General features: G+C 58.1%; 48 protein-coding genes and 4 tRNA genes (1 of these 52 running past the window's edge). 30 read left to right on the forward strand and 22 right to left on the reverse strand.

All coding sequences use genetic code 11. The features are described 5' to 3' along the window. Positions 1-1,890: 1,890 nt before the first annotated feature. Together BMZ63_RS06315 and BMZ63_RS06320 are read left to right on the forward strand one after the other, a co-directional pair. Complete coding sequence (locus tag BMZ63_RS06315; RefSeq protein ID WP_071547856.1) at positions 1,891-2,397, forward strand: hypothetical protein; 507 nt, start codon at positions 1,891-1,893, stop codon at positions 2,395-2,397. Positions 2,398-2,413: 16 nt separating this feature from the next. Continuing rightward, positions 2,414-2,968, forward strand: coding sequence for a GNAT family N-acetyltransferase (locus BMZ63_RS06320; RefSeq protein WP_227663545.1), 555 nt, complete (start codon positions 2,414-2,416; stop codon positions 2,966-2,968). Between the two features lie 549 nt (positions 2,969-3,517). On the opposite strand, the gene BMZ63_RS06325 is transcribed toward BMZ63_RS06320, so the two are convergent. Further along, positions 3,518-4,126, reverse strand: a complete 609-nt coding sequence (locus tag BMZ63_RS06325) for a MiaE family protein (RefSeq protein ID WP_091703219.1) — start codon at positions 4,124-4,126, stop codon at positions 3,518-3,520. A gap of 255 nt (positions 4,127-4,381) precedes the next feature. Between BMZ63_RS06325 and BMZ63_RS06330 the strand changes: the two genes are divergently transcribed. Next, a complete protein-coding gene (locus BMZ63_RS06330) occupies positions 4,382-6,976 on the forward strand; it encodes a bifunctional aconitate hydratase 2/2-methylisocitrate dehydratase (RefSeq protein WP_091703787.1) in 2,595 nt (864 codons plus the stop codon). Positions 6,977-7,055: 79 nt separating this feature from the next. Here BMZ63_RS06330 and BMZ63_RS06335 read toward each other — a convergent pair whose 3' ends face one another. Next, positions 7,056-7,937, reverse strand: coding sequence for a LysR substrate-binding domain-containing protein (locus BMZ63_RS06335; RefSeq protein WP_091703222.1), 882 nt, complete (start codon positions 7,935-7,937; stop codon positions 7,056-7,058). A gap of 136 nt (positions 7,938-8,073) precedes the next feature. Here BMZ63_RS06335 and BMZ63_RS06340 point away from each other — a divergent pair, with 136 nt between their 5' ends. After that, the gene (locus tag BMZ63_RS06340) at positions 8,074-8,844 is read left to right on the forward strand and encodes a ferredoxin--NADP reductase (protein WP_091703225.1); all 771 of its coding nucleotides are present in this window, start codon (positions 8,074-8,076) and stop codon (positions 8,842-8,844) included. A gap of 11 nt (positions 8,845-8,855) precedes the next feature. Next, on the forward strand, positions 8,856-9,836 hold the full coding sequence (locus BMZ63_RS06345; RefSeq protein WP_227663543.1) for a hypothetical protein: 981 nt from the start codon (positions 8,856-8,858) through the stop codon (positions 9,834-9,836). A gap of 9 nt (positions 9,837-9,845) precedes the next feature. Here BMZ63_RS06345 and lpxH read toward each other — a convergent pair whose 3' ends face one another. Next, on the reverse strand, positions 9,846-10,571 hold the full coding sequence (gene lpxH, locus BMZ63_RS06350; protein WP_091703228.1) for a UDP-2,3-diacylglucosamine diphosphatase: 726 nt from the start codon (positions 10,569-10,571) through the stop codon (positions 9,846-9,848). Further along, positions 10,568-11,068 (reverse strand): peptidylprolyl isomerase, encoded by a 501-nt coding sequence (locus BMZ63_RS06355; RefSeq protein WP_091703231.1) that lies wholly within the window; start codon positions 11,066-11,068, stop codon positions 10,568-10,570. The genes lpxH and BMZ63_RS06355 overlap by 4 nt, the downstream gene beginning before the upstream one ends. 166 nt (positions 11,069-11,234) lie before the next feature. Here BMZ63_RS06355 and BMZ63_RS06360 point away from each other — a divergent pair, with 166 nt between their 5' ends. From BMZ63_RS06360 to BMZ63_RS06370, 3 genes are all read left to right on the forward strand, one after another. Beyond that, positions 11,235-12,914 carry a glutamine--tRNA ligase/YqeY domain fusion protein gene (locus BMZ63_RS06360; protein ID WP_091703234.1) on the forward strand — a complete coding sequence of 560 codons (1,680 nt, stop codon included), beginning with the start codon at positions 11,235-11,237 and terminating at the stop codon, positions 12,912-12,914. Further along, the gene (cysS, locus tag BMZ63_RS06365; protein ID WP_091703237.1) at positions 12,914-14,296 is read left to right on the forward strand and encodes a cysteine--tRNA ligase; all 1,383 of its coding nucleotides are present in this window, start codon (positions 12,914-12,916) and stop codon (positions 14,294-14,296) included. Before BMZ63_RS06360 ends, cysS begins: the two co-directional genes overlap by 1 nt. 160 nt (positions 14,297-14,456) lie before the next feature. Beyond that, positions 14,457-16,637: a malate synthase G gene (locus tag BMZ63_RS06370; protein ID WP_091703239.1), complete on the forward strand. Its 2,181-nt coding sequence runs from the start codon at positions 14,457-14,459 to the stop codon at positions 16,635-16,637. Positions 16,638-16,844: 207 nt separating this feature from the next. On the opposite strand, the gene folD is transcribed toward BMZ63_RS06370, so the two are convergent. Then, positions 16,845-17,705, reverse strand: a complete 861-nt coding sequence (gene folD / locus BMZ63_RS06375) for a bifunctional methylenetetrahydrofolate dehydrogenase/methenyltetrahydrofolate cyclohydrolase FolD (protein ID WP_091703242.1) — start codon at positions 17,703-17,705, stop codon at positions 16,845-16,847. A gap of 175 nt (positions 17,706-17,880) precedes the next feature. Here folD and BMZ63_RS06380 point away from each other — a divergent pair. The 10 genes from BMZ63_RS06380 to BMZ63_RS06425 all read left to right on the forward strand — a co-directional run bounded on the left by BMZ63_RS06380 (position 17,881) and on the right by BMZ63_RS06425 (position 27,139). Beyond that, positions 17,881-17,957 (forward strand) — tRNA-Pro (locus BMZ63_RS06380). Between the two features lie 32 nt (positions 17,958-17,989). Then, positions 17,990-18,066: transfer RNA gene (locus BMZ63_RS06385), tRNA-Arg, on the forward strand. 88 nt (positions 18,067-18,154) lie between these two features. Beyond that, positions 18,155-18,230, forward strand: a tRNA-His gene (locus BMZ63_RS06390). A 53-nt stretch (positions 18,231-18,283) separates the two neighbouring features. Continuing rightward, positions 18,284-18,368: transfer RNA gene (locus BMZ63_RS06395), tRNA-Leu, on the forward strand. 238 nt (positions 18,369-18,606) lie between these two features. Next, entirely contained in the window at positions 18,607-19,911 is a 1,305-nt protein-coding gene (tig, locus tag BMZ63_RS06400; protein WP_091703245.1) for a trigger factor, read from the forward strand. 154 nt (positions 19,912-20,065) lie between these two features. Then, on the forward strand, positions 20,066-20,701 hold the full coding sequence (clpP, locus tag BMZ63_RS06405) for an ATP-dependent Clp endopeptidase proteolytic subunit ClpP (RefSeq protein ID WP_091703248.1): 636 nt from the start codon (positions 20,066-20,068) through the stop codon (positions 20,699-20,701). A 78-nt stretch (positions 20,702-20,779) separates the two neighbouring features. Then, positions 20,780-22,063, forward strand: coding sequence for an ATP-dependent Clp protease ATP-binding subunit ClpX (clpX, locus tag BMZ63_RS06410; protein ID WP_091703251.1), 1,284 nt, complete (start codon positions 20,780-20,782; stop codon positions 22,061-22,063). Between the two features lie 164 nt (positions 22,064-22,227). Then, positions 22,228-24,645, forward strand: coding sequence for an endopeptidase La (lon, locus tag BMZ63_RS06415; protein WP_091703254.1), 2,418 nt, complete (start codon positions 22,228-22,230; stop codon positions 24,643-24,645). Positions 24,646-24,882: 237 nt separating this feature from the next. Continuing rightward, entirely contained in the window at positions 24,883-25,155 is a 273-nt protein-coding gene (locus BMZ63_RS06420; RefSeq protein ID WP_091703257.1) for an HU family DNA-binding protein, read from the forward strand. Between the two features lie 139 nt (positions 25,156-25,294). Then, the gene (locus BMZ63_RS06425) at positions 25,295-27,139 is read left to right on the forward strand and encodes a SurA N-terminal domain-containing protein (protein WP_091703260.1); all 1,845 of its coding nucleotides are present in this window, start codon (positions 25,295-25,297) and stop codon (positions 27,137-27,139) included. A 151-nt stretch (positions 27,140-27,290) separates the two neighbouring features. Here the strand turns inward: BMZ63_RS06425 and BMZ63_RS06430 are convergent, their stop codons facing one another. After that, positions 27,291-28,163 (reverse strand): MurR/RpiR family transcriptional regulator, encoded by an 873-nt coding sequence (locus BMZ63_RS06430; RefSeq protein WP_091703263.1) that lies wholly within the window; start codon positions 28,161-28,163, stop codon positions 27,291-27,293. A gap of 217 nt (positions 28,164-28,380) precedes the next feature. On the opposite strand from BMZ63_RS06430, the gene zwf reads away from it, so the two are divergent. Genes zwf through BMZ63_RS06445 form a run of 3 tightly spaced genes read left to right on the forward strand, consistent with a single transcriptional unit; the run spans position 28,381 to position 31,245 of the window. Then, a complete protein-coding gene (zwf, locus tag BMZ63_RS06435; RefSeq protein WP_091703265.1) occupies positions 28,381-29,859 on the forward strand; it encodes a glucose-6-phosphate dehydrogenase in 1,479 nt (492 codons plus the stop codon). Continuing rightward, a complete protein-coding gene (gene pgl / locus BMZ63_RS06440; RefSeq protein WP_091703268.1) occupies positions 29,846-30,565 on the forward strand; it encodes a 6-phosphogluconolactonase in 720 nt (239 codons plus the stop codon). Before zwf ends, pgl begins: the two co-directional genes overlap by 14 nt. 20 nt (positions 30,566-30,585) lie before the next feature. Further along, positions 30,586-31,245 carry a bifunctional 4-hydroxy-2-oxoglutarate aldolase/2-dehydro-3-deoxy-phosphogluconate aldolase gene (locus BMZ63_RS06445; RefSeq protein WP_091703271.1) on the forward strand — a complete coding sequence of 220 codons (660 nt, stop codon included), beginning with the start codon at positions 30,586-30,588 and terminating at the stop codon, positions 31,243-31,245. Between the two features lie 4 nt (positions 31,246-31,249). On the opposite strand, the gene pyk is transcribed toward BMZ63_RS06445, so the two are convergent. Beyond that, on the reverse strand, positions 31,250-32,698 hold the full coding sequence (pyk, locus tag BMZ63_RS06450) for a pyruvate kinase (protein WP_091703275.1): 1,449 nt from the start codon (positions 32,696-32,698) through the stop codon (positions 31,250-31,252). A gap of 82 nt (positions 32,699-32,780) precedes the next feature. Between pyk and edd the strand changes: the two genes are divergently transcribed. Both edd and BMZ63_RS06460 read left to right on the forward strand, forming a co-directional pair. Next, complete coding sequence (gene edd, locus BMZ63_RS06455; RefSeq protein ID WP_091703278.1) at positions 32,781-34,607, forward strand: phosphogluconate dehydratase; 1,827 nt, start codon at positions 32,781-32,783, stop codon at positions 34,605-34,607. Further along, positions 34,607-35,206 carry a uracil-DNA glycosylase family protein gene (locus BMZ63_RS06460; protein WP_091703281.1) on the forward strand — a complete coding sequence of 200 codons (600 nt, stop codon included), beginning with the start codon at positions 34,607-34,609 and terminating at the stop codon, positions 35,204-35,206. The genes edd and BMZ63_RS06460 overlap by 1 nt, the downstream gene beginning before the upstream one ends. A 76-nt stretch (positions 35,207-35,282) precedes the next feature. Here BMZ63_RS06460 and BMZ63_RS06465 read toward each other — a convergent pair whose 3' ends face one another. After that, positions 35,283-36,533 (reverse strand): substrate-binding protein, encoded by a 1,251-nt coding sequence (locus BMZ63_RS06465; RefSeq protein ID WP_091703283.1) that lies wholly within the window; start codon positions 36,531-36,533, stop codon positions 35,283-35,285. 418 nt (positions 36,534-36,951) lie between these two features. On the opposite strand from BMZ63_RS06465, the gene BMZ63_RS06475 reads away from it, so the two are divergent. After that, entirely contained in the window at positions 36,952-39,099 is a 2,148-nt protein-coding gene (locus tag BMZ63_RS06475) for a methyl-accepting chemotaxis protein (RefSeq protein WP_091703289.1), read from the forward strand. 18 nt (positions 39,100-39,117) lie between these two features. Here BMZ63_RS06475 and BMZ63_RS06480 read toward each other — a convergent pair whose 3' ends face one another. Continuing rightward, positions 39,118-40,842 carry a diguanylate cyclase domain-containing protein gene (locus BMZ63_RS06480; RefSeq protein ID WP_091703291.1) on the reverse strand — a complete coding sequence of 575 codons (1,725 nt, stop codon included), beginning with the start codon at positions 40,840-40,842 and terminating at the stop codon, positions 39,118-39,120. A gap of 214 nt (positions 40,843-41,056) precedes the next feature. Here BMZ63_RS06480 and BMZ63_RS06485 point away from each other — a divergent pair, with 214 nt between their 5' ends. Together BMZ63_RS06485 and BMZ63_RS06490 are read left to right on the forward strand one after the other, a co-directional pair. Further along, positions 41,057-41,377 carry a TraR/DksA family transcriptional regulator gene (locus BMZ63_RS06485; RefSeq protein ID WP_091703294.1) on the forward strand — a complete coding sequence of 107 codons (321 nt, stop codon included), beginning with the start codon at positions 41,057-41,059 and terminating at the stop codon, positions 41,375-41,377. 24 nt (positions 41,378-41,401) lie between these two features. Then, positions 41,402-42,865 carry an SLC13 family permease gene (locus BMZ63_RS06490; protein WP_091703297.1) on the forward strand — a complete coding sequence of 488 codons (1,464 nt, stop codon included), beginning with the start codon at positions 41,402-41,404 and terminating at the stop codon, positions 42,863-42,865. 1 nt (position 42,866) lies between these two features. Here BMZ63_RS06490 and BMZ63_RS06495 read toward each other — a convergent pair whose 3' ends face one another. Beyond that, positions 42,867-43,901 carry a polysaccharide deacetylase family protein gene (locus tag BMZ63_RS06495; protein WP_091703300.1) on the reverse strand — a complete coding sequence of 345 codons (1,035 nt, stop codon included), beginning with the start codon at positions 43,899-43,901 and terminating at the stop codon, positions 42,867-42,869. 46 nt (positions 43,902-43,947) lie between these two features. After that, positions 43,948-44,607, reverse strand: coding sequence for a DNA-J related domain-containing protein (locus BMZ63_RS06500; RefSeq protein ID WP_091703303.1), 660 nt, complete (start codon positions 44,605-44,607; stop codon positions 43,948-43,950). A 141-nt stretch (positions 44,608-44,748) separates the two neighbouring features. On the opposite strand from BMZ63_RS06500, the gene ttcA reads away from it, so the two are divergent. Next, positions 44,749-45,648, forward strand: coding sequence for a tRNA 2-thiocytidine(32) synthetase TtcA (gene ttcA / locus BMZ63_RS06505; RefSeq protein ID WP_091703306.1), 900 nt, complete (start codon positions 44,749-44,751; stop codon positions 45,646-45,648). Between the two features lie 12 nt (positions 45,649-45,660). On the opposite strand, the gene BMZ63_RS06510 is transcribed toward ttcA, so the two are convergent. The 9 genes from BMZ63_RS06510 to ccoN all read right to left on the reverse strand — a co-directional run bounded on the left by BMZ63_RS06510 (position 45,661) and on the right by ccoN (position 54,320). Further along, a complete protein-coding gene (locus tag BMZ63_RS06510; protein ID WP_091703310.1) occupies positions 45,661-46,350 on the reverse strand; it encodes a sulfite exporter TauE/SafE family protein in 690 nt (229 codons plus the stop codon). Between the two features lie 6 nt (positions 46,351-46,356). Further along, on the reverse strand, positions 46,357-46,596 hold the full coding sequence (gene ccoS, locus BMZ63_RS06515) for a cbb3-type cytochrome oxidase assembly protein CcoS (protein WP_091703312.1): 240 nt from the start codon (positions 46,594-46,596) through the stop codon (positions 46,357-46,359). 30 nt (positions 46,597-46,626) lie between these two features. Then, the gene (locus BMZ63_RS06520) at positions 46,627-49,068 is read right to left on the reverse strand and encodes a heavy metal translocating P-type ATPase (RefSeq protein WP_091703315.1); all 2,442 of its coding nucleotides are present in this window, start codon (positions 49,066-49,068) and stop codon (positions 46,627-46,629) included. After that, a complete protein-coding gene (locus BMZ63_RS06525) occupies positions 49,065-49,580 on the reverse strand; it encodes a FixH family protein (protein ID WP_091703317.1) in 516 nt (171 codons plus the stop codon). The genes BMZ63_RS06520 and BMZ63_RS06525 overlap by 4 nt, the downstream gene beginning before the upstream one ends. Before the next feature lie 35 nt (positions 49,581-49,615). Then, a complete protein-coding gene (ccoG, locus tag BMZ63_RS06530) occupies positions 49,616-51,049 on the reverse strand; it encodes a cytochrome c oxidase accessory protein CcoG (RefSeq protein ID WP_091703320.1) in 1,434 nt (477 codons plus the stop codon). Positions 51,050-51,184: 135 nt separating this feature from the next. Further along, a complete protein-coding gene (gene ccoP / locus BMZ63_RS06535; protein ID WP_091703322.1) occupies positions 51,185-52,078 on the reverse strand; it encodes a cytochrome-c oxidase, cbb3-type subunit III in 894 nt (297 codons plus the stop codon). After that, complete coding sequence (locus tag BMZ63_RS06540) at positions 52,075-52,260, reverse strand: cbb3-type cytochrome oxidase subunit 3 (RefSeq protein WP_091703324.1); 186 nt, start codon at positions 52,258-52,260, stop codon at positions 52,075-52,077. The genes ccoP and BMZ63_RS06540 overlap by 4 nt, the downstream gene beginning before the upstream one ends. A gap of 4 nt (positions 52,261-52,264) precedes the next feature. Beyond that, a complete protein-coding gene (gene ccoO, locus BMZ63_RS06545; RefSeq protein WP_091703327.1) occupies positions 52,265-52,873 on the reverse strand; it encodes a cytochrome-c oxidase, cbb3-type subunit II in 609 nt (202 codons plus the stop codon). 16 nt (positions 52,874-52,889) lie between these two features. Beyond that, a complete protein-coding gene (gene ccoN, locus BMZ63_RS06550; RefSeq protein ID WP_091703329.1) occupies positions 52,890-54,320 on the reverse strand; it encodes a cytochrome-c oxidase, cbb3-type subunit I in 1,431 nt (476 codons plus the stop codon). Positions 54,321-54,555: 235 nt separating this feature from the next. On the opposite strand from ccoN, the gene BMZ63_RS06555 reads away from it, so the two are divergent. Continuing rightward, entirely contained in the window at positions 54,556-55,251 is a 696-nt protein-coding gene (locus tag BMZ63_RS06555) for an alpha/beta family hydrolase (RefSeq protein WP_091703332.1), read from the forward strand. After that, a complete protein-coding gene (gene rlmM / locus BMZ63_RS06560; RefSeq protein WP_091703336.1) occupies positions 55,233-56,303 on the forward strand; it encodes a 23S rRNA (cytidine(2498)-2'-O)-methyltransferase RlmM in 1,071 nt (356 codons plus the stop codon). Before BMZ63_RS06555 ends, rlmM begins: the two co-directional genes overlap by 19 nt. Before the next feature lie 7 nt (positions 56,304-56,310). Here rlmM and BMZ63_RS06565 read toward each other — a convergent pair whose 3' ends face one another. Next, positions 56,311-56,601, reverse strand: a complete 291-nt coding sequence (locus BMZ63_RS06565; RefSeq protein ID WP_091703340.1) for an antibiotic biosynthesis monooxygenase family protein — start codon at positions 56,599-56,601, stop codon at positions 56,311-56,313. 86 nt (positions 56,602-56,687) lie between these two features. Here BMZ63_RS06565 and tusA point away from each other — a divergent pair, with 86 nt between their 5' ends. Further along, entirely contained in the window at positions 56,688-56,927 is a 240-nt protein-coding gene (gene tusA, locus BMZ63_RS06570; RefSeq protein ID WP_091703343.1) for a sulfurtransferase TusA, read from the forward strand. Positions 56,928-56,947: 20 nt separating this feature from the next. On the opposite strand, the gene dsbD is transcribed toward tusA, so the two are convergent. Then, positions 56,948-57,671 carry the end of a protein-disulfide reductase DsbD gene (gene dsbD, locus BMZ63_RS06575; RefSeq protein ID WP_091703345.1) on the reverse strand. The gene runs 1,184 nt beyond the window's last position, so 724 of the gene's 1,908 nt are visible here — the last part of the coding sequence; its start codon lies off the right edge, out of view — the gene reads right to left on this strand; it ends in the stop codon at positions 56,948-56,950.

Consider the following 57,671-nt stretch of genomic DNA (forward strand, 5'->3'; position numbering starts at 1 on the left):
GGCGTTAATGGCAAAGGCTCCGGCCTTTTGGGTGGCCGTGTGCCAGTGGCCTTGGTGCCGGGCTTGGCAGCCAAACCCGCTTAGTCTGGTGAGCACCAAGGCCAGCAGAGTCCGCGTCCGATTTGGCAGCTTTAATCGTCAGCGGCGTTGGTAGCAAAATCGGTGTTCGTCGTTTTGGGCTGTCCGCCGAAATTTAAGTCAGGATCTGGTACCTTTGAGTACAGGTTCATCCGCCGCTGGCTTGGCGGTGGTTTCAAACAAACGGTATCGGCGTGAGCCGGTGCAAGGTAACGGAGTAGGCCGTCGCGGTCAGTGCCAGGGAGCAGGCAACGTCAACACCCTGCCACTAACTAGCCGGTCAACCGGACGCCAAAAGCGTGCCGCTTTTGGTCCCCTCCGCTGGCGCTCCGGCGCCGGTTACCTTCGCGTTAATGGCAAAGGCTTCGGTCTTTTGGGTGGCAGTGTGCCAGTGGCCTTGGCGCCGAGCCGGGTAGCCAAACCCGCTTAATCTGGTGAGCACCAAGGCCGTCAGAGCCTGCGTCTGATTTGGTTGCGTCACTCAGCAACAGTGTTGGTAGGAAATTCGGTGTTCGCCTTTTGGGGCTGTCCGCCGACAATTTATTCTGGATCTGGTACGTTTGAGTACAGGTTCATCCACCGCAAGATTGGCGGTGGTTTCAAACACACCGTACCGGCGCTAGCTGGTGCAAGTAACGGAGTAGGCCGTCACGGTCAGTGCCAGGGAGCAAGGCAACGTCATAACCCCTGCCACTAACCAGGCGCAGCAGTTCGCGGCCGATGGCCGCCGGACGCCCTTTACGTGGCTCCTTCGTCGCCACTCCAAGGTCGCCGCTGTGCTTCGGCGTTAATGGAATGCCTATGATTGGAACATTGGAGGATCTAAAGGCCAAGGTCGACGAGTATTGCTCTCGCTATCGGCATCCTGAGATGGCTAGTTTTAGCTCCGGGCCTCTATACGATCTATTTCCAGAGCAAGAGAGTGGCGTATTTAGGGCTGAGTATCGCTGGAATGACACTTGGCCAAGCAATGGTAAAGCTGGCATTTATGCGTTCCTCGATGTTGACGGTCACGTGGTCTATATAGGGAAATCTTCAATGAAGAGTTCAGTGAGCGCTCGGTTGAGTTCCTATTGCCAATATGGTCCAGGTAAGTCGTGTCAGTTGAAGCAAGACCAATGGAAGGTGCAGCCGCGGTACGTATGGATTGTGGGCGTCCCAACCGAAACACCATTCGAGGCAGCCGCTCTCGAAGAATTTTTGATCCGAGAAATTACAACGTCGGACAACGTGAACGGGGTTTCAGCATCGCATTAACAAGGCGCATCAATTCGCGGCCTGCGGCCGCCGGACGCCCTTTACATTGCGGCTGCGCCTCCATTCCAAGGGCGCCGTTGTGCGCTGGCGTTATGCAATCAAGGAGGACAAGTTACGTGATCACTGACCGAGAAACTGAACTGGCTGAGCGACTAATCAAGCTACATGACGGAAGGAGCTATCGGGAACTCCAAGAAATGTCGGCGCTGCCTAAGGACCCGAATGACGATGGGAAGATCACTGAAGACATGTATCTGGATATGTGTCGGGATATAGAGAACGAAATGGGTGCGTTGGAAAGCATCGAGTCTATAGATTGCCTACCGAGAAATGAGTCCAAGTTGACGTTGTGGAAGGCGAAGTACAGCAAAAGTGATATCAAAGTGTTTTGGGCGATTGGATTCGACTCGGAGACACTGAAAGTTCAAGACGTTTTGGTCCAATGGTAAATGCATAACAAGGCCAGTCACGGCGACGTCTACTACATTGCGGCTTCGCCTTCATTCCGTAGCCGCGCATGCTGGCTGGCGTTAAAACGTAAATACAGGAGGTCACATGCAACGGATCGCAACACAAATTACTCTGCGGGTTAATCTGCTCTTTCTATCCTTGATTCCTAGCATTGCTCTTGCCGACAACTCGGCTCCTGAAGACTATCTCGCCAATAAAACGCTGGTGTTGGAGGTTCGGTATTGTGAGTGTCAGGCTACACAATCGGATAGCTTACCCTCTGATTTATTGCCAAGCTTTCTGGAAGAATCGAGACTTTTAAGGGTTAGCGTATCGAGCAAGGATAAAGGCTTTGCCTCTTCCAGTGAGTTGTCCATAGGTTATGAACTCAAGCCAATCATGGGCTCGTCCGGCCAATTCCAGTTCAACTATGCTGGCAATTACACTACAAGCAATGGGAGCAATGGGAGCAATGGGAGCAGTGTTGGCAACGGGGAGTTGGTGTTGGTTCAGGGGCAGTGGGTCAATCTTTTCGGCTCACAGCATGAGAATGAAACTGGATCGCAACACAGCAACGTTGCGGTGCGGCTGGCTAACCCCGGAGGTTCCTGATGGTAGGTTTTAACCAATGCAGGCACGGCGACGCCTACTACATTGCGCCTTTGGCTCCATTCCGCAGGCGCGCATGCTGCAAGCGTTACATGGTGAGGTCGGCCTTATGATTCCAGTGAAGCTGAGGGATCTTCAACAGAAAGATAAGACGGCTGTTATGTCGATGCTTCGAGATCCTGAGGTCATGCGATTTCTTGGGCCGGGTCGCGCCCTGACAGAAGATGAGGCGAATTCTTGGTTCGAGAGTGCTCTCACTAACCCAACTCGCTTTGCTATTGCAGAGGCTGATAAAGATGAATTTATCGGGTTCTGCGGTATTAAGCAGATAGATGGCGTTTTCGACTTCGGCTATTTCATCAGGTCGGAGTTTTGGGGAAACGGGATAGCTGCCAAGGCTTGCGAGTTGGCGGTTGAAAGGCTATCCACAGAGTTCGACCTCGATACCGTTCAGGTCTTCATCGCGGACGATAATGTGGCCAGCAAGAGAGTGGCCCAAAAATTGGGTTGGCAGGCCACGCACAGTGGTTCTAAGGATGGAGAGTATGGCGGATACTATCGAATCACCATGTAACAAGGCGGTCAACCGGACGCCAAAAGCGTGCCGCTTTTGGTTCCCTCCGCTGGCGCTCCGGCGCCGGTTACCTAAGCGTTATTCCGAAATCTGAACGTTCGCTTTGCGACCAAAGCTACGGGCGGCCAATTTATTGTGGCATCCTCCAGCTACAGTATGAGTATGGTGGTACGACCATTGCTCACTTTTAAGCATCCCCGAGGAAGTTATCTGTATCTGTGCTCTCACTGGATCACATCGCTGGTCGTGAAATACCTCGGGTGAATCGCCGCTTGCGGCGAGAGGGCAGAGCCCTTGGAGCAAGTGCTCCTATTTTTACACACCAAATTACATACCGTGTAAAAACTAAAAATGCCCCAAAAGCCTTTGCTTATGGGGCATTCACTCACTCACCAACAGAAGTACACAAAATTCACTATATACTCACGAATGGAGCCCCTTTTCTATTGTTAGCCACGAAAACCACGAAAGCACACGAAAAGAGCTTCGCTCTAACCAGTCTTTTTCTTTTACCTTTCGTGTTCTTTCGTGGATTTCGTGGCAAAAAAATCAGTTTGTTAGAGGCCCACTGTGGAACCGGAACTCGGTATCCGGCGCTTCGATCAGTTCCTTTTCGATCGCCAGGAATTCCGCCACGCGCTGATCCACCGGGCCACCGTGGGCCTGTTCGGCGAGTTTCAGGTAATCCTGGTAATGGCGGGCTTCGGATTTGAGCAGGCTGTTGTAGAAATCCGCCAGTTTTTCGTCCAGATAGGGTGCCAGTGCCGCGAAGCGTTCGCAGGAACGGGCCTCGATAATGGCGCCGACAATCAGGACGTCCACCAGCCGCCCGGGGTCCTCGCCCCGGACTTCCGCCCGCAGGCCGGCGGCATAACGGGCGGGGGACAGGTGAATGTACTCCACGCCGCGTTTTTGCATGATCGCCAGCACCTGCTCAAAGTGGCGCAGTTCTTCCCGGGCCAGGCGTGACATCTTGTTCAGCAGGTCCACGTTGTCCAGATACCGGTACATCAGGCTGAGTGCCGTGGAGGCAGCTTTCTTTTCACAGTGAGCGTGATCGATCAGCAGAAGATCCTGGTTTGCCAGGGCGTTTTCGATCCAGGCCTGAGGTGTTCGGCAGGGCAGGAAATCGTGAATCTCTTGCAGGGCGTCGGTCATGGTTCTAACCCGGTTAAATGGTAAAGCTTGCGAGTATATCGCAGCTAACATCTTACTCCGACCTCTGTCCAACTTAACTTTATACGGGTTTTCCTATAGAATGCAGCGCCAGTTAATGGGAGTCTCTGAATAAATCCTGAAATCAGTGGTTGGTTTGAGGTGTTATTCAGAGGCTCCCGCGGCCTTTACCGCCAAAAACTTCCCGCAGGCTGATGCCTATAACGCGGGACATTCCAACTGATGAGGGTCCATATCGTGTTAGAAGCCTATCGTGAACACGTTGCCGAACGTGAAGCTCTGGGTATTCCCCCGAAGCCGCTGAATCCTGAGCAGGTTGCCGGTCTGGTAGAACTGCTGAAAAACCCGCCTGCCGGTGAAGAAGAAACCCTGGTTTACCTGCTGGAAAACCGTGTTCCGCCGGGGGTAGACGAAGCCGCTTACGTAAAAGCCGCCTTCCTGTCTGCCATCGTTAAGGGCGAAGCCTCTTCTCCGCTGATCAGCAAAGAGAAAGCCGTGCAACTGCTGGGCATGATGCAGGGCGGTTACAACATCGAGACTCTGGTTGATCTGCTGGATGACAGCGAGCTGGCCAAGCTGGCCGGTGAAGAACTGAAGCACACCCTGCTGATGTTCGATGCCTTCAACGACGTGAAGGAAAAGATGGACGCGGGCAATGCCGTGGCCAAGGAAGTGATCGAGTCCTGGGCCAACGCCGAGTGGTTCACCAGCAAGAAGAAGGTTCCGGAAAGCACCAAGATGGTGGTTTTCAAGGTAACCGGCGAAACCAACACTGACGACCTGTCTCCGGCTCCGGATGCCTGGTCCCGTCCGGACATCCCGCTGCACGCCCGCGCCGCCTATAAAATGGAACGCGACGGCCTGAAGCCGGAAGAGCCGGGTGTCACTGGCCCGATGAGCCAGATCGACGAAATCAAATCCAAGGGCCTGCCGGTTGCCTTCGTGGGTGACGTGGTAGGTACCGGTTCTTCCCGTAAGTCCGCCACCAACTCTGTTCTGTGGTTCTTCGGTGAAGACATCCCAGGCGTGCCGAACAAGCGTGCCGGCGGTGTGTGTATCGGTAACAAGGTTGCCCCGATCTTCTTCAACACCATGGAAGACGCCGGCGCCCTGGTATTCGAGGCACCGGTTGACAACATGAACATGGGCGACGTAATCGAAATCCGCCCGTACGAAGGCAAGATCCTGAACGAAGCCGGCGAGACCATCTCCGAGTTCTCCCTGAAGTCCGACGTGATCCTGGACGAAGTTCAGGCCGGCGGTCGTATCCCGCTGATCATCGGTCGTGGTCTGACCAACAAGGCCCGTGAAGCACTGGGTCTGGGCGCTACCGATATCTTCCGCCTTCCGAGCGATCCGGAAGCCGGTACCAAGGGCTTCACCCTGGCGCAGAAGATGGTTGGCAAGGCCTGCGGTCTGGAAGAAGGCCAGGGCGTTCGTCCGGGCACCTACTGCGAGCCGGAGATGACCACCGTTGGTTCCCAGGACACCACTGGTCCGATGACCCGTGACGAGCTGAAAGATCTGGCGTGTCTGGGCTTCCAGGCGGACCTGGTGATGCAGTCATTCTGTCACACCGCCGCTTATCCGAAGCCGGTTGACGTTGAAATGCAGCACACCATGCCGGACTTCATCCGCAACCGTGGCGGTGTTTCCCTGCGTCCGGGCGACGGTATCATCCACTCCTGGCTGAACCGCATGCTGCTGCCGGACACCGTGGGTACCGGTGGTGACTCCCACACCCGTTTCCCGATGGGCATTTCCTTCCCGGCCGGTTCTGGCCTGGTAGCCTTCGCCGCTGCCGCTGGCGTTATGCCGCTGGACATGCCGGAATCCGTGCTGGTTCGCTTCAAAGGCGAAATGCAGCCGGGTATCACCCTGCGTGACCTGGTACACGCCATTCCGCTGTACGGCATCAAGCAGGGCATGCTGACCGTTGAGAAGAAGGGCAAGATCAACGAATTCTCCGGTCGCATCCTGGAAATCGAAGGTCTGGAGCACCTGACCGTTGAGCAGGCGTTCGAACTGTCTGACGCCTCCGCCGAGCGTTCCGCCGCTGGTTGTACCATCAACCTGTCCGAAGAGTCGGTTGCCGAGTACCTGCGTTCCAACATCACCATGCTGCGCTGGATGATTGCCGAAGGTTACGGCGATCCGCGTACTCTGGAGCGTCGTGCCCAGAAGATGGAAGAGTGGCTGAAAGATCCGAAGCTCATGCGTGCTGACAAAGACGCCGAGTACTCCCACGTGGTTGAAATCGATCTGGCCGACATCAAGGAGCCGATCGTGTGCTGCCCGAACGACCCGGACGACGCCAAGTTCCTGTCCGAAGTGGCTGGCGACAAGGTGGACGAAGTGTTCATCGGCTCCTGCATGACCAACATCGGTCACTTCCGTGCCGCTGGTAAGCTGCTGGAGCAACACAAGGGCGCCCTGAGCACCCGTCTGTGGATGTCTCCGCCGACCAAGATGGACCAGGAGCAGCTGATGGAAGAAGGCTACTTCAACACCTACGGCACTGCCGGTGTGCGCACCGAGATGCCGGGCTGTTCACTGTGCATGGGTAACCAGGCGCGGGTAGCTCCGAAGTCGACTGTGCTGTCTACCTCCACCCGTAACTTCCCGAACCGTCTGGGCGATGGTGCCAATGTGTACCTGACCTCCGCGGAACTGGCGGCCGTGGGTGCGGTACTGGGTAAACTGCCGTCTCCGGCGGAGTACATGGAGTACGCCAAGGACCTGAACAGCATGTCGAAAGAGATCTACAAGTATCTCAACTTCGACCAGATGGAGGAGTACACCAAGAAAGCAGCTGAGGCGAACGTTGCCTGAAGCGCTTCTTGAGTAAGCTCTGACAAAAACGCCAGCCTCCGGGCTGGCGTTTTTTTATGTCTGAAACAAGGTTGACACGTTAAAGAGCGCGGCACAGCTCCATCCAGCGGTCAATGCCGGCACTGCGGTATTTCTGTTTGTGCAGGATGAAATAGAACTGGCGCTCAAAAGTGCGGTGTTCCGGCAGCGGCAGGGGAACCAGGCTCCCCCGTTTGAATGCGTCCGCCAGTACCACTTCCGACAGGCAACCGATGCCGAGGTTGGTCTCCACGGCACGCTTGATGGCTTCGGTGTGTTCCAGTTCCAGCAGGATATTGAGATCCGGAAGCAGACCCTGCATGCCGCGCTCAAAACTCTGGCGTGTGCCGGAACCCTGTTCCCGCATGATCCAGGTGGCGCGGCGCAGGTCGTCGTCGGTCAACTGCTTTCGCCGGGCCAGGGGGTGTTCCGGCGCACAGAACGGTACCAGGCGGTCATGGCGCCAGGGGATCACCTCCAGCTCGGAGGATTGCAGCTCACCTTCAATCATGCCGATGTCAAGTTCAAATGCTCTTACCCGGTTGGCAATGCTGTGGGTATTGGCCACTTCCAGTGCCACCTTCGGGCGGGTAGGGGTATTCATGTATTGGGCCATCACGCCCACGGCCAGATAGTTACCAATGGTTAAAGTGGCGCCGACTTTCAGGGCCCCAACCTCGGAATGCCGGCTCAGGGTCTGTTCCAGCTCCTGCGCCTGCGCCAGCAGGGCTTCCGCTTTCGGGCGGTACAGGCGCCCCAGTTCGTTCAATTGCAGGCGTTTGCCAACGCGGTCAAACAGCTGGATATCGAACTGGTTCTCGAGCTCCTTCAGGGCGCTGCTGGCGGCGGACTGGGACATGGCCAGGTATTCCGAGGCGCGGGTGATGTTCTGGAAGCGGGCGGCGGCCAGAAAAACTTCGAGTTGGCGAAAACTGAATCTCATGAGCGGGCCTTTAAAATCGATTCTCTCGAATAAGGTTATGGGGATATCCCATTTCATCGATAGGTTAGCTTCAGGTTATACTTAACGCAATTGATATTCACTTTTTGCAATTTCCGTTCTTTCGGATGAGGTCAGTATGAGCAACCTGATTACAGAAACCGTAACAAGCGTGCATCACTGGAACGACACCCTGTTCAGCTTCAAGACCAGCCGCGACCCAGGCTTCCGGTTCAAGAATGGGCATTTCGTGATGATCGGTCTGGAGACGGACGGCAAGCCGCTGATGCGCGCCTACAGTATTGCCAGCGCCAACTACGAGGAAGAGTTGGAGTTCTTCTCCATCAAGGTGCCGGATGGTCCGCTGACGTCCCGCCTGCAGAAAATTCAGCCGGGCGACGAGATTCTGCTCAGCAAGAAGCCCACCGGCACCCTGGTCATGGATCATCTGTTGCCGGGTCGTAATCTGTGGCTCATCAGTACCGGCACCGGTCTGGCGCCGTTCATGAGCATTATCAAAGACCCGGAAGTGTACGAAACCTATGACAAGGTCATCCTGACGCACGGCGTGCGTTACGTCTCCGAGCTGGCCTATCAGGAAGAAATCGAAGCGTTACCTAAAAATGAATACTTCGGCGAGATGGTTGAAGGCAAGCTGCATTATTACCCGACGGTCACCCGCGAGCCGTTTCGTAATGAAGGCCGGCTGACCGATGCCATGAAATCCGGTAAGATTACCCGCGATCTGGGCATGCCGGATTTTGATATCGAACAGGATCGTTTCATGATCTGCGGTAGTCCGAGCATGCTGAAAGATACCTGCTCTATCTTGAACAACATGGGCTTCAAGGAAGCCCGTGGTGGTGATCTGGGCCACTATGTGATCGAGAGGGCCTTCGTGGAACAGTAAGGACAACCGCTTTGCCGCGATTATTGCTGTCAGGATTATTGATTGTTCCGCTGTTTCTGGCGGGGTGTGGTTCGGGCGCGTTCAAGCAGGACGCGCCCGATGTCGTTGTGGTGGACTCTCGCGACGGACAAACACCTGGTCCAGAGTCCGGCGCGGATGAGTCCCGCCAGGAGCAGCCTGAGTCCACCGGGAAGCCGGCAGAAACCGGGGTGGACGAACCTCGCCCTCCCGCCGGGCCTGCCATTGAGCTGTCGCTGACCGCGGAACAGCTGCGCTGGGTGGGAACCCAGATTTACCTGAACGAATGCGCCGGGCGCTTCCGCTGTCTGGTGCACTGGAACGAAAACGAAGCCTTTCCCTCACTGGGTATCGGGCATTTCATCTGGTACCCGGAGGGTGTGGATGAGCCATACCAGGAGAGCTTTCCCGCCCTGATTGATTTCATGGTCGACAATGGTACCCAGGTGCCCGGTTGGCTGACCGAGCTGGAGCCCTTTGAAGCACCCTGGCCGAACCGCGCTGCCTTTATTGAAAAAGAGAGTGGCGGGCAGGTGCAGGCGTTGCGGGACTTTCTTTCCAGTACCCGAGGCCAACAGGTACGCTTTATTTTCCAGCGGGCCAGTGCGTCCCTTGGAAAGGTGCTGGAAGCGGCCCCGGCTGCGGAGCGCGAACGTGTGGCCGGCTACCTCGAGGCCCTTGCTGAAACCCCGGGTGGCACCTACGCGCTGATGGATTATGTGAACTTCAAGGGTGAGGGGCTGGAGCCTTCGGAGCGTTACCAGGGGCAAGGATGGGGCTTGCTGCAGGTACTGCTCGCCATGGAGCCAGAGCCGGAGCAGGCGGTGCTGGACGCCTTTCGGGATGCTGCCGGCCGGGTGCTGACCAGCCGGGCGGAGAATGCCGACAATCCGGTTGAACGGGAGCGCTGGTTGCAAGGCTGGCTGGTGCGCCTGGAGACCTACCGCGAGCCTCCCCAGGCGCCTTTGCTGTAAGCGCCGGGCTTACAGCGGCTGCTTGTGCAGTTCCGGCTCTTTGCCGGGCTCTGCCGTCAGCCACCAGATGTTTTCGTCCCAATCACCGAGAACAATCCGTTTGGCCGGCTGGCCATTGGCCGTCAGGTCATGGATGGCGGGGCGGTGGGTGTGGCCGTGAATCATCCGCTGAACGCCGTGGGCTTCCATCTCCCGCACCACTTCTTCCGGTGTCACATCCATGATGGCTTCCGCCTTGCCTTGGTTTTTTGCCATGGACATGTCCCGCAGTTGGCGGGCCATCTTCTGGCGGTCTTCCAGCGGCCGGGCCAGCATCATTTTCTGCATTTGTGGATTGCGCATGTTGGCTCGGAACTTCTGGTACTCCTCATCGGCGGTGCACAGGCTGTCGCCGTGCATCAGCAGGGTGGGCGTGCCGTATAGATCAATCACCGTCGGATCATCCAGCAGGGTGGCGCCGGCGCGCTGACAGTAATCCTCTCCAATGAGGAAATCCCGGTTGCCGTGCATCAGGAATATCTCCGTGCCACGGTCACAGACGGCTTTCAGCGCCGAGGCGACCTGCTCCTGCAGCGGCGTGCGCTCGTCGTCGCCAATCCAGGCTTCAAAGAAATCACCCAGTATGTACAGGCGCTCGGTGCCCGGCGTTTTTTCGTCCAGAAAGCGCAGAAACGCGCCGGTGATGTCCGGGCGCGTTTCTTCCAGGTGCAAATCCGAGATAAACAGCGTGCTCACGCGTCCTCCAGAACCTCGGCTTTTTCGATCACGATGTCATTCTGCGGGACATCCTGGTGGCCGGCGTTCATGGTGGTGCGGGTGGCGCGGATCTTGTTCACGGTATCCATGCCTTCAACCACCTTGCCGAATACGCAATAGCCCCAGCCTTCTGCGTTTTTCGCGGTGTGATCGAGAAAACCGTTGTCTTCAACATTAATGAAGAACTGGGCAGTGGCCGAGTGCGGGTCCATGGTGCGGGCCATGGCAATGGTGCCGGCCTTGTTGCTCAAGCCGTTGTCGGCTTCGTTCTGGATAGGCTCGCGGGTCTTGCGCGGTTGCATGCCTGGCTCAAAACCGCCGCCCTGGACCATGAAGTTGCTGATCACGCGGTGGAAGATCAGACCGTCATAGAAGCCGTCACGAACGTACTGTTCGAAGTTTTTCGCGGTTTCCGGGGCCTTGTCGTAATCGAGTTCCAGTTTGATATCACCGAGATTGGTTTGCAGCAGAATCATCAGGGGTTCCTGTGGTGTGAGTGCCTGTTATTTGGATGAAGGCCGCCATTGTACTGAAGAGTTTCTGGTGATGCATGAGTCTGGCGCCATTTTGTGAGTATAATGGATGGTTTCACGGAGCCTCCGGATAAGCTCCCTTGATCCATTCCCTGTTGACAGAGATTGTATGAGCGCCGAGTCGAAGAAAGCCCATAACTTTATCCAGAGCCTGATCGAAGACGCCATTGCCAAGGGTGAGCACGCCGGCAAGGTGGTCACCCGTTTCCCGCCGGAGCCGAACGGCTACCTGCATATTGGTCACGCCAAGTCCATTTGCCTGAATTTCGGTATCGCCGAAACCTTTGGTGGCGAATGTAACCTGCGCTTTGACGACACCAATCCGGAGAAAGAGAGCCTGGAGTACATCAACGCCATCAAGCAGGACGTTGAGTGGCTGGGCTACGAATGGGCCGGCGAGGTGTGCTACGCCTCCGATTACTTTGACCAGTTGTATGCGTTTGCCGAAGAGCTGATCGAAAACGGCAAGGCCTACGTGTGCGCCCTGGGCGCTGATGAAATGGCCGAATACCGGGGTACCCTGAAAGAGCCGGGTAAAAACAGCCCCTACCGGGACCGCCCGGTGGAAGAAAACCTGCAACTGTTCCGTGACATGCGCGCTGGTAAATACCAGAATGGCGAGCTGGTGCTCCGGGCAAAGATTGACATGGCCTCGCCCAACATCAACCTGCGTGACCCGATTCTTTACCGCATTCGCTACGCCGATCACCACCAGACCGGCGACAAGTGGTGCATCTATCCGATGTATGACTTCACCCACCCGATTTCCGACGCACTGGAAGGCATTACCCATTCCCTGTGCACGCTGGAGTTTGAAGACCACCGCCCGCTGTACGACTGGGTGCTGGACAACATTTCCGTGCCCTGCCATCCGCGCCAGATTGAATTCGCCCGGCTGAACCTGAACTACACCATCACCTCCAAGCGTAAACTCAAGCGCCTGGTGGACGAGGGCGTGGTGGAAGGCTGGAACGATCCGCGCATGCCCACCATCTCGGGCATGCGTCATCGTGGCTACACGCCCGAATCCATTCGCAACTTCTGCGACATGATTGGCGTGAACAAGGCCGGCGGCACGGTCGACGTGGGCATGCTGGAACACGCCATTCGCGAAGATCTGAACACCCGCGCCCCGCGCGCCATGTGTGTGATGCGGCCACTGAAAGTGACCCTCACCAACTATCCCGAAGGCCAGACCGAAACCCTGAGCCTGCCGGTACACCCGCAAAACCCGGACATGGGCCAGCGGGAAGTGCCCTGGAGTCGCGAGCTGTACATTGACAGGGAGGACTTCGCCGAAGAGCCGCCGCGCAAATGGAAGCGTCTGGCGCCGGATCAGGCGGTGCGCCTGCGTGGTGGTTATGTGATGACCTGCCGTGAGATTGTTCGTGATGACAGCGGCGAGATTGTCGAGCTCAAGTGTGAGTACGATCCGGACACCCTGGGTGTGAACCCCGAGGGCTACAAGCCCAACGGCGTGATTCACTGGGTGTCGGCGGCCGACAGCGTGGAGGCGGACATTAACGTGTATGACCGGCTGTTCAACCACGAGTCACCAGACAGCGACAAGGAAGGCGATTTCATGGATCACCTCAATCCCGAATCCCTGGTGGTTCTGGAAGGTGCCCGTGTCGAGCAAAGCCTGGCCGAGCCACGCACCGACCTGCCATATCAGTTCGAGCGTGAAGGTTATTTCTTCTGCGATCCGGTCAAAACCGAAAAAGCCGGCAAGCCGGTGTTCAACCGTACCGTGACCCTGCGCGATTCCTGGGGCAAGGGAGGCAAGTAATGCGCATCTACAACACGCTCACGCGCCAGAAAGAAGAATTCAAACCGATGGAGCCGCGCAGGGTGCGCATGTACGTGTGCGGCATGACCGTGTACGACTACTGCCACCTGGGCCATGCCCGGGTGCTGGTGGCCTTCGATGTGATTACCCGTTACCTGCGCCATCGGGGTTACGATGTGCACTATGTGCGCAACATCACCGATATTGATGACAAGATCCTGGCCCGCGCCGAAGAAAACGGTGAAGTGTACAGTGATCTGACCGGGCGCATGATCAGGGCCATGCACGAGGACGAAGCCAGGCTTGGTGTTTTGTCGCCTGATGAAGAGCCACGGGCCACCGCCTACATTGACGATATTATCGCCATGATTCACCGGCTGATTGCCTCGGGCCACGCTTATGAGGCGGCCAACGGTGATGTCTATTTTGCCGTGGAGTCTTTCCCGGATTACGGCAAGCTCAGCAAGAAAAAGCTGGATGACCTGCTGGCCGGCGCCCGGGTCGATGTGCAGGAAGCCAAGCGCAGCCCGGCGGACTTCGCCCTCTGGAAAGCCGCCAAACCGGGTGAGGTCAGTTGGGATTCACCCTGGGGGGAGGGGCGTCCTGGCTGGCACATCGAGTGTTCCGCCATGTCCACCAAGTGCCTGGGTGACACCTTTGACATTCACGGCGGCGGGCCGGACCTGATGTTCCCGCACCACGAAAACGAGATTGCCCAGTCCGAATGTGCCACCGGCCACAAGTTCGTGCACACCTGGATGCACGCCGGGGCCATTCGGGTGAACAAAGAGAAGATGTCCAAATCCCTCGGCAACTTCTTCACCATCCGCGAAATCCTGGAGAAATACCCGGCCGAGGTGGTGCGCTACTTCCTGGTGTCCAGCCATTATCGCAGTCAGGTGGATTACTCAGAGGACAATCTGGAGGAAGCCGGTCGCACCCTTAGCCGTCTTTACCATGCTCTGCGTGGGATTACCCCGGCCAAGGAAGGTGCCGTGCCGGAAACCGAGTTTGACCGGCAATTTGCCGAAGCCATGGACGACGATTTCAACACCGCTGGCGCTATCGCTGTGCTGCACCAGGTGGCGAATGAAATCAACCAGTTCCGTCGTGACGGCGATACCGAGCAGGCCCATCGCAGTGCCGCTGTGCTGGTGCGCCTGGGTGGCATTCTCGGGCTTTTGCAGCAATCACCGGATGCCTTTTTCCAGGCGGATACCGGCGAGCTGAGTGCGGCCGACATCGAGGCCATGATTCAGGCCAGGGCCGATGCCCGTAAGGCGAAAAACTTTGCTGAAGCCGACCGCATCCGGGATGAGCTGCTGGAAAAAGGCATCATCCTCGATGATTCCCGCGAGGGTACCAGCTGGCGCCGGGCCTGATCGGCAGCATGGCAATTCGCACCAGGCTGGTGCGTCAAGAATGTGTACGGGAATGACCTTGTAAGGAAATTCCCGTACAATATGCGCTCGAATGATAACGCCCCCGTGCCGAGTGGTTTGGCAGGGGATAGGGAACACGAACCCATTGAGGCAGATAACGATGACAGAACGCGTAGAAATCGGCGGCATCAAGGTCGCAAAGAATCTCTATGATTTTGTGAATAATCAAGCGATTCCGGGTACCGGCATCGATCCTGACAAATTCTGGGCAGAATTCGACAAGATCGTAAACGAGCTGGCCCCGCGCAACCGTGAGCTGCTGGCCAAGCGTGACGAAATTCAGGAAAAAATGGACAGCTGGAACCGAGAGCACAAAGGTCAGAAGCTGGACATGGCCGAGTACAAGGCCTTCCTGAAGGAAATCGGCTATCTGGTTGATGAACCGGAAGACTTCAAGATTTCCACTGCCAATGTAGACCCGGAAATTGCCACCATGGCCGGCCCGCAGCTGGTTGTGCCGGTGATGAACGCCCGTTTCGCCCTGAACGCAGCCAATGCCCGCTGGGGTAGTCTGTACGACGCACTGTACGGCACCGACGCCATCTCCGAAGAAGACGGCGCCGAAAAAGGCAAGGGCTACAACCCGGTACGCGGCGCCAAGGTTATCGAGTGGGCCCGCAAGTTCCTGGATAACTCCGCTCCGCTGGCTTCCGGCAGCCACACCGATGCTGCCAAATACTATGTCGATGGCGGCAAGCTGGCGGTTAAGCTGCAGAATGGCGAGGTAACCGGCCTGCAGGATGAAGACGGTTTTGTTGGTTACACCGGTGCTGCCGATGAGCCGACCGGCGTTCTGCTGGTCAAGAACGGCATGCACTTCGAAATCCAGATCGATGCCAGCCATCCGATCGGTAAGGACGACGGTGCCAACGTCAAGGACGTGGTGCTGGAATCCGCCCTGACCACCATCATGGACTGCGAAGACTCCGTCGCCGCCGTTGATGCCGAAGACAAGGAACTGGCCTACAGCAACTGGCTGGGCCTGATGAAGGGCAATCTGGAAGAAACCTTCGAGAAAGGCGGCAAGACCATGACCCGCCGCATGAATCCGGACCGCGTATACACCGCCAAAGACGGCAGCGAAATGAGCCTGAAAGGCCGCAGCCTGATGTTCGTGCGTAACGTGGGTCATTTGATGACCAACCCTGCGGTCCTGCTGAAGGATGACAGCGAAGTGCCGGAAGGCCTGATGGACGGCCTGATCACCTCCCTGATCGCCATCCACGACCTGAAGAACGACGGCGACTACCAGAACAGCACCAAGGGTTCTGTGTACATTGTTAAGCCGAAGATGCACGGCCCTGAAGAGGTGGCCTTCACCAACGAATTCTTTGGCCGTGTGGAAGATGCGCTGGAGCTGCCGCGCAACACCCTGAAAGTCGGCATCATGGACGAAGAGCGTCGCACCACGGTGAACCTGAAAGCTTGTATCCACGCTGCCAAGGAGCGTGCCGTGTTTATCAACACCGGCTTCCTGGACCGCACCGGCGACGAGATCCACACCTCCATGGAGCTGGGTCCGTTCATCCGTAAAGGACCGATGAAGCAGGCTACCTGGATCAACGCCTACGAGCAGTGGAACGTGGACATTGGCCTGGAAACCGGTTTCTCCGGCGTTGCCCAGATCGGTAAAGGCATGTGGGCCATGCCGGACCTGATGGCAGGCATGCTGGAAGCGAAAATCGGCCATCCGAAAGCCGGTGCCAACACTGCCTGGGTTCCGTCTCCGACCGCCGCCACCCTGCACGCCACCCACTACCATCAGGTGAATGTATTTGAGGTGCAGAAAGAGCTGGCCAACCGTCAGCGCGCGGCTCTGGAAGACATTCTGACCGTGCCGGTGATGGACGATCCGTCCAAGCTGACCGCCGAGGAAATCCAGGAAGAGCTGGACAACGACGCGCAGGGTATCCTGGGCTACGTGGTTCGCTGGGTAGAGCAGGGCGTTGGTTGCTCCAAAGTGCCGGACATCAACGATATCGCCCTGATGGAAGACCGCGCGACACTGCGCATCTCCTCCCAGCTGCTGTGCAACTGGCTGCACCACGGTATCTGCACCGAAGAGCAGATCATGGAAACCATGAAGCGCATGGCCGCGATCGTGGACAAGCAGAACGAAGGTGACCCGGCGTACCGCAACATGGCGCCGAACTTCGATGACAGTATTGCCTTCCAGGCCGCTGTTGATCTGGTTCTGAAGGGTCGCGAGCAGCCGGCGGGTTACACCGAGCCGCTTCTGCACGCTTACCGTCAGAAGGCGAAAGCCAAGTACGGCCAATAATAGTTTGGTCAATAGCCGGTCGGAAAATCGACCGGACACAAAAAACCCCGCCTTGGCGGGGTTTTTTAATGCTTAAAGACTTCTTTGCCACTAAATCCACGAAAGAACACGAAAGTTAAAGGCGGACATTCCCTCTCCCCTTTGCGGGAGGGGGGGTTAGTGTTCTTTCGTGGATTTAGTGGCTAAACACTTCTGTTTATCAGTGTACTACTGGTTGGCGTGCAGCTCATTCGCTGAGTACAGCGTGTTCTCCAGCAGCGTGGCAATGGTCATCGGCCCCACACCACCCGGTACCGGCGTGATGTAGGCCGCCCGCTCTGCCGCTGCCTCAAAATCCACATCGCCGCACAGCTTGCCGTCGTCCTGCCGGTTGATGCCCACATCAATCACCGTGGCGCCGGGTTTAACCCATTCGCCCTTGATGATGCCTGGCTTGCCCACGGCGGCAATCAGGATATCCGCTTCACCCACGAATTTCTCCAGGTTGTCGGTAAACCGGTGGCACACGGTGGTGGTGGCGCCTTTAAGCAGCAGCTCCATACTCATGGGGCGGCCGACGATGTTGGAAGCGCCCACAATCACCGCGTGCTGGCCCTTGTAGGGGGTGTTGATGGAGTCGAGCAGGGTGATCACGCCGGCTGGTGTACACGGGCGCAGGGTGGGCTTGCGCTGCATGAGCCGGCCAATGTTGTAGGGGTGAAAGCCGTCAACGTCTTTGTCCGGGCGAATCTTTACCAGAATCGGGTCCGCGTCCAGGTGCCCGGGCAGCGGCAACTGCACCAGAATGCCATCGATGGCCGGGTTTTCGTTGAGCTCGTCAATCAGCGCTTCCAGGGCTTCCTGGGAGGTGTCCGCCGGCAGGTCATAGGCCAGTGACATGATGCCGGCCTCTTCACAGGCCTCGCGCTTTTTGCGCACATACACCTGTGAGGCGGCATCGTTGCCCACCAGCACCACCGCCAGTCCCGGGGCTCGAAGTCCTTTCTGTTTTCTGGCTTCAACGCCGGCCGCGACCTGCTGCCGGACCCGGGCGGCAATCTCTTTTCCGTTAATCAGTTTGGCGCTCATGTTCGTGTCTTGTCTGTTAGGCATGAATAAAAAAGAAGGTGCGGTATTGTCTCATGGTTCGGCGGGCAGGCCAATGTGGCGGATTTTCCGGTGATTTTTTAAAAGCAGGTTGACGAACGCCCCGGGCGCCGGTAATATGCGCGCCAACTTTGCTGAGGCACTTGTTGTTCAGTAACGGGGTATAGCGCAGTCTGGTAGCGCGCCTGCTTTGGGAGCAGGATGTCGGGAGTTCGAATCTCTCTACCCCGACCAATTTCTGGATATTCAGGTGGGCGAACGGTCAAGCGCCCGTAGCTCAGCTGGATAGAGCATCCGCCTTCTAAGCGGATGGTCGCAGGTTCGAGTCCTGCCGGGCGCGCCATACCCCGTATGGTTTGTACCGGACTCGCTTAAACAGCAAAGTTGATAGCAAAATATCAGAGTGTACCGATCGGTGCCTTGTCGATATGGTGGACGTAGCTCAGCTGGTAGAGCTCAGGATTGTGACTCCTGCGGTCGAGGGTTCGAACCCCTTCGTCCACCCCATTTTCCCCTTCATCCCATTCAGGCACCACGCTTGGCTGTGCGATGAATAGGCTGCTCGGGTGGCGAAATTGGTAGACGCGCCAGATTTAGGTTCTGGTTCCGAGAGGAGTGGGAGTTCGATTCTCCCCCCGAGCACCATTTTCGGTTTCTTTTCTGTGTTCCCCTTTTAATTGTCCCGCTCGTCCCCATCATCTGCTTTAGCTTTTTATTGCCAGTGATAAACCGGTGTTCCTGCATTCCGGGTGATTCTCTCCGCAGGGCAAACCGTGATAAACTATCGCCTTTTAATTTTGCATCCCTTTGGGGTAAAACGCCTCTTCCGGGATTTTGTTTTAATTTTCATTCACATACAGAATCTGTAATTTGAGGATCTTCCATGCAAGTGTCTGTTGAAACGACCTCCAACATCGAACGTCGGATGACGATTGGTGTGCCCGCCCAGGAAATTGACCAGGCGGTCCAGAAACGCCTGCAGGAAACAGCTCGTACTGTTCGCTTGAACGGCTTCCGTCCTGGCAAGGTGCCCATGAGCGTGGTGAAGCGTCGTTTCGGTGCCAGCGTTCGCCAGGAAGTGGTTGGCGAGGTTATGCGCGACAACTACATCAAGGCACTGCAGGAGCAGGACATCAATCCGGCGGGCTGGCCGCAGCTTGAGCCGAAAGTGATGGAAGAAGGCAAGGACCTCGAGTTCGTGGCGACTTTCGAAGTGCTGCCGGAAATCGAGCTGGGCGATCTGAGCAAGATCAATGTCGAGAAGCCGGTGTCCGAAGTGACTGACAAAGACATCGACAAGATGATCGACAATCTGCGTCGTCAGCAGGCCACCATGAAAGAAGTGAAGCGCAAGTCCAAGAACAAGGACATCGTGACCATCGACTTCAAGGGCTATGTTGACGGTGAAGAGTTTGAAGGCGGATCCGCAGAAGGCCATCGCCTGACTCTGGGCTCCGGCCAGATGATCCCGGGCTTCGAGAAGGCCATCGTGGGTGGCAAGGCTGGTGAAGAATTCCCGATCGAAGTGACTTTCCCGGAAGACTACCAGAGTGAAGATCTGGCGGGTAAAGACGCCAAGTTCGACATCAAGATCCACAAAGTCGAAGAACCGCAGCTGCCGGAAATGACGCCGGAATTCTTCAAGCAGTTCGGTATCGAAGCCGAAGACGAAGAAACCTTCCGCGAGGAAGTGAAAAAGAACATGGAGCGCGAGCTCAAGCAGGCGGTATCCAACAAGGTCAAGAACGACGTGGTTGAAGGCCTGCTGGAAGTGACCGAGCTGGAAGTGCCGAATGCACTGGTTGACCAGGAAATCGACCGTCTGCGTCAGGACGCGGTGCAGCGTTTCGGTGGCCAGGTGGACTTCCAGCAGTTGCCGAAGGAAATTTTCCAGGATCAGGCAACCCGTCGCGTGAAGACTGGTCTGCTGTTCCAGGAAGTGGTCAAGGCCAACGACCTGAAAGCCGAGCCGGAGCAGGTAGACGCGAAGATCCAGGAAATTGCGTCTACGTATGAACAGCCGGAAGAAGTGATTGAGCACTTCAACAACAACGCCGAGCAGAAGGCGCAGATCGAATCTGCGGTTCTGGAAGATGCGGTGGTTGACCATGTGCTGGAGCAGGCCAAGGTCAAGGAAAAGAAAATGAAGTACGAGGAAGCGGTTCAGGCCGGTCAGCCCCAGCGCTGATGGTCTCCGGGCATTGACGCCCGGGATCCGTTTTCAGGAAACAGCCGGTGTGTCCGGCTGTTTTCATCTGGGCTCAGTGGTGGCAAAGTACTGAAAAAGTATCTTCACGGCCTCCCGGGCCCCAGACCAATGTCCACGAGGAGTTCAGGCGCACATGACGCAGAAACCGATTGACGGCCCCACCATGATCACCAATTCCGGCCTGGTGCCGATGGTTATCGAGCAAACAGCACGCGGCGAGCGTTCTTTCGATATTTATTCTCGTCTGCTCAAGGAACGGGTAATTTTTCTGGTAGGCCCGGTCGAGGATCACATGGCCAACCTGGTGGTTGCCCAGCTGCTGTTCCTGGAATCCGAAAACCCGGACAAGGACATTCACCTGTACATTAACAGCCCGGGTGGCTCCGTGACTGCCGGTATGTCCATCTACGACACCATGCAGTTTATCAAGCCGGATGTTGCCACCTTGTGCGTGGGCCAGGCGGCCAGCATGGGCGCGTTCCTGCTTGCCGGTGGCGCGGAAGGCAAGCGGGCCTGCCTGCCGCATTCGCGGGTAATGATTCACCAGCCGCTTGGCGGCTATCAGGGGCAGGCCACGGACATCGAGATTCACACCCGTGAAATCCTGAAAATCCGTAACACCCTGAATACCCTGTTGGCGCACCATACCGGCCAGGACCTTGAAACCATCGCCCGGGATACCGATCGCGACAACTTCATGGATGCCACGCAGGCGAAGGATTACGGGTTGGTAGATACCGTACTTGATAAACGGGTATCGAATACTTAATACTGAAAATCATCGCACCATTCCTGGCCGGCATGAATTTTTAATCAGGGCCGGCCAATGAAGAACAGAGGTATTTCAATGGCAGATGAAAGAAACGGCAGCGGCGACGATAACGGCAAGTTGCTGTACTGCTCGTTTTGTGGAAAGAGCCAGCATGAAGTCCGTAAGCTCATTGCAGGGCCCTCGGTGTTCATCTGCGACGAGTGTGTCGACCTGTGCAATGACATTATTCGCGAGGAAATCCAGGAAAGCGCTCAGGAAGAGGCCAGTGATCGTCTGCCGACACCAGCCGAAATCCGCGACACCCTGAACGAATATGTTATTGGCCAGGACCGCGCCAAGATCGTGTTGTCGGTTGCCGTGTACAATCACTACAAGCGATTGCGTTACGGTGAGGGCAAAACCGATGTGGAGCTCGGCAAGAGTAACATTCTGCTGATTGGTCCCACCGGTAGCGGTAAGACCCTGCTCGCCGAGACCCTGGCGCGCATGCTCAATGTGCCGTTTACCATTGCCGATGCCACCACGCTGACCGAAGCGGGTTACGTGGGTGAGGATGTTGAAAACATCATCCAGAAGCTGCTGCAGAAATGCGATTATGATGTCGACAAGGCCCAGCGTGGCATTGTCTACATTGACGAAATCGACAAGATTTCACGCAAATCCGACAATCCGTCCATCACCCGTGATGTGTCTGGTGAGGGTGTGCAGCAGGCATTGCTGAAGCTGATCGAGGGCACGGTGGCGTCAGTTCCGCCACAGGGTGGTCGCAAACACCCGCAGCAGGAGTTCCTGCAGGTGGACACCACCAATATGTTGTTCATTTGTGGCGGCGCCTTCGCTGGCCTGGAGAAGGTCATTCAGGAGCGCTCCGACCGCAGTTCCATTGGCTTCTCGGCCACGGTCAAGAGCCAGGATGACAGCAAGAGCATTGGCGATATTGTTCAGCACGTGGAAACCGAGGATCTGGTTAAGTTCGGCCTGATACCGGAATTTGTCGGTCGCCTGCCGGTGGTGGCAACACTGACCGAGCTGGACGAAGCGGCTCTGGTCCAGATACTGACCGAACCCAAGAATGCGCTGACCAAACAGTATCAACAGCTGTTTGATATGGAAGGCGTGGAACTGGATTTCCGTGAAGAAGCATTGCGAGCCGTGGCACGCAAGGCGATGGAGCGGAAAACCGGCGCCCGTGGTTTGCGTTCGATTATGGAAGGCACCTTGCTGGACACCATGTACCAGATTCCGTCTGAACCGGATGTGACCAAGGTGGTGATTGACGAGAGCGTCATTCGGGGCGAATCCGAGCCGTTCAAGATCTACGCCAACAACGATCACGCCAAAGCGGTTCCGGATGACTGATTTCAATCCGGAATGAGCGTGATCAGAAAAGGGGCGGCAACGCCCCTTTTTGTTGTGACACCTGAAATGACCCTCCCGATTTTCCTGTCTCAGACGATTGCAATTTTTGTCAGCGCCCCAACAAAGGGTGATATGCTCAACGAAAGACCGTCAGAGGATTTCCTATGACCCGTACACCTGAACAACCCGTGCACGAATACCCGCTGTTGCCCCTGCGCGACGTGGTGGTGTTCCCGCACATGGTGGTGCCGCTGTTTGTGGGCCGCGACAAATCCATCCAGGCGCTGGAAGCCGCGATGGAGGGCAGCAAGGAGATTCTGCTGGTCGCCCAGAAAGACCCGGCCACCGATGAGCCGGGCCCGAAAGATGTTTTCTCCATGGGTACACTGGCCACGGTACTGCAGATGTTGCGGTTGCCGGACGGTACCGTGAAAGTGCTGGTGGAAGGCAATGCCCGGGCCAGTATTGATGAGATCGAGGAAGGGGAGTACCTGACTTCCCGGGCGGTGGTGCTGGATGACGAGCCGCTTCAGGAGCAGGAGGAAGAGGTACTGACCCGCACATTGATGGATGAGTTCGAGAAGTACGTGAAGCTCTCGAAAAAAGTCCCGTCGGAGGTCTCCAACGCGTTGACCGGCATTGAAGAGCTGGATCGCCTGGTGGACACCATGGCCTCGCACCTGGAAATGCGTATTCCCGAAAAGCAGGAACTGCTGGAAGCGATGGATCTGCGTACCCGGGTGGACCTGCTGATGGGCAAGCTCGACGGCGAGATTGACCTGATCGAGGTGGAAAAGCGCATCCGTGGCCGCGTGAAGAAGCAGATGGAGCGCAGCCAGCGCGAGTACTACCTGAACGAACAGATGAAGGCTATCCAGAAGGAAATGGGTAACCTGGGCGAAGGCAGTAACGACTTCGAAGAGCTGGAGCAGAAGCTTGAGGAAGCCAAGCTGCCCGAAGAAGCCAAAAAGAAAACCGAGGCGGAACTGAACAAGCTGAAAATGATGTCTCCCATGTCCGCCGAAGCCACGGTGGTCAGGGGCTACATTGACTGGATGCTGTCCATTCCGTGGAAGAAGCGCAGCCGAGTCCGGCACGATCTGGACAAGGCGCGGGAGATCCTCGACGAAGACCACTACGGTCTGGACGAGGTCAAAACCCGCATCCTCGAATACCTGGCGGTTCAGAGCCGGGTGAAGAAGATCAAGGGGCCGGTGCTCTGTCTGGTTGGCCCTCCTGGTGTGGGTAAAACCTCCCTGGGCCAGTCCATCGCACGGGCCACCAACCGCAAATACACCCGCATGGCCCTGGGTGGCGTGCGCGATGAAGCGGAAATCCGGGGTCACCGTAAAACCTATATCGGTGCTTTGCCGGGCAAGCTGATTCAGAAACTGTCCAAGGTGGGCGTGAAAAACCCGCTGTTCCTGTTTGATGAAATCGACAAGATGGGCATGGATCATCGGGGCGATCCGGCTTCCGCCTTGCTGGAAGTGCTGGACCCTGAGCAGAACCACACCTTCAACGATCATTATCTGGAAGTGGATTATGATCTTTCGGACGTGATGTTCGTGTGTACTTCCAACTCCATGAACATCCCGCCGGCCTTGCTGGACCGGATGGAGATTATCCGTATTCCGGGTTATACCGAAGACGAGAAGGTGAACATCGCCCTGCGTTACCTGCTGCCCAAGCAGATCAAGGCCAACGGCCTGCGCAAGGACGAGCTGGAGATGCCGGAAAGCACCGTGCGTGACCTGATTCGCTACTACACACGGGAAGCCGGTGTGCGGGGCCTGGAGCGCGAGATCGCCAAGATCTGCCGCAAGGTGGTGCGTGAGAACGTGGAGAAGAAAGAGCAGTCCACACTGGTGCTCAAGCCCGAGATGCTGGAAGACTATTCCGGTGTTAAGCGCTTCAACTTCGGCCTGGCGGAAGAAAAGAACCAGATCGGGCAGGTAACCGGTCTGGCCTGGACCTCGGTGGGTGGTGAGCTGCTGACCATCGAGGCGGCACTGACCCCGGGCAAGGGCCGGGTGGTGAAAACCGGTTCGCTGGGTGATGTCATGCAGGAGTCCATCCAGACCGCCCTGACGGTGGTGCGTAGCCGGGCCGCTGGCCTGGGTATTGCCGATGATTTCCATGAAAAGCATGACCTGCACATCCACGTACCGGAGGGTGCGACCCCGAAAGATGGCCCGAGTGCCGGTATTGGCATGTGTACCGCTCTGGTTTCGGCCTTGACCCGGATTCCCATCCGGGCAGACGTGGCCATGACCGGTGAAATCACCTTGCGTGGTCGCGTTCTGGCCATTGGCGGGCTCAAGGAGAAGCTGCTGGCGGCCCACCGTGGCGGCATCAAGACCGTTCTGATTCCGGATGAAAATGTTCGTGATCTCAAGGAGATACCGGCGAACGTCAAGGAGTCGCTGGAAATACGGCCAGTGAAGTGGATTGACGAGGTGTTGGATATCGCACTGGAATATCCCCCCGAGCCAAGCGCGGTGGAAGCGGCTTCGGATTCCGGCTCTTCCAAACCCGGTGACGAGTCCACAGATGCGGCAGAGCGCATAAATACGCACTGATACCACCGCCAATTGTTGACATGCCTGAGAGCCCGTTGGTATAACTGTTTCGCCGTGAAACAGCCAGTACCAAGGGCTCCCGCGCATTTTGTGCCTATTCCGATCACCGGTGCTCAGCCGAAAGGAATAAGAAAACAGAAGAATGGAATTCTCCGACCGCTTATGCGATAGTCGAGAACGTCCGCGAAAAATAATCCGACCCATAACATCTTCAACCTGAAATCGAAGGGGTTTAGTGTGAACAAGTCCGAACTTATCGATGCCATTGCCGAGTCTGCCGACATTTCCAAAGCCGCCGCTGGTCGCGCTCTGGATGCCATGACCGACTCAATCACCGGTGCTCTGAAAGAAGGCGATCAGGTAACCCTGATTGGCTTTGGTACCTTTTCTGTAAAAGAGCGTGCTGCCCGCACCGGTCGCAACCCGCAGACCGGCGCAGAAATCCAGATTCCGGCTTCCAAAGTGCCGGGATTCAAGGCAGGCAAGGCCCTGAAAGACGCCGTTAAGTAAAGGCTCTTTGACAGTTCTCTTCAGCGGGGGCTGTTGCAGGAATTCAAGGCGCATACCGTAACCGGGTGCGCCTTTTTGCGTTACATAGACGCCACCCCTGGAACGCCTCCAGGACCTTGAACAGGAATTCGGGAACAACATGCTTCAAGATATTCGGGCGAACGCCCAAGGTACCATTGCCAAGATTATCGTTGGCCTTCTGATTATCTCGCTGTCGATCTGGGGGATGGACGCCATTATTGGCGGCTTCTCCGGAGAGCCCTCCGTGGCATCGGTGAACGGTAACGACATCACGGAGCGTGAATTCCTGCGCACGGTTCAGATGGAAAGCCAGCAGCGTTTGCAGCAAATGGACAATCCCGATCCGTCTCTGCTGGATGATGACCAGATCCGCCAGGATGTCCTGGAGGGGCTGATTATTGAAGCCGTCCTGGCCCAGGACGCGCAGAATCAGGGCCTGGAGCTGACCGAGCAGGATATTGATGCACTGATCACCCAGATGCCTCAATTCCAGGTTGACGGACAGTTCAATCGTGATCGCTTCGTATCGGCCGTTCGCAATGCCGGTATGGGTGTCGCGGAATTCCGGGAAATGATGCGCAAGAGCTATGTCGTGAATCAGATTCGCACGGCTATTGCCCAGAGCGCGCTGGTTGCGCCCCAGAATGCCGAGCAGTTGCTGGCGATTCAGGATCAGACCCGTGATTTCCGGATTCTGACGGTCTCTGCGGATAGCGTTGCCGACGACGTCGAGGTCACCGAAGCCGACATCGAAAGTTATTATCAGGAGCATCGCGATGAATTCCGTTTGCCGGAACAGATCGATGCTGCCTACATCACCCTGTCCCAGGAGGCGCTGGCCAAGGCCGTGGATGTCTCAGAGGCAGAGGTTCGCGAGTACTATAACCAGCAGGCCGAGGAGTACGCCCGTGAAGAACGCCGCGCTTCCCATATCCTGATCGAGGCCGGTGACCAGGCGGACGAAACCATCACTACCATCCAGCAGCGTCTGGAGGAGGGTGATTCTTTTGCGGAGTTGGCGGAAGAGTATTCCACCGATACCGTTTCGGCCCGTGAAGGCGGTGATCTGGGCTTCGCCGGTCGTGGCGTGTTTGACGAAACGTTTGAAAACGCGCTGTTTGAACTTGAACAGGGTGAGGTGTCGGGACCGGTGGAAACCGCGTTTGGCGTGCATCTGATCAAGCTTGAAGAGATTCGTCGTACCGATCCGCCCTCCTTCGATGACCTCAAAGAAGAGCTTCGGCGGGAACTGGCGCGCTCAAAAGCCAAAGACCGCTTCGCCGAAGCCCGGTCACAGCTGGCGGATGCCGCCTATGCGGCAGACGACCTGCAAGGCCCCGCGGAGGAACTCGGGCTGCAGGTGCAGACGGTTGACGGAGTGACCCGTGACGGCGGTCCGGAGCCATTTGACCATGCCGGTCTGGTTCGTCAGCTCTATTCCGACGATGTGCTGGAAGGTGGTTACAACACCGAACTGGTGGACGTGGCCGACAATGTGTCTGTTGTCGCCCGAGTGCGCGAGTATCAGGAACCCAAGCAGCAGGAGCTGGCGGAAGTTCGCGAGGAAATTCGCGACATTGTAAGGGCACGGAAAGTGCGTGAGGCGCTGTCCGAACGGGCGCAGGTACTCGCCGATCGTGTTGAGGCCGGTGAGCAACCGATGGAGGACCAGTGGCAGCGCTTTGAAGATCAGGGGCGTAGTGGTATCCAGCTGGATACCAGCGTGGTGCAGAAGGTGTTTTCCATGAAGCGGCCGGAACAGGGTGAGTCGGTGGTTGATACTGCCGTAACCGACAGTCAGGCAACCGTAATTGCCCTGGAAGCGGTAAATCAGCCAGAGGTCGAGCGGGATGACCAGCAGTACCGCCAGCTAAGGGACTTTCTGGCACAAATGGAAGGCCAGCGTGAGTATCAGGCGTACCAGCAGTATCTGCGGGACAACGCCGAAATCGAGCGTAACTGATTACCGGCCATACCAGGCTAATCACCGTGAAACAAAAAAGGGTGCCCGATGCAGGCACCCTTTTTTTATGCAAGTTCGAGTTCTGTGCGAGTCCGAAGCCCCATGGAGGGCTGAGTGTTTGTCCCTCGCGGCCAGCGGCTGCCGGGTGTGGTTATTGCAAGGGAAAGCGGGTGGGCTTCAGGCTTTCCTTGATTTTGCGCAGGTGCTCGAGAAAATCCGGCCCGCGTTTGAGTGTGACTCCGGTGGCCAGCACATCAATGACGGCCAGTTGAATAATGCGCGAGGTCATGGGCATATAGACCTCGGTATCTTCCGGGGCGGTCACTCCGAGCACCGCCGTACAGGCTTCAGCCAGGGGCGAATCCGGGTTGGTGATGCCGATTACCGTGGCGCCGTTACTGCGGGCCAGGTGGGCGATCTCAACGGTTTCCCGGGTGCGGCCGGTGTAGGAGATCAGCACAATCGCATCCCCCACGCTGGCGCCCGCCGCCAGCATGCGCTGCATGAGCGTGTCATCGTAGAACGACACCGGGATGTTGAAGCGGAAAAACTTGTGCTGGGCATCCATGGCCACAGAGGCGGAACCGCCGGTACCGAAAAAGCTGATCTGTTTGGCCTGGATGAGGTAATCAACCACCGTGGCAATCGCTTCCGGGTCCAGTGACTGGCGGGCCTTGTCCAGGCTGGCGATGGTGGTCAACATGATTTTATCGGTAAATTCAGCGGCGGTGTCATCCGGCTCAATGTTCTGCCCCACGTAGGGTGTGCCGGTGGCAATGCTCTGGGCCAGGCGTATCTTGAAGTCGGGGAAGCCGGTGGCGGAGAAGCCACGGCAGAACCGGTTCACCGTTGGCTCGCTGACATCGGCGGCCCGGGCCAGGGCCGCGATACTGTACCGGGTGGCGGCACTGGGGTCCCTGAGAATGGCCTCGGCCACCTTGCGTTCGGATTTGTTCAGGCGCGGCAGTCGCTCCTGAATCTGATCGATCAGGTTATCGTCTCTGCGGCCGGTGTGATCCACCATGAGGCGTGAACTCCTGTTATGTTGTACTCACGTAGGAACAGTATACCTTGTTGAGGGTGTCCTTTGGGTAGTAAAACCATCAAATGTTGGTTGTTGCTCTCAGATAATGAGAATTCCGGAAAAAATTTAGCTAAAGTTACAACATGAGCAGTGGCGTGACGGGCACCACACAGGATCCCAAGGTCACCGGCTCCGTTGGCACAACAGAGGGAAAACCATGGCAGCTAAGCATACGGCCTCCTGCGATCTGATGGTGTTCGGGGCCTTGGGCAACCTGGCGCGCCGCAAGCTGTTCCCGGCCCTGTTCCAGTTGGACAAAGCCGGTCTGCTGGCGCCGGAGAACCGCATCCTGGCGATTGCCCGGCGTGATCTCGACACCAGCGAGTTGCGTGCGGAGCTGGTGCGTGAGCTGCGGGCGCAACACGAGCCTGAAACCGACGAAGTGGATGATGCAGCGCTGGATGCCTTCGTCCGCCGGGTGGATTATTGCCGGCTGGATTTTACCGAAACCGAAAGCTTCAACCGCCTGAACGACTGGCACAATACTGAGCATGAACTGATTGTCTATATGGCCACTCCTCCGTCCATGTACGGGGTGATTGCCCGCAACCTGCGCGCCCGGGACTGTTGCACCGAGCGCACCCGGGTTGTCGTGGAGAAGCCTATCGGCCATGACCTGGAGTCTTCCCGGGTGATCAATGACGAGCTGGCGGAGGTCTACCGGGAAAACCAGCTGTTTCGCATTGACCATTATCTGGGCAAGGAAACCGTTCAGAATCTGATCGCCTTGCGTTTTGCCAATAACCTGTTTGCTTCCCAGTGGGACCAGAACCACATCTCCCATGTAGAGATCACCGTGGCTGAAAGCGTGGGTATTGAGGGTCGCTGGGGCTATTTTGACCAGGCCGGGCAGCTGCGGGACATGGTCCAGAGTCATTTGCTGCAGTTGCTGTGCCTGATTGCCATGGATCCGCCGTCGGATTTGTCTGCCGACAGCATCCGTGACGAAAAGGTAAAAGTGCTCAAGGCCCTCAAACGCATTACGCCGGACATGATGGAACAGTATGTGGTGCGTGGGCAGTATACCGCTGGCACCAGCGAAGGCAGGCCGGTGCCGGGGTATCTGCAGGAGGAAGGAGCTGATCACCGCAGCAGCACGGAAACGTTTGTGGCCCTGAAAGTGGAAATTGATAACTGGCGCTGGGCGGGCGTGCCTTTTTATATAAGGACCGGCAAGCGCCTGCCGGAGAAATATTCGCAGATTGTTATCCACTTCAAGCCGGCACCGCACTATATCTTTGATCCGGACCAGAAGCATCTGGCCAATAATAAACTGATTATTCGCCTGCAGCCGGATGAAGGCATGTCGTTGCGCATACTCACCAAGGATCAGGGCCTGGACAAGGGCATGCGGCTACGCCAGGGCCCACTGGAGCTGACATTTTCAGAAACGTTTGAAACCGGCCGCATTCCCGACGCCTACGAACGTCTGCTATGGGAGATTTTCCGGGGCAACCAGTATCTGTTCGTGCGCCGTGACGAGGTGGAGCACGCCTGGCGCTGGGTCGATCAGATAATCCGCAATTGGCGTGACAGCGGGGACGCACCCAAGCGTTATGCCGCCGGCACCTGGGGTCCGGTGGCCTCGATTGCCATGATTACCCGTGATGGCCGGAGCTGGTATGAAGAAGCCTGAGCTCAAGCTTCCGGAGGGTGTGTCGTTCCTGCCGGCCACCAATGCCCGGGAAGCGGCCAATGCATTGGCAGAGGAGGTCGCTGCCGTCTTGTCGTCACGCCTGGCCCTGGCTGGCACTGCGTCGCTGGTGGTCTCCGGCGGCACTACGCCGGTACCTTTTTTCCAGGCACTGGCCCGCAAGGAGTTGGACTGGTCCCGGGTGACTGTACTTCTGGCCGACGAACGCTGGGTACCGGAATCCGATGAAGCCAGTAACACGGCATTGGTGAAGCGTCATTTACTACAGCATCATGCCAGTGCCGCCCGTTATCTGAGCCTGACCGAGCCCGGGGAAGGGCTGGATCAGGCGCTGCCTGTGATTGAACAACGCCTTGAACGGTTGGCGCTGCCCCTGGATGTGCTGGTTTTGGGCATGGGCAATGACGGCCATACGGCGTCGTTGTTTCCGACGGCACAGGAGCTGCCCCATGCTCTCTCGCCGCCGGCCAACCAGAGGGTAATGGCCATGAGGCCATCCGGGCAGCCGTACGAGCGTATCACCCTGACGCTGCCGGTCCTGCAGAATGCCGGCTACACGGCCTTACTGGTTAAAGGGCCGGACAAGCTGGCGACGCTGGAGCAAGCCGCCAGGGCGTGTGACCAGGTTGCAGCAATGCCCGTTCGGGCTTTTATCAAGCCAGGCCTCAAGGTTTATTGGAGCCCCTAGTTTCTATCCGGAGAGCGGTTATGTCCAAGGTTTGTCACGAACACCAGCAGCGGATTCACCAGATCCTGTCGACCTGTCCCCTGCTGCCGGTCATCACCATTCACGATCCGGAAACAGCGGTGCCTTTGTGCCGTGCACTGGTGGAAGGTGGGGTAAGGACATTGGAAATCACCTTGCGCACCTGTCACGGGTTGCAGGCCATTCGTGAGGTTCGCCAGGCATTGCCACAAGCCATCGTTGGCGCCGGCACGGTCACCTGCACCCAGCAGTACCGGCAGGCAGAGCTGGCCGGAGCTCAGTTTGTCATTACCCCCGGAGTTACCGAAGCAGTGCTGGATTTCGCCATCACCGCACCGGTGCCGTTGTTGCCGGGGGTCGCCACGCCATCCGATCTGATGCTGGGGTACAGCCGTGGCTACCGACAGTTCAAGTTTTTCCCGGCGGAAGTGGCGGGTGGCACGGCGGCGCTCAAAGCGTTTGCCGGCCCGTTCCCCGATGTGGGGTTCTGCCCGACCGGGGGCATCAGGCAGAGCACAGCGGGGGATTACCTGGCGCTGAGTAATGTGGCTGCGGTGGGAGGCAGTTGGCTGACACCGGCAGAACTGATCGCCGAACACAACTGGCAGGGTATTGCCGAACTGGCAAAAGCCAGTCTGGCGGGCCTGGAGCCCGCCGGATGAACCCTTAGCTGATCGGGCTGCCCACGCGCACAATCTTCATGCTGTTGGTGCCGCCCTGGGCGTTGGCATAGTCGCCCTTGGTGATAATCACCAGGTCGCCATCCTGCACCACGCCCTGTTCCCTGAGTTTCTCCACGGCCAGGGTGTTCACCTGTTCATTGGCCAGGGTGGCCGTGTCGAAGGGGATGGTTTGCACGCCCCGGTACAGCACAACCCGGTGCTGGGTGGTGTGGTTCCGCGAGTAGGCGAAAATTGGCAGACTGGACTTGATCCGTGACATCAGCCTGGGTGTGGAGCCCGTCTCGGTCAGACAGATGATGGCGGATACGCCCTGGAGGTGGTTGGCGGCATACATGGCAGACAGGGCAATGGCTTCGTCCACCTGCACCATGTCCTGGTGAATCCGGTGCTTGGACTGGTGCATGGACGGGTGGCGCTCGGCCCCCACACAAATACGCACCATGGCCTCCACGGCTTCACGGGGGTAGTCACCCACGGCGGTTTCCGCCGACAGCATGACCGCATCGGTATAATCCATCACTGCGTTGGCGACGTCCGACACCTCCGCCCGGGTAGGCATGGGGTTGGTGATCATGGATTCCATCATCTGTGTGGCGGTAATGACCGCCCGGTTCAGTACCCGTGCACGGGCAATGATGTGTTTCTGTACCGCCACCAGTTCCGCATCACCGATTTCCACCGCAAGATCACCACGGGCGACCATGACCGCATCCGAAGCCCGGATGACATCGTCCAGTGCTTCATTGTCGTGAGCCAGTTCGGCCCGCTCGATCTTTGCCACCAGACCGGCTTCGGAACCGGCTTCCCGTAGCAACTGGCGGGCCGTGTGCATGTCGTCAGCAGTGCGCACAAAGGAAACGGCCACATAATCGGCACCCAGGCGGGCCGCGGTGACAATGTCGCGCTTGTCTTTGTCGGTCAGGGCGTTGGCTGACAGGCCGCCGCCACGCTTGTTCAGGCCCTTGTTGTTCGACAGAGGACCACCGATCAGCACCCTGGAGGTGATGCTGTGGTCATCCACCCCGGTGACTTCCATTTCGATGCGGCCGTCGTCCAGCACCAGAACGTCACCCGGGCTGACGTCGTTAATGAGGTTTTCGTAATCGATGCCAACCCGCTCTTCGGTACCTGCATCTTTGTCCATGCTGGCGTCGAGAACAAAACTCTGGCCACGGGTCAGGTTGATCTTGTTATTGGCGAATCGGGCAATGCGCAGCTTAGGCCCCTGCAAATCCGCCAGCAGGGCAACAAAACGGCCTTGCCGGGCGGCGGTTTCACGCACCCGGCGGGCGCGTTCCATATGCTCTTCGGCACTGCCATGGGAAAAATTAAGTCGGGTTACATCAACGCCGGCGGCAATCACATTCTCCAGCATATCGGGGCTGTCGGTGGCCGGGCCCAGCGTGGCGACAATCTTGGTACGTCTGAGCATAGGTGGAATCCTTGAATCTATGTGTTATGAGTAATGGCAATGGCAGTAAACTGTCATCAATCATGATCACCGGAGACACTGCATGCATCCTACCGTAGAGCTGGTTACCCAACGGATTGTCGAACGCAGCCGGCGTACCCGGCAGGTCTATCTGAGCCGGATGAATGAACTGGCCGCCAGGGCGCCCCATCGTGGCACCTTGTCCTGCGGTAATCTCGCCCATGGTTTTGCAGCCTGCGGGCAGAGCGATAAAAATACCCTGAAACTGATGAGCAGCGCCAATGTGGCGATGGTGTCAGCATACAATGACATGCTCTCGGCTCACCAACCCTACCAGCGCTTTCCCGATGTTATCCGGGAGGCGGCTCACGGCATGGGCTCGGTGGCGCAATTCGCCGGTGGTACGCCGGCCATGTGCGATGGAGTGACCCAGGGGCAGCCGGGTATGGAACTGAGCCTCTTTTCCCGTGACACCATTGCCATGAGCACCGCCATAGCCCTGAGCCACAACATGTTCGATGCCGTCATGCTACTGGGCATTTGTGACAAAATTGTGCCCGGGCTGTTGATTGGTGCCCTGAGTTTCGGCCACCTGCCAACCATTCTGGTGCCGTCCGGTCCCATGCCCTCGGGGTTGCCCAACAAGGAAAAACAGCGCATTCGCCAGCTTTACGCGGAAGGCAAGATTGGCCGGGACGAGCTGCTGGAAGCCGAGAGTCAATCCTATCACAGCCCAGGCACCTGCACGTTCTATGGCACGGCCAACAGCAACCAGTTACTGGTGGAAGTCATGGGCTTGCACCTGCCGGGCGCCGCGTTTGTGCATCCCGACACGCCGTTACGGGATGCTTTGACCCGTGCCGCCACCGAGCAGGTCATTCGCCTTTCACGTCCCCAGGGTGGCCAGTTGGGGCTGGGCCACATGGTCGATGAGAAGTCGATCGTCAACGCTCTGGTGGCACTGCTGGTGACCGGCGGCTCCACCAACCACACCATCCACTGGATCGCCATTGCCCGGGCCGCCGGTATCCTCATTGACTGGGATGACTACGCCGAGCTGTCGGCGGTGGTGCCGGCCATGACCCGCATCTACCCGAATGGCGAGGAGGATGTAAATGCGTTTCACCAGGCCGGTGGCACCGGTTTTCTGATCCGTGAGCTGTTGAATGAAGGCTTCCTGCATAACGATGTGCAGACGGTGGTCGGGCAGGGACTGGATCGCTATGCCCGCATGCCGGTGTTGCAGGAAGGGCATCTGGTCTGGCAGCCAGCCAGTGAAACCAGCGGCAACCGGGGTGTTCTCAGAAGTGCTGCCGAACCGTTTGCGCATAATGGAGGCTTGAGAGTGCTTGAAGGCAACCTGGGACGGGGGGTGATCAAGGTCTCGGCCGTGGTACCTGAACACCGCACGGTTAGGGCTCCGGCACGGGTGTTTGAGGATCAGCACAGTGTGAAAGAGGCGTTTGAAGCCGGCGAGCTTGACCGGGACTGTGTGGTGGTGGTGCGTTTTCAGGGCCCGAAAGCCAATGGCATGCCGGAGCTGCACAAGCTGACTCCCTACCTGGGTGTCCTGCAGGACCGGGGTTACCGGGTGGCTCTGGTAACCGACGGGCGGATGTCCGGTGCATCCGGTAAGGTGCCGGCGGCGATTCACGTTTACCCTGAGGCATTTGATGGCGGCCCGTTGGCCAGGGTGTGTGACGGCGATGTCATCACGATGGACGCCGACAGAGGGCTGCTGGCGGTGGAAGTGCCTGAATCCCAGTGGTCAGCCCGGGAATCCGCCCGGCCGGATTTGTCGGATTGCTGGCACGGTTACGGGCGGGAGCTGTTTGCCGGTTTCCGCCGTTCTGTCGGTCACCCGGAGGCCGGAGCCAGCTTTTTCTGGAACGATGAAGGTGGCGTGTGATGTCACAATCGTTATCCGACTTGTCTTTTGATGAGCTGGTGCGACAGGTTCGCGCCTGCCGGATCTGCGAGCAGGCCTTGCCCCATGAACCCCGCCCCGTGGTGCAATTGAGCGAATCGTCCCGGATCCTGGTCGTTGGGCAGGCACCGGGCCGGCGGGTGCATGAAACCGGCTTGCCGTTTAATGACCCCAGCGGTGACCGACTGCGGGACTGGATGGGCGTTACCCGGGATACCTTTTATGATGAACAGCAGATGGCGATTTTGCCCATGGGTTTTTGTTATCCCGGTACAGGCAAGTCCGGTGACCTGCCACCTCGCCCGGAATGTGCGCCCGCCTGGCGCGAGGCGCTGCTGGCCAGGCTGGAAAAGATTGAGCTGACACTGGTGATTGGACGTTACGCCCATGACTGGCATTTGCCGGGTAAAGGCAGGCCGTTAACCGATAACGTCCGCAACTGGCGCGAGTTCTGGCCGAAGCTGGTGCCCATGCCGCATCCGAGCCCGCGCAACAATCTCTGGCTCCGCAAGAACCCCTGGTTCGAGCAGGAGGTGGTGCCGGCACTGCGGGAGCGTGTGCGGGCCCTGCTGGCAAGCTGACTCCCCCGGAATGTTCTCCCATAAAAAAAGCACCCCGAGGGGTGCTTTTGAGGTTTTCTGCGTGCCGGTTTCGGGCTTACAGGGTCAGGGGCTTGCCGGCTTCACGGCGCCGCTGCTCCCACTCCTCGCGGGTCTGGGCGGCTTCATCGCCCGGCATGGAGTGAATGATGTCGAAGTAATCGGCGGCGTACTCATCTTCGACAATGGTGTTGCGTGGTTTGATTTTTACCACATGCACCGTCTGGACGTTCTGGTGGTCAAACTCGCGCCAGTATTGCTCGTCCTTCAGGAATGAGTAACGGTGGCCTTCCAGAGCCTTGATGACTGCCTGGGTGTTGGTCGTGCCGGCGCGTTCCACGGCATCCTTGTACTGATAGAGAATGCTGTAGGCCGAGGCCCCCGAGGAAGACGGGCGCATGGAATAACGCTCGGAGAACGCCTCCACAAATTGCTGGCCGCGCGGATAATCATGCTCGTAGGGCAGGTTCCAGACCCACGGGGTGCCGCCGATAATGCCTTCCATGATCGTTGGGCCGACCTGCGCCGCCATGCCGAGGGTCAGGTTCGGCACCACTACCTGCATGCGTTTGGTCAGGCCCATGTCGTAGGCCACATCCAGTGCGCGCACCATATCATCGCCAAACAGCACCAGTACCAGTACCTTGGCATCGCTCTGTTCGGCTTCCTCCAGCGCCCGCCGGAAATCGGTAATCAGGGCACGGGGGAAGGGGGTTTTCACCCCTTTGTGCTGCTCCGTGTCCTGGGTATCCGAGAAACGGCGCACGGACTCTTCCACGGACCAGCCCCAGGTGTAATCGGCGGTCACGTAGAAATATTCTTCATCGGCGTGGTTTTCTTTCAGGTAACCGCTGAGCGCCTTGGCGGTCATCCAGGCGTTGTATGGCTCCCGGAACATGTGGGTGTGGCCTTCACTCCCCGTGGTGGCGTTGGAGTAGGTCAGGGTGCCGAAGTAAAGCCGGTTCCGGTCCCGGGCGGCCTTGCCGGAGGAAATGGCCACGGCACTGGAAACACCGCCAAAAACCATACTGACGCCATGGCGGTCAATCAGCTCGGCGGTATTCCGGGCGCCACGCTCGGGTTCGCCCCGGCTGTTGCGAATGACCAGTTCCACTTCCCGGCCCAGGATGCCGCCGGCCTTGTTGATCTCGTCAACAGCCAGGAAGGCAGCCAGTCGCTGCTGCAGGCCCTGTTCTTTATAGCGCCCCGTTTGCGGGTAGTTCAGTCCGATCTTGAGTGTTTCCGCGGACACAGTTGTACAACTCAGCAGTACCAGGCATGCCGAGAGCAGGATTTTCCTGAAAGTCATTACGGTTGGCCTCCGATGTCATTAAAACCGCTTTAGCGGGCTCTTATTATTATTTCCCGGGTAGCTAGCTAGTGTCCGCCGAAGGGTAGCACGCAACAATGGGACTAAAGTGTGAGGGCTGTCAGGAATCTGCGCACTCTTGATGCATGTCATCGCACCGTTGCACCCAATCGGTGCGTTTGCCCCTGGTGTGGTGTTCCAGCCGGCGGGTGAGGGTTTCCAAAACTGTCTGCAGCCATGGATGGCTGCAGTCAAGCCCTACACGGATGTACTTGCGCGGCGTGTTTTGGAAACCCTCACCCGCCGACTGGAACGATCCCCCAATTTTAAAACGGCCCGATAATTGCTGGTCAGGTGCTATTTGAGACTGAGTGCGCGTTTTCGATGTACTCCGGTGAAAGCAGCCAGGAGAGGAAAAATGGCCCTGAAAAGCGATCTGATGAACCTGACCGACAAAGAACGGCGCTGGTTACCCTGGTGGGGCGGCACTGGCAAGCTGGCCATGGGCTGGTCGTGTTATCTGAACCGTGGCATGTATGAAACCAATGAACAGATTTTCGAGAATCTGGCGCGTACCCGCCGTGACGCACTCATCGATTGGGCCGACCACAAGTGGTCGTTTCTCCAGACCCTTGCTGACAAACTTGCTAATGCCTCTGAACAGACCGCAACGGCTGAAATAAAACGCAGCAGCGCACGTTTGCGGGAGATTTCCGAACTGTTTCTGGTCAGTGTCGAGGGGCAGGTGATCGCCTCCTCGGCGTCCGGGCGTGTGGGTAAAAACGATGTGCCTGAACCTGCGGTACGCCGGGGCGTGGGTGAACGTTTTCTGCATGGCCCATACCGTGATCCGGTGACCCTGGCGCTGGGCAAGACCACCAGCCGTTTCCACGACGCGGTTACGCTGATGTTCTATCAGCCGGTAACCCTGGCCGAAGGTGCGCAGGCGGCTATTTGTGCCCGCATTCCCAATGATGTGATGAGTGATCTGATTCAGCGTGAAGCCGGCCATGTGTTCGAGGAATCCGGCGACAATTACCTGTTCATGATCGAAAGCCACTTTGACGGTTCCATCCAGACCGGCACGGCGTTGTCGCGCTCACGCTTTGAAGATTCCACGTTCAGCCACGGTGACAACCTCAAACAGGGCATTGATACCGGTTATGGCACCGTGGGTATTCGCGAGCACACCGAGTTTGAGATCCGCTTTACCGATCCGGCCACCGGGCAGTTGCATCCGGGGGTCCGGGAAACCATTGCCAAGGGCGAAAACCTGTATGTGAAGTATCCGGGCTACTCGGACTATCGGCATATTCCGGTCATCGGCAAGGGGCTGACCTTTCAGATGCCCGGCTCGCCGGATGTCTGGGGCATGATGTGCGAGGGTGATCTGGAAGAAGTCTACCGTCGCCGGTCCATCAGCTGGCGGCTGTCCAGCCGGTTGACCATCCTGGCCGGTATGCTCTGGGCGATTAACCTGGCTCTGGCGCTCAGCGGGGTGCCCCTATGGGCTGAGGCGGCGACGAACGGCGTGGCAATCATGGCCCTGGTGGGCTTTTTCCGGACCACCGGTGTGAAGCCCATATCAAGGGAACTTGGGCAAATGGCGGAGGTGATCCGGGACATTGCCGAGGGTGGTGGCAATCTGAGCCAGCGCATTGACCTGGCCCATACCCGCCGGGACGAAAGCGGTGACCTGGCCCGCTGGATCAACAGTTTTATTGACAGTCTGGATGGCATGGTGGGCAAGGTGCTGGCACTGGCCAACGATTCCGGCCAGACCAGCGAGCAGATGATGAAACACAACCTGCTGGCCTATGACCGGGTGCATGCGGTGTTGGCCCAGATTGATGACATGGTGCAGGGGGCACGGGCGCAGGAGCAGGAAATTGGTAATGCCTCCACCACCGCCCGGGAAATGCGCGCAGGCATGGAAGAGGTTGTGGAAAAGGCCCGCGCCCAGTTTGCGCGGGTCAGCGAGGAGGCGCGCAGTATCCGGGATGTGATTAACCGCTCGGCCGACGGTATTCGGGCCGCGGACGAACGTACCGGAGAAATTGACAAGACCGCATCCGTGATCAACGACATCGCGGCGCAAACCAACTTGCTGGCCCTGAATGCGGCTATTGAAGCGGCCCGGGCCGGAGAATCCGGGCGGGGCTTTGCGGTTGTGGCCGATGAGGTGCGTCAACTGGCTACCCGCACGGCGCAGGCGACCGAGGACATTGGCGCGCGGCTGAACGGCGTGCGTGAGGAAACCCGCCGGGCGGTAACGGTGATGGAAGCCGGTATGTCGGAGATGGAAGAACGTTTGCAGAGCGCCGAGCTGGCGGCGGACGACAATGAGGAACTGTACACCATGGTTGAAAAACTGTTCCGCGCGATTTCCGGTATTGAACAAAGCAACCGGGACCAGAGCGAGCAGACCGCGGGTGTGGCCGACAGCGCCGGCGCCATGCGTGATGTGGTGGAGCAATTGGTGGACAGTGCCGAGCGCAGCCGTGGCGCGGCCAACAAGCTGCAACGGTTGACCGGCCAGTTTGAAGTGTCAGCGGAGGTGGCCTGAGCGATGTCGCTGGCGAGCTCAGGCGGTGCTGGAGACCTTCGGGTTGAACAGGTGGTAGCGGTTGCGGCCGTCCCGCTTGGAGCGGTACATGGCCACGTCCGCGCCGTTGATCAGCTCGCGCACGGTCTGGCCGTCTTCCGGGTACAGGCTGACGCCAATACTGGTGCCCACTTTCAAGGTGTTGCCATCAACCTGGTAGGGTTTGTCATTGGCGGTGATTAACCGGTCAATCACCGCAATAACATGGTCCATATTTTCCATTTCCGGCAACAGTACTATGAACTCGTCGCCCCCGAGGCGGGCCAGGGTGTCGTCTTCACGCAGGCAGGAACGAACCCGTTTGGTGAACTGCAACAACAACTCGTCACCCACCGAGTGGCCCAGGGAGTCGTTCACGTCCTTGAACTCGTCCAGATCCATGAAAATCACGGCCAATAACATGCCGGTGCGGTGGGCGTGCCGAATGGCGTGGTCCAGCCGGTCTTCCAGCAGACGGCGGTTGGGAACGCCGGTGAGCGCATCGTAATAGGCGAGCTGTCGAATCTGTTCCTCGTTCCGGCGGTCCTGGGTTATGTCGGTGAACAGGCCGGCGTAGTGGGTGACCTTGCCCTCATCGTCAGTGATGGCGGTAATGGTCAGCAATTCCAGGTACAGCTCGCCGGTTTTGCGCCGGTTCCAGATCTCTCCGCGCCAGTAGCCGTGATTCTTCAGCGATTGCCACATGCGCTGGTAGAACTCGGCATCGTGTCGGCCGGAAGACAGGATTTCCGGAGTCCGGCCGATGACCTCATCGGCGGTGTAGCCGGTCAGTTGGGTGAAGGCCGGATTGACGAATTCGATCCGTACGTTCTCGTCGGTGACGATGATCCCTTCAAACGACGATTCGATCACTCTCTCGGCCAGTTGCAGGGTCTGGCGTGACTTCGCGAGCGCCTGGTCTCGCTGTTCCAGGGCTTGCCGCAAATCTTCCACGTACAGTTGCTCGGCACCGGCGAGCATGTCGCTGTAGCCGATCAGGCCGGTGACCTCGCCAGTGCTGTCCACCACCGCCAGATGGCGGATATGATGATCAATTAACAGGTCCCGGGCGTGGATCAGCGGGTCTTCCTCGCTGACGGTGAGCAGGGGCCGGGTTGCCAGGTCTTTCACCAGAGTGTTGCTGGTGTGGCGGGCAATAAAGCGCACCATATCCCGCTCCGTGAGAATGCCCAGCTCTCCGTTACCGCAATCCACCACGGTAGCATCGGCGTGCTGGCGGTGCATGCAGACCGCCACCTCGGCCAGTGACTGGTTACCATCCACCAGCAGTGGCGGGCGGGGCACGGCGGCCCTGACTTCCCGCAGGCGCAGGTAGGGCTCAAGGCCCTGGTTCAGGGCGAGATCGGTTTGCGAGAGAATGCCGATGGGTTTGTTGCCGTCGCCGGTCACCAGGAAATGCCGCTTGCCCGTGGCCCGTAGCTTCATGGCCGCTTCGCCTACATCGGTGTTGCCGGGCAGCGACAGAACCGGGGCACTCATGACCGTGCCCACGGGTTTGTTAAATTCGTCCGGATCGGCGAAATTGATTGCCAGGGCGTCGTGTTCCGTCCAGATTCCGATGACATCGTCGCCATCTGTAATCAGGATCGAGCTGACCGATGTTTCCGACATTCGTGCAGCGGCTTCGGCAATGGTGGTGCCCGGGCTGCAGGTCAGTAGTAACCCGCCGTGCATGATGCGGGAAATCGGAAGCGGTTGCCCCATGGAGGCTCCTGTCGTTGGTTCGGCTATTGTGGCTTTATGGGCAATTCTAACAAGGGAAAGCCGCCGATGCCTCTATTACCGTTGTGCCTATTCTGGAAAACTAGCAGACACGGAGACGGCGGCCATTATATCCGGCTGGTTTTTGACAGGCGTCAAGCACTGTTGCAGCGTAGAATCTATGGTATCCGCTCACCGAAAACAGGATGGACTATTCATGAGTGATCGCAAATCCGAACTGGAAACCCTGAAGGCCGAACTGGAATCCCGGTTGAATCGTTATCACGCCCACCAGCACCGTGAAAACGGCCCGCTGGAGAAGGATTTTGAGGAGCAGGCCTCGCAGACCCAGAACGACGAGGTGGTCGATTCGCTGGAAAACGAAGCCCGGGAAGAACTGGCACAGGTGAACCATGCGCTGGAACGGATTACCGCCGGCGAGGGAAACGAGTGCGAAAAATGCGGGGAGCCGATTGATCCCCGGCGCCTGCAGGTGTTGCCTTATACCACGGTCTGTGTAAATTGCGCGACTGATTGATTTTTTACCGATACAGGGCGCCGAATGACCTCGCCGCAGGCAAACGGGACGGAAAAGCGTGGGTTGCCCAAAAGCCGGATGATTGGCCTGGCGCTGGGTTTCGGCTTTCTTTTGATGCCCCTGCTTTTACCGCCTCCCGGAACCATGGGTGAGCAGGCCTGGGCAGCCCTTGGTCTGATGTTGATCATGGCCTCCTGGTGGGCCACCGAAGCCATCCCCATTCCCGCAACTGCGTTACTCCCCATTGTGTTAATACCCGCGTTGGGACTTGGCGACATTGCCGGAGCCACCACGGCCTATGGTCATCCGATCGTGTTTCTTTTCCTTGGCGGTTTTACCCTGGGGCTGGCCATGCAGCGCTGGAACCTGCACCGCCGCATTGCGCTTCTGACCCTGCGCACGGTGGGCAGTAATCCCAAGCGACAGATCGCCGGTTTTATGGCCGCCACCGCCTTCTTGAGCATGTGGGTGAGCAATACGGCAACCACCATCATGATGCTGCCGATCGGTTTGTCGGTGGTCGCCATGATGGAAGGCGAAGATCCCGACAGCGTGCACCGCTATGCGATTTCCCTGCTGTTGGCCATTGCCTATTCCGCCAGTATTGGTGGCATTGCAACTTTGATCGGTACGCCGCCCAACGCCTTGCTGGCCGCTTACCTGAGCGAGAACCAGGGTATTGAGGTGTGCTTTGCCCAGTGGATGCTTCTGGGCGTGCCGGTGACTGCTGTGCTGTTGACGCTGGCCTGGTGGAGACTTACCCGGCGGGAGTTCGGCATCATCGGCTCCGGAGACGGTGGCCGGATGATCAGCAACGAACTGGCCCGCCTGGGCCCGATGAGCCGGGGCGAGAAACTGGTGCTGTTGGTGTTCGTGGTGACCGCCATTGCCTGGGTTTGTCGGCCATTGCTGTCGGCCACCCTCATGCCCTGGCTTACCGATACCGGCATTGCTATCGCTGCGGCACTGGCCATGTTCCTGATACCGGTTAATCTGGCGGAGCGTTCGTTTGTCATGGACTGGGAGTCGGCCAGCCGACTGCCCTGGGGAGTGCTTCTGCTGTTCGGTGGCGGCTTGTCCATGGCTGGCGTGATTGGCAGCTCCGGACTGGCGGACTGGATTGCCGGGAATCTGTCCTTCATCGGCACACTGCCATTGCTTGTGATGATGGCCCTGGCCGCGGCTGCGGTGATCTACCTGACCGAGGTGACCAGCAATACCGCAACGGCGGCGGCGTTCTTGCCTTTGTTGGGTGCGCTGGCGGTTTCACAGGGCGTATCGCCGCTGTTACTGACGGTGCCGGCAGCAATTGTTGCCAGCTGTGCATTCATGATGCCGGTGGCCACCCCGCCCAATGCCATTGTCTTTTCCAGTGGGCACTTGCAGGTATCGGATATGATCCGTGCCGGTTTTCCGCTCAGCCTGGCCAGCATTGTGATCGTCTCACTGCTGACCTACGGGCTGATCGGGCTGGTATTCAGCGTCTGAATCAGTCTTCCGGTGCGTCCAGATTGAGCCACTGCTGGGACAGCCAGTAGAAGCTGCCGTTGCCGGCGGGATGGGTGCAGTTATAGCGAAAACGCCGGCTGGTGATTTCGTCCGGCGCCTGCACGGACACCTCGTCTCCGTTGATCTGCGTGTCAATGCGGCCGAAACCGGAAGCGAAGCAGGTCAGTCGGTTGGCGGACAGCTTGTCGCCCAACGGGAACCGAAGTTCGGGTGGATTGCGGTCGATGACGCCGTCCGGCAAATCGGCCGCAGGCACCGGAAAAGCCTTGCTCATAAGCTTGTCGCGCAGGCCTTTAATCTGTCCATAGGCGTCTGCCATGGGGAAGCGGGGGAGCCGGGTTTCATGGGAATATCGGCCGATGGCACCGGAATGCTGGCCAAAACCCAGCCACCCCCGACGTTCCAGTTTCTGTTCCAGTGCCCGGTCAAATTCCCCGTAAGGATAGGCGAACATGGGTACGTCCTGACCCAGTTCCCGCTCCAGAGTTTCCTGGGCCTGGTCCAGGCTGGCGTTAATGCGCGCCTGCCACGCCGCTTTCTCTTCGTCCGGTTTCCTGGCCAGATGGCCGTGATCTGCACTGTGGTTGGCGATGGTCACCCGTTGGTTATTGGCAAGTGTGTCCAGCTGTTTCCAGGTCATATAGCCGCTACGACCCACGGCGTCGGTATTGACGAAAATGGTGTAGGGCATGTCCCGATCAGCCAGCAGCGGCGCAGCCGTGTGGTAAACCGATTCGTAGGCGTCATCAAAGGTAATGGCAACTCGGTTGCGTTCAGCCTCGGCACCGTCCAGCGCGTCGCGGGTGCTTTCCAGCAGGGGAGTGACCGGCAGGTCCAGCTCCTCGAGATAGTCCAGTTGTTGCTCAAACAATTCCGGCGAGGTGCTGGTTGCACGGGGGGTGTCGTTGGCAACGTGGTGGTATTGCAGCACCACCAGGTCGGCACTGGCGGCAGCGGGCCAGGCCAGCAAGCTGGCAACTGTCAACGCTGTCAGAGTTTGGGTCAAACGGGGCATAGGCGAAGTTCCACAGGTTGTTATGGATCGGGCTGTTGATGGGCGGTCAGGCGTAATGGGCTTTGAGTACCGAGAAGGCTTCATTGAGCTTCTGTACTTCTTCGGTGCTGCCACCCCGGTCTGGGTGGGCCCGCATGATTTGCCGGCGAAAGCCCTGCTTAACCGCCGTGAAAGTCTCTGGCAGGGCCTCGAACCCGAGTGTTTCAGCGGCGAGGGCTGCGTCGTCCATGTCCGGGCGCTCCGGAGGCAGGCCGGCCCAGAAGTTGTCCATCATGTCCTGAATGTCACCGTTTGACATGAAATACTGGGACAGATCCAGGTAAAAGGCCCTGAGTTTGTCCTCGCTTGCCGGCAGGGTGGTTTCAGGACGCTGTGCGACTGGCAACAGCGTCAGGCGCAGTGGTGAGATCAGCAGGGTTTCATTGGTCTCGGCCAGTTGGTCCCGAAGCCGGTAAAGGGTATGGAACAACAGGAAGTGAACCGGGTAGAGCTGGTCCGGTTCGGTAAAATTGACCTCACCGAGCAGTTGCCACCGTTCGCCTTGCAGGGCTCGTATCAGGTCCAGTTCGCTGAGCCCCAGCGGGCCCCGGGCGCGCAGTTCGTGCTCCGTGGCGATCAGCAGGTGTTGTACCTGCTGTTCCAGCCACTGGTGCCTGGCCTTGTCTTTATCGAGGGAGGTGATGGATGAATCGGTCATGATGTGCATGGTATGTCAGCCGGCAGCGGCTTGAAAGGGCAGGCTGGTTGAATAATCGTCAATGTTCGCCGGTGTTCCTGTTCCCGGGCGCCTTGCCCGCGTATAATTGCCGCCCGAATTTTCCATGCACGCAGGAGCCGAGCGCCAGCAATGACAGCCAATGCCCAAGCCACGCCACAAGCCGACCAGGACCGCCGCCAGAAACTGGAGCTGAACAAGCTGCAGAAACGTTTGCGCCGGGAGGTCGGGCAGGTGATTGCCGACTTTTCCATGATCGAGGCCGGCGACAAGGTGATGTGCTGTCTGTCCGGTGGCAAGGATTCCTACGCCATGCTGGATATCCTGCTGAACCTCCAGAAAAGCGCACCGGTGGACTTCGAGTTGATCGCCGTGAACCTGGACCAGAAACAACCGGGCTTCCCGGAGGAAGTGCTGCCCGGGTATCTGGCCTCCATGGGCATTGAATACCACATCATCGAAAAAGATACCTACAGCATCGTCAAGGACAAGGTGCCGGAGGGCAAAACCACCTGCGGCCTGTGTTCCCGTCTGCGCCGGGGCATTCTGTACAATTTCGCCGAAGAGCACGGAGTGACCAAAATTGCCCTGGGCCATCACCGGGACGATCTGCTGGAAACCCTGTTTCTGAACATGTTCTACGGCGGAAAGCTGAAGTCCATGCCCCCGGTCTTGCACAGTGACGACGGCCGTAATACGGTCATCCGTCCGCTGGCTTACGCCCGGGAAAAAGACATTGCCCGCTATGCGGCGCTGAGGGAGTTTCCGATCATTCCCTGCAACCTGTGTGGATCCCAGGAGAACCTGCAACGGCAGGTGATCAAGGATATGTTCCAGAGCTGGGACAAACAGCATCCTGGCCGACTGGAAACCATGTTCCGCGCATTGTGCAATGTGGAGCCTTCGCACCTGGCAGACCCGGAATTGTACGATTTCAAGGAAGGAAAGCGCCTGGGGGGCAGGCGCCAGGCGGTGGTGCAGTCTGCGGAACCGGCACCGGATTTCGAACGCCTGGACGTGTTGAATATCTGAGTCGTGGCCGGTTCAGCCCATCAACAGGGCCTGCCAGGGTAATGTCCAGAGCCCAAACAGAACCAGCAGAATGCCACTGAGTTTGCGAAACTGCCGGTTGCTTTTCAGGTCGCGAATCCAGTTGGCGGCGTAACCGGTAGCCAGCATCGAAGGCAGTGTTCCCAGGCCGAAGAAGACCATGGTCAGGGCCGCCGATGGCACGGTGGGTTGTAATGCGGCCCAGCCCAGGGTGCTGTACACCAGGCCGCAGGGCAGCCAACCCCACAGGGCGCCGAGGGCCAGTGCCTGCCAGAGATGGTTGACGGGCAACAGGCCTTTGGTCAGCGGTGATAGTCTGCGCCAGACCGGTGCACCCACCTTTTCCACAAACCGGATACCCTGCCACCACTGTCCCATGGACAGCCCCATGAAAATCAGCAGCAGGCCCGCCAAAGTCATCAGGGCCATGCCGGCCATTTTCGAGTGTTGGGCAGCGCTGGTACTGACCAGTGCAACCAGTGCGGCGATCAGGGCGTAGCTGGCGATGCGCCCGAAGTTGAAGCCGAGCAGCAGCAGGCTCTGGCGGAAGCGGAACCCCCTGCCTACCGGTAGCGCCATGGAAAGCGAGGCGCTGATGCCGCCACACATGCCCAGGCAGTGGGTGCTGCCCAGCAGACCAATGACGAACGCGCTTGAATAACTGAGATAGAGTTCCGGTTGCACGACCTGTCAGCCCGTTTCGTCAGACTTTTTTTCTTCGTTGCGCTCGGTTGCCATGTTATCCGGGTTTTTCTTTTTGTCGGTACGGGCCTCGTCGGGAATCATATCCTTGTCGTCATCGTAGAGGATACGGTGCGCGGGACCGTCGAGGTCGTCGTACTGGCCGTTGCGAACGGCCCATGAAAACAGTACCAGCCCCAGTGCGACAAGAATCAGCATCAGTGGGACCAGAATAAAGACGATTTTCACGCTACCTCCTCAAAACAGGGTGGTTGTGTGTCAGGTTGCTGGTGCCTGTTGTACCTGACTGGAGCCGCTCGTGCCAGAGGGCTTGCTGAGGCGCAGTGCATTAAGCACAACAATGAGCGAACTGGCCGACATGCCGATGGCGGCCAGCCAGGGCGTGACCAGTCCAGCAGCCGCCAGTGGCAGGGCCAGCAGATTATAAACCAGTGCCCAGGCCATGTTCTGGCGGATAATATCCCGGGTCTGCCGGCTTGTTTTCATGGCTTCTAGCAGTTGCATTAACTGCCCGTTGAGCAGAACCGCATCGGCTTTCAACTGGGTCAGGTCGGCGGCGGTACCCATGGCAACGGATATACCCGCACCGGCCATGGATGGCAGGTCATTCAGCCCGTCACCCACCATCATAACCCGGTGGCCCTGGTCTCTTAATTCTTCCAGCACTGACAGTTTATGCTCGGGGGATGCCTCGCCAATGGCCCGGTCAATGCCCAGTTGTCCGGCTACCTGCTGGACATGGCCAGATCGGTCGCCACTGAGCAGAATGGTCTGTATACCGGCCTGTTGCAGGGCCTGAATGGTCTCGGCGGCGTCGTCCCGAATCCGGTCATCAAGGCGGAAGCTGGCCAGCCACTGCTCGTCATCCGCCAGCCAGATTTCCATGCCCGGAGGCGTATCAGTCTCGGGTGGCGCCGCTTTCGTCAGGCTGGCAACGAAGGCCTTGTGACCAATATAGAAATTCCTGCCTTCCAGTTTGCCGCACAAGCCCCCGCCCAGGTGGTTACTGACTCCGGTAACCGGTACCGATGGCTGCTCATGGAACACCCTGGCAATGGGGTGTTCGGAATGTTTTTCCAGGCCGGCGGCTATCTTGTGGCAGGTCTCGTTATCCAGATCGCCATAGGTGTGGATATCGGTCAGCGACAACTCGCCACGGGTGAGGGTGCCGGTTTTATCGAACACCACGGTGTCGATGGTTTTCATGGATTCAAGCGTGTGGCCCCGGGTGGGCAGGAACCCGAGTTTGCGCAACCGGACCGTGGCTGCGGTGATGGCAGTGGGCGTGGCCAGTGACAGGGCGCAGGGGCAGGTGACCACCAGCACCGCAAGGGCGATGTCGAAGGCATTGTCGGCGCCGGCCAGCCACCAGCCGCCCCAGACAATCGGGGCCAGGATCAGTACCTGTTTGATGAATTTCCCGGCAATTCGGTCGGCCAGGCGTGCCACCGGTGGTTTCTCAGCCTGGACCCGGTCGAGCACCCGCAGGATACCGGACAGGCGGGTCTGGGCACCGGCGCGCACCACCCGAACGCTGAGCGGATTCTCGCCGTTCACGCTGCCGGCGTGAACGGTTGCACCGGGCCCGCGGGTTTCAGGCAGGTACTCGCCGGTGAGGGCGGCCTCGTTCAGTGTGGACTCACCGGAAACAATTTCTCCGTCCACCGGCAGGGTTTCCCCGGGGCGAATCCGGACAATGTCGCCGGGCTTGATGTCATGGATGGGCACGATGTCGGTTTCACCGTCACGCATCAGTGCCGCCACCGAGGGCTGGAAACCGGCCAGGGCATTGCCGGTGAGGCCGGCCCGGTACCGTGCCTGCACTTCCACATAGCGGCCCAGCAACAGGAAGAAGGTGAACATGCACACCGATTCAAAATAGACTTCGTCGCCACCGAACACGGTCACCCAGGCACTGGCGACGTAGGCGATACCAATGGCAATGGCCACGGGCAGGTCCATGGTGAACTGGCGGGAGGTGATGTCACGCAGGGCATTGCGGAAAAACGGCCGGGCGCTGTAGAGCACCACTGGCGTGGCCACCAGCAGGCTGAACCAGCGAAAGAAACCGATGAAATCGTCGGACAGGTTGTTGATCAGCTCAAAATACAGCGGAAAGGCCAGCATCATGCTCTGGAATGAACCAATGCCGGCTACCGCGAGGCGAATCAGCATGGATCGGTGTTCGGCCTTCAGTGCCTGTTCAGCTTCGTCGGCCTGATAAGGGCGAGCGGTGTAGCCCAGTTCGTGTATGGCGATGAGCAGATCACTCAGGCGGGCCTGATCTTTGGCCCAGACCAGTCGTGCCCGCTGGGTGGTGTGGTTGACGGTAAAGCTCAACACACCCGGCTGCTGTTTCATGTGGTTTTCAAGTAGCCAGATGCAGGCGGCGCAGGTAATGCCGCCAATGAGAAGCTGGGCTTCTTCGCCGCCCTTGACCGGGGCGACAAACGATTGCTGGACCAGGGGGTGGTCCAGCTCCCGCAAGCGCTCGAGTTCCGACCGGGTCAGTTCTCTTGGCGTCACCGCCGGTTCGGTCCGGAAATCATAAAAGCCGGTCAGACCCTCCTGGTGGATGGTCTGGCAAACGGCTTTGCACCCCTGGCAGCAGAAATGCTGCTGTTGTCCGTCCAGCTCAAGGGTGATCGGGGGATCGCCATCCGCTGGCTCCCCGCAGTGAAAGCAGTTCAGGGAAGTCACTCTTTCTCGGTGTCTTGGGCCTTAATGGCGATCGCGTCCCTGGATGGCAAATACAGCTCACCTTTCACCCGCCATTCATTGGTGGGGCCCTTCAGGTCGTAGTACCAGCGCCCGTCCAGGTTGCCGTGGATCTGGCCAGTATATTCACCGTTGGCCAGCTTCTGGAACTGGATGGTGCGGTCTTTATCCGACAGGGTCGGGTGGTAAAGATGCAGCACTAGGTAAGGGAAGTCGGCCGGGCCCTCTTTGGTTTCCAGTGACAGCTCGGCGTCGCGACCACGGAAGTCGAGCATGCCAGCGAGCTCCATGTCCTGGGCTCGCTGGTCCCGGGCGATGGCCATATTGATTGCCCGTCCTTCCTTGGAGTAGCTGTCAGAGACCATGGAATCGTCGATGCTGCTGGCAACGATGATAAAGAAAATGCCATAGATGATGGTTGCAATCGGGGCAATGGTCAGAAACCAGAACCAGGGCTGACGATACCATGGCGCAACGGGTGCGTTTTCACTCATTACTACTCAATCTCTGTTAGTGACTTTGAATCCGGTTAACGTGCCCTTGGACCAACAAACCGGCTTTCAGTTTCCAGAATCAGTGAAGAATCGGTTTGTGATGTGGCAATAAAGCGAATATCGCTGTTGGTGCTCTGGATTGACTCTGGCGGCACATCGACAACCGTCGGCAAGGAGCGGTTCTCGCCACTCACGACCTTGACCGTGGTATCGGTGATAATTCTCATGTCTTCCAGGCCTTCAACAGACAGTACAAAGGTTTGTGGAACCTCTGACATATTCTGAATCTTGACGGTGTAGGAGTTCTCGATTCGGCCTTCACCGTTAAAGCTGTACAGTGCGCCTCGATCACGCAACACGTCCATCTGCGCGGGAACCCGGCTGGCGACGATGAAGATAACCGCGCCAATCATGGCGGTAAGTACCGCACCGTAACCAAAGGTCCTGGGGCGCAACAGCTTGGAGGTTTTGCCCTCCAGCTCGTTTTCGGTGGTATAGCGGATCAGGCCGCGAGGATAATCCATTTTATCCATCACCTGATCGCAGGCGTCAATACACAGGGCGCAGCCAATACACTCGTATTGCAGGCCGTCGCGGATATCGATGCCGGTCGGGCAGACCTGGACGCACTGCTCGCAGTCGATGCAATCGCCTAGGCCGACCTGAGCGGGATCAATGCCTTTCTTGCGCTTGCCACGGGGCTCGCCCCGGTTCGGATCGTAGGAGACGATACGGGTATTCGGGTCGAACATGACCGACTGGAAGCGGGCATACGGGCACATGTACAGGCAGACCTGCTCGCGCATCCAGCCGGCATTCAGGTAGGTGGCGACGGTGAAAAAACCGACCCAGAAATAGGCCCAGCCGTTGGCGTCCAGAGTGGCGATATCCCCAATCAGTTCGCGGATTGGGTAGAAATAACCGACAAATGTCAGGCCCGTGGCTAGGGCGACAAGCAGCCATAGTGCATGCTTGATGCCTTTCTTGGTGATTTTTTCGCGGGTGTTGGGGCTCTTGTCGAGCTTCATGCGCTTGTTGCGGCTGCCCTCGACCTTTTCCTCGATCCACATGTAGACGAAGGTCCAGACGGTTTGTGGGCAGGTATAGCCACACCACACACGGCCAAACAGGGTGGTGATGAAGAACAGGCCGAAAGCCGAGATAATCAGCATACCCGAGAGCAGGAAGAAGTCTTTCGGGAAAAAAGTCATGCCATACAGGTGGAATTCCCGTTCCGGCAGGTCAAAGTGAATCAGGGGCTGGCCATCGAGCGTCAGCCAGACGAACAAGAAGTACATGCCCATGAGCACCATGAGGCTGACATTCCTGATTCGCTGGAAAAAGCCTTTGATTTCTTTAACGTAGATTTTCTTGCGGCTGGCGTAGAGGTCGACGGTTTCTGTCTGTTTTTTATTGTTGGAAGGATCGGAACCCGGATCAACTTGCTTGACCGGTATCTCTTTGCTCATGGGTACCTCCCGGAGAGTGGTAATGCTGGGAGCGGGCCTCGATGGGTCTGCTTGATCCCCTCAAGCCTGTACCCGCAAGGGCAGATACAGGGTTGAGAAGACCAGGCCGGAAACGTTCCGGCCGGGTCTGATCCGTTAATCGTTGGACAGGCTGTAAACGTAAGCCGCCACAATCTGGATCTGGTCTTCTGACAACAGGCGGTCCTGCGCCGGCATCTGGTTCTGACGACCGTTTACCACGGTCTCCTTGATCCAGTCATAGGTGGAACCGTACAGCCAGGTATCGTCGGTCAGGTTCGGAGCGCCCATGGCCTCCATTCCCTTGCCTTCAGGACCGTGACATGCGGTACACGCCTGGGCAAAGACCTGCTCGCCGGCTTTGGCTGCTTCGGCGTCGCGTTCGCGACCGCTGAAGCTCAGTACGTAGTTCACCACCTGGTCAACCTGTTCGTTGGTCATGTTCGGCATGGTGCCCATGGGCGTCATATTACCCTGGCGACCGTTGGCGATGGTATGCAGGATCTGATCCGGCTCGCCGCCCCACAGCCAGTCGTCGTCGGTCAGGTTGGGGAAGCCCACCTGGCCGCGCGCCGCCGTACCGTGACAGACAGAACAGTTGTTGGCGAACAGACGCTGACCGATCTTCATGGCGTCTTCATTCTGGGCCAGTTCCGGAATCGGAGTGTCACCGTACTGCGCGTAGATCTCGCCGTACTTTTCTTCCGCTTCCGCAACTTCCGCTTCCCATTGATTGGTCGATGTCCATCCCAGCAAGCCCTTGTAGTTGCCCAGGCCCGGATACAGTGCCAGGTAACCCAGTGCGAATACGCAGGTTGCCACGAACAGATAGAACCACCACTTGGGCAGCGGGTTATCGTATTCCTCAATGCCATCGAAGGAATGGCCCATGGTGCGATCAGTTTCGCTATCGGTTGTCTGGCTCTTGCGGGTTGCCCAAAGCAGCCACCAGCACCCGAAAACGGTACCGAGCACGATCACACTGATCCAGATGCTCCAGAAGGTACTCATTGTTTCTTCTCCGTTTTTTCCTGTTCGAGAGTACGCTTTTCCACGTCGTCGTCATCGAAAGGCAGGTGCGCTGCCTCATCGTTGGCTTTCTTGCGGTGGGCGCTGTAGGCCCACCAGACGATTCCAAGGAAGATCGCCATTACAAGAAGTGTGTGAATTCCGCGTAGCTCATTGATATCCATGGGATCACCGTTTCTCTGAAATCACAGTACCCAGCTGTTGCAGGTACGCGACCAGTGCTTCGATCTCGAATTTGCCGCGAATCTCTTCGGAGGCGTTGGCGATCTGTTCGTCTGTGTAGGGCACACCCAGGGTTTGCAGGGTTTGCATGCGATCGTCGATGGAATCGGCGTCTACACGGTTATCGAACAGCCATGGGAATGCCGGCATGTTGGACTCAGGCACCACGCTGCGCGGGTCGTACAGATGCTGGCGCTGCCAGGCACCGGAATAACGACCGCCCACACGGGCCAGGTCCGGACCGGTACGCTTGGAACCCCACAGGAACGGGCGGTCGTAAACGAACTCACCCGCAACGGAGTAGTGGCCGTAGCGCTCGGTTTCCGCCCGGAACGGGCGGATCTGCTGGGTGTGGCATACGTGACAGCCTTCACGGATGTAGATGTCCCGGCCTTCCAGTTCCAGAGCGGACAGGGGCTCGAGGCCTTCAACCGGCTCATTCACATCTTTCTGGAAGAACAGGGGTACTACTTCTGCCAGGAAACCACCGGAGATGGTCAGGACGATCAGAACGATCATCAGACCAAGGTTCTTTTCAACAATTTCGTGTTTCATCTGGTTCTCTCTCCCCTTACGCCGCCTGGACCGCTGCGCTGTCTTCAGCAACGGCATCCTTCTGGCGCACGGTCATGTACACGTTGTAAGCCATGAGCAGCATGCCTGCCACGAAGATCACGCCGCCGATGAAGCGCACGAAGTAGCCCGGGTAGGACGCTTCCAGGGCTTCCACGAAGCTGTAGGTCAGGGTGCCGTCGTCGTTAACCGCGCGCCACATCAGGCCCTGCATGATGCCGTTTACCCACATCGCGGCAATGTACAGTACGGTACCGGCAGTCGCCAGCCAGAAGTGAACGTTGATCAGCGAGGTGCTGTACATTTCTTTCAGGCCCCAGAGTTTCGGAACCAGGTGATAAATCGCGCCGATACTGATCATGGCTACCCAGCCCAGGGCACCGGAGTGCACGTGACCGATGGTCCAGTCGGTGTTGTGGGACAGGGCGTTAACCGTTTTGATGGACATCATCGGGCCTTCGAAGGTGGACATGCCGTAGAAGGACAGGGAAACCACCAGGAAGCGCAGGATCGGGTCGGTGCGCAGTTTGTGCCAGGCACCGGACAGGGTCATCATGCCGTTGATCATACCACCCCAGGACGGAGCCAGCAGGATCAGGGACATGATCATGCCCGCGGTCTGAGCCCAGTCAGGCAGGGCGGAGTAGTGCAGGTGGTGACCACCGGCCCATACGTAGGTGGCGATCAGTGCCCAGAAGTGCACGATGGACAGACGGTAGGAGTATACCGGACGGTTGGCCTGCTTGGGTACGAAGTAGTACATCATGCCCAGGAAGCCGGCGGTCAGGAAGAAGCCAACGGCGTTGTGGCCATACCACCACTGCATCATGGCGTCGGTTACACCGGCGTAAGCCGAGTAGGACTTGAATGCGCCGGCCGGCAACGCCAGGTTGTTACCAATGTGCAGAACAGCCACAGTGATGATGAAGGCGCCATAGAACCAGTTAGCCACATAGATGTGCGGCGTGCTGCGCTTCATGATGGTGCCGAAGAACACGACCGCGTAGGCTACCCAGACAACCGCGATGGCGATGTCGATCGGCCATTCCAGCTCGGCGTATTCCTTAGAGGTCGTCAGACCCATCGGCAGGGTAATGGCGGCGGCCACGATAATGGCTTGCCAGCCCCAGAATGTGAACTGTGCGAGACCATCGGAGAACAGGCGGGCCTGACAGGTCCGCTGGACTGCGTAGTACGCGGTAGCAAACAGGGCGCTACCACCAAAGCCGAAAATAACGGCGTTGGTATGCAACGGCCGCAAACGGCCGAAATGGGTAAAGGGAAGGTCGAGGTTGAGGGATGGCCAAACCAGCTGTGCCGCGATCAGCACACCCAGAGCCATGCCGACAATACCCCATACCACTGTCATGATGGCGAACTGTCTCACCACCTTGTAGTTGTATGTCAGGTTTGCATTTACTGTGCTCATAGCCTTACCAATGGGTTCAGGATGGGGAATTATGCGGGGACAAGTATGGAGAAACCATTAGGTGTTTGCAATGATTCAGGTCAACTCCTGACATCTGTCAATTTCGCCGGAATCAGCAACCTGGCCAGCAACTTGCAAGCGATACTCAATCCCGTGTGAGTGGTTGCAGAAGGGTTGCATAATGGGCGCGGGTTACCAATCATATCGCCCCCTTTGAATCGACTGGTGCCAGGCAATGTACAGAATCAACAGCCCGCGTTACACCCAGGACCCGTCCTGTGTGCTGATCCTGGCTCACGGCGCAGGTGCACCCATGGATTCGTCGTTCATGGAGACACTGGCCGGGGCTCTGGACCAGCAGGGAGTTGCCTGTGTGCGCTTCGAGTTTCCTTATATGGCCAGACGGCGGTCGGATGGCCGGAAGCGCCCACCTGATCGCCAGCCGGTTCTGCTGGAACAATTTGGCGACATCCTCCGGGAGGTCCGCTCAGAGCTTGGCCCGGGTTTGCCGGTGCTGGTTGGCGGCAAATCCATGGGAGGCCGGATGGCCAGCCTGCTGGTTACCGATCCTGACCTGCAGGCGGATGGCGTTGCCTGTTTTGGTTACCCTTTCCATCTCCCGGGCAAGCCGGACAAGTGGCGTGTTGAGCATTTTCCGGAACTGCGCTGCCCGCTGCTGATTGTTCAGGGTACTCGGGACCCTTTTGGCAAGGCGCAGGAAGTTGAAGCAAAAGGCGGCATTGACGGTGTGAGCCAATGGCAGTGGCTGGAAGGTGGCAATCATGACTTTCAGCCCCTTAAGAAACAGCCGGAAACGCAACAGCAGTTGATTGAACAGGCAGCCCGGGCAACGCGGACTTTTATTGACCAACAGGTGGCCGCCCAGAGCACGGCGACCGGAGTGGAGGAACAATGCAGCAGATCATGCTGATGTGCAGGCCCGGTTTCGAAACTGAAGCCGGTCAGGAGTTGACCGACCGAGCCGCGGAAGTGGGTATGTTCGGTTATTTTCTGCCTGGCAAGGACAACGGACTGGTGCGGTTTGTTATTGGCAGCGGGGAAACCGGGGAAGAGCTGATGCAGCGCCTGAACCTCGGGCAACTGGTGTTCACCCGCGACTGGTTCGTGGTGCTGGGGGATTGCCCCTTGCCCGCCGAAGACCGGGTTGGTGCCGTCATTCACTTTTTAAGGGAGCTTGGCTGGTCGGATGATAACGTGGTCCGGCTGGAAGTGCGGTTGCCGGAAACCAATGAGGACCGGGATCTGGGTAACTTTGGCCGCAAATGGGTGGCACCGCTTTCCAAAGGCCTGCGTGGCGCCGGTTTGATGGGGAGTGGCAGTGATGCTCCAGTGCAACTGGAGATACTGCTGCTGGATTTCACCACGGCGGTGGTGGGCGTCAGCCTGAAAGGAAACCGCTCGTCCTTTGATGGTGGCGTGCCACGTTTACGCCTGCCGGCTACCGCTCCGAGCCGTTCAGCTCTGAAGCTGGAAGAAGCCTGGGAAACGTTTATTCCCCCTGAACAATGGCTGGATTACCTGGGGGGTGGCAAGAAGGCGGTCGACCTGGGAGCAGCGCCAGGTGGCTGGACCTGGCAACTGGTGAACGAGGGCATGCTGGTGACCGCCGTGGACAACGGCCCGATGAACGGGGAGTTGATGGCTTCGGGCCAGGTGGAGCATGTGCGTGCCGACGGATACAGCTGGCAGCCCAGGCGAGGCGTTGACTGGATGGTATGCGACATCGTTGACCAGCCCCGTAAAACCGCGAAGATGGTGGTCCACTGGCTGACGGGGAAGCTGTGCCGCTACACAGTGTTTAACCTGAAATTGCCGATGAAAAAACGCTACGAGGAATGGCTGGTGTGCCGGGATATTCTGGAAGAGGGGCTGCAGGAGGCGGGCATTGACTACCGATTGCATGCCCGCCACCTGTATCATGACCGGGAAGAGATCACCTGCTTCATCGAGAGGCTGGTCTGAGCCAGGGTCAGACCGCGTTCTGTTCCAGTACCGTGACGGCCTCTTCCTTGTCCATCATCGGGATGAGGGGGGCCATCAGCTCACGCCGCTCAGGAGACTGGTACCAGCGTTTCCAGTCGGCTTCGGAGCGCCAGTTGGAAAGCGTGATACGGTGGTTGCGGTCGTGCCGGTCGACCAGGGTTTCACCGGAAATAAAGCCCGGTTGGGCCACGGAATGCTGCAGGACCTTCCGGGACTGCTGTTCATAGGCCGCTTCCAGCGATTCAGCGATGTGACGCTCGATCAAAACACGTATCATTGTCTGTCTCCAATGGTTTTAACTGCTATAAACAATAAGTTACCACGAATTAACCGAAATAACCTCAACGACCGCGGAGATCCTGTTTGAGCAAACCTGATCATGATGCTGAACTTGACGCCAGAGGCCTGTTCTGCCCGGAGCCGGTGATGATGCTGCATAATCGGATCAACGATGTAGAACCCGGCGGCCTGCTGAGAGTCGTGGCCACCGACCCTTCCACAACCCGCGATATTCCCCGTTTTTGCCAGTTCCTCGGGCACGAACTGGTGAGCGAGCAGGAGAAGGATGGCGAATTTATCTATGTGATACGACGGGGCGAATAACGAACGGCGGAGGCCGGGTGTTAACCCGGCACCGGAATCTGCTCGAGGTGAGCGAGAAACTCAGCCTTATCCATTTCCCCCAGAACGCGGTGATCGGTGAATTCCTCGCCGTAACGGTTGTAGAAGAGAATCGCCGGTGGTCCGAACAGGCCCAGTTCGTCCAGCAGTGCCTGCTGTTCCGGCGTGTTGTCGGTCATGTCGATCTGCAGCAAGGTGTAGCCTGCCAGGGCCGCCCCCACATCCGGTTTGCTGAATACATTCCGCTCCATCACTTTGCAGGAAATACACCAGTCCGCATAGAAATCCAGCATCACCGGCTGGCCCTGTTGTCGGGCATCGGCCAGAAGCTGCCGGATTTCATCCGGTTGCTCGACCCGTTTGAATGCCGCATGTTCGGCTCCGGCATTACCGGTTGAGCTGACAGACGCCTGGCTGGCGGTAAACGGTGCCAGAGGCTGAAGCGGATCCTGGGCGCCACTGACAGCGCCGGCCAGCAGTGCGAGGCCATAGGCAAACAGCACCAGACCGAGCCCCTTGCGCGTCCGTTGCCAGCCCGCCTTTGCGGCGTCAAAAGCCCCGAGTTGAACGCCGGTAATGGCCACCAGAAGCCCCCACAGGGTGAGGCTGGCCCAGGCCGGGATCATTCGTTCCACCAGCCAGATGGCGACGGCCATCAGCATCACGCCGTAAAAATGCTTGACCGTTGTCATCCACAGGCCGGATGTGGGCAGCAACTTGCGCCCG

The organism is Marinobacter persicus (genome assembly GCF_900114155.1).
Lineage (GTDB): Bacteria > Pseudomonadota > Gammaproteobacteria > Pseudomonadales > Oleiphilaceae > Marinobacter > Marinobacter persicus.

Excerpts from the sequence above, each read along its gene's own strand:
- BMZ63_RS06315 (WP_071547856.1), top strand. The coding sequence starts at position 1,891 with ATGCAACGGATCGCAACACAAATTACTCTGCGGGTTAATCTGCTCTTT.
- BMZ63_RS06320 (WP_227663545.1), top strand. The coding sequence starts at position 2,414 with ATGCAGGCACGGCGACGCCTACTACATTGCGCCTTTGGCTCCATTCCG.
- BMZ63_RS06325 (WP_091703219.1), bottom strand. The coding sequence starts at position 4,126 with ATGACCGACGCCCTGCAAGAGATTCACGATTTCCTGCCCTGCCGAACA.
- BMZ63_RS06335 (WP_091703222.1), bottom strand. The coding sequence starts at position 7,937 with ATGAGATTCAGTTTTCGCCAACTCGAAGTTTTTCTGGCCGCCGCCCGC.
- BMZ63_RS06340 (WP_091703225.1), top strand. The coding sequence starts at position 8,074 with ATGAGCAACCTGATTACAGAAACCGTAACAAGCGTGCATCACTGGAAC.
- BMZ63_RS06355 (WP_091703231.1), bottom strand. The coding sequence starts at position 11,068 with ATGATTCTGCTGCAAACCAATCTCGGTGATATCAAACTGGAACTCGAT.
- BMZ63_RS06360 (WP_091703234.1), top strand. The coding sequence starts at position 11,235 with ATGAGCGCCGAGTCGAAGAAAGCCCATAACTTTATCCAGAGCCTGATC.
- cysS (WP_091703237.1), top strand. The coding sequence starts at position 12,914 with ATGCGCATCTACAACACGCTCACGCGCCAGAAAGAAGAATTCAAACCG.
- BMZ63_RS06370 (WP_091703239.1), top strand. The coding sequence starts at position 14,457 with ATGACAGAACGCGTAGAAATCGGCGGCATCAAGGTCGCAAAGAATCTC.
- folD (WP_091703242.1), bottom strand. The coding sequence starts at position 17,705 with ATGAGCGCCAAACTGATTAACGGAAAAGAGATTGCCGCCCGGGTCCGG.
- tig (WP_091703245.1), top strand. The coding sequence starts at position 18,607 with ATGCAAGTGTCTGTTGAAACGACCTCCAACATCGAACGTCGGATGACG.
- clpP (WP_091703248.1), top strand. The coding sequence starts at position 20,066 with ATGACGCAGAAACCGATTGACGGCCCCACCATGATCACCAATTCCGGC.
- clpX (WP_091703251.1), top strand. The coding sequence starts at position 20,780 with ATGGCAGATGAAAGAAACGGCAGCGGCGACGATAACGGCAAGTTGCTG.
- lon (WP_091703254.1), top strand. The coding sequence starts at position 22,228 with ATGACCCGTACACCTGAACAACCCGTGCACGAATACCCGCTGTTGCCC.
- BMZ63_RS06425 (WP_091703260.1), top strand. The coding sequence starts at position 25,295 with ATGCTTCAAGATATTCGGGCGAACGCCCAAGGTACCATTGCCAAGATT.
- BMZ63_RS06430 (WP_091703263.1), bottom strand. The coding sequence starts at position 28,163 with ATGGTGGATCACACCGGCCGCAGAGACGATAACCTGATCGATCAGATT.
- zwf (WP_091703265.1), top strand. The coding sequence starts at position 28,381 with ATGGCAGCTAAGCATACGGCCTCCTGCGATCTGATGGTGTTCGGGGCC.
- pgl (WP_091703268.1), top strand. The coding sequence starts at position 29,846 with ATGAAGAAGCCTGAGCTCAAGCTTCCGGAGGGTGTGTCGTTCCTGCCG.
- BMZ63_RS06445 (WP_091703271.1), top strand. The coding sequence starts at position 30,586 with ATGTCCAAGGTTTGTCACGAACACCAGCAGCGGATTCACCAGATCCTG.
- pyk (WP_091703275.1), bottom strand. The coding sequence starts at position 32,698 with ATGCTCAGACGTACCAAGATTGTCGCCACGCTGGGCCCGGCCACCGAC.
- edd (WP_091703278.1), top strand. The coding sequence starts at position 32,781 with ATGCATCCTACCGTAGAGCTGGTTACCCAACGGATTGTCGAACGCAGC.
- BMZ63_RS06460 (WP_091703281.1), top strand. The coding sequence starts at position 34,607 with ATGTCACAATCGTTATCCGACTTGTCTTTTGATGAGCTGGTGCGACAG.
- BMZ63_RS06465 (WP_091703283.1), bottom strand. The coding sequence starts at position 36,533 with ATGACTTTCAGGAAAATCCTGCTCTCGGCATGCCTGGTACTGCTGAGT.
- BMZ63_RS06475 (WP_091703289.1), top strand. The coding sequence starts at position 36,952 with ATGGCCCTGAAAAGCGATCTGATGAACCTGACCGACAAAGAACGGCGC.
- BMZ63_RS06480 (WP_091703291.1), bottom strand. The coding sequence starts at position 40,842 with ATGGGGCAACCGCTTCCGATTTCCCGCATCATGCACGGCGGGTTACTA.
- BMZ63_RS06485 (WP_091703294.1), top strand. The coding sequence starts at position 41,057 with ATGAGTGATCGCAAATCCGAACTGGAAACCCTGAAGGCCGAACTGGAA.
- BMZ63_RS06490 (WP_091703297.1), top strand. The coding sequence starts at position 41,402 with ATGACCTCGCCGCAGGCAAACGGGACGGAAAAGCGTGGGTTGCCCAAA.
- BMZ63_RS06495 (WP_091703300.1), bottom strand. The coding sequence starts at position 43,901 with ATGCCCCGTTTGACCCAAACTCTGACAGCGTTGACAGTTGCCAGCTTG.
- BMZ63_RS06500 (WP_091703303.1), bottom strand. The coding sequence starts at position 44,607 with ATGCACATCATGACCGATTCATCCATCACCTCCCTCGATAAAGACAAG.
- ttcA (WP_091703306.1), top strand. The coding sequence starts at position 44,749 with ATGACAGCCAATGCCCAAGCCACGCCACAAGCCGACCAGGACCGCCGC.
- BMZ63_RS06525 (WP_091703317.1), bottom strand. The coding sequence starts at position 49,580 with ATGAGTGAAAACGCACCCGTTGCGCCATGGTATCGTCAGCCCTGGTTC.
- ccoG (WP_091703320.1), bottom strand. The coding sequence starts at position 51,049 with ATGAGCAAAGAGATACCGGTCAAGCAAGTTGATCCGGGTTCCGATCCT.
- ccoP (WP_091703322.1), bottom strand. The coding sequence starts at position 52,078 with ATGAGTACCTTCTGGAGCATCTGGATCAGTGTGATCGTGCTCGGTACC.
- BMZ63_RS06540 (WP_091703324.1), bottom strand. The coding sequence starts at position 52,260 with ATGGATATCAATGAGCTACGCGGAATTCACACACTTCTTGTAATGGCG.
- ccoO (WP_091703327.1), bottom strand. The coding sequence starts at position 52,873 with ATGAAACACGAAATTGTTGAAAAGAACCTTGGTCTGATGATCGTTCTG.
- ccoN (WP_091703329.1), bottom strand. The coding sequence starts at position 54,320 with ATGAGCACAGTAAATGCAAACCTGACATACAACTACAAGGTGGTGAGA.
- BMZ63_RS06555 (WP_091703332.1), top strand. The coding sequence starts at position 54,556 with ATGTACAGAATCAACAGCCCGCGTTACACCCAGGACCCGTCCTGTGTG.
- rlmM (WP_091703336.1), top strand. The coding sequence starts at position 55,233 with ATGCAGCAGATCATGCTGATGTGCAGGCCCGGTTTCGAAACTGAAGCC.
- BMZ63_RS06565 (WP_091703340.1), bottom strand. The coding sequence starts at position 56,601 with ATGATACGTGTTTTGATCGAGCGTCACATCGCTGAATCGCTGGAAGCG.